Here is a 57,671-nt window from a genome sequence, read left to right on the forward strand (position 1 = left end):
GAAAATTAGGACATATGTCATATTAATATTAATTATTTATATGATAAGCTTTCATTATACGTGTTAGTGGCTAAGTCTGATTAGTGGCAACTAGTATTTGGTTACTAAAAAGGGGTGGGGTAAAGTGTACAAGGTAAATGCTGTTTTTATAGGCTTATTAATTGCTATTATGGTAACAGTTAATGGTGTTTTATCTGGATATGTTGGGGATTATTTAGGTGTATTAATAATTCATATAGTAGGATTCATATCAATAAGTTTAATTTTAATATTTAGAAAGAAAAAATTTGACCTGAAAAAAGATATTCCTATTTATTTGTTTAGTGGAGGAGCTGTTGGAGTTTTTTTAGTATCTTTTAATAACATATGTTTTAAAAATTTAGGAGTATCTTTAACATTATCATTAGGATTATTTGGACAATCAATTGCTTCAGTAATTATAGATCACTTTGGATTGTTAGGAATGGAAGTTAATAAATTTAACAGTAAGAAAATAATAGGGTTTATTTTAATATTAGTAGGATTGATTATAATGTTGATATATTAGCTTATAAGTAAATTTTTAATTTTTACAGTTTAGAAAATCTTATAATTAAAATTTGAAATATGGAATACAAGTTCTCTTAGTATTAGGAGGAAAATATATGTTATATGTAGTACTTGCATTAATAAGTGGATGCTTAGTTATTTTATCAATGGTAATTAATTCACATTTAGCAAAAAAGATAGGTGTATTCCAAGGAACGTTTGTGAATTATTTAGTAGGACTATTATTTATTAGTATGATTTTGATTTTTAAGAATGAGTTTAGCAATTTATCATTTAATAGGTTATCTCCTATTCCGTTTTGGGCTTATTTGGGTGGTTTAATAGGAGTAAGTGTTGTAGCAATATCAAATATTATAATACCTAAAATTCCAACCATTTATTCCACTTTACTCATTTTCTTGGGACAGCTTTTTACAGGTATAGGTATAGATTATTTTAGAGGTAGTTTAATTTCAAAAGGTAAAATAATTGGAGGACTATTTATTATTGCAGGCTTGATATATAATTTTAATGTTGATAAACAGGATTCTTAACTTAATTCGTATAACTCCAATGACATGGTTTGGAGGTCTCTACCAGGAACCGATAACTCCTGATTACGAAGAAAATACTGCTATATTTAATAGAGGTATTTTTTTTGAAATTAGGAGTTTTTATATTTAATGAAATTGAATAGTTAAAAATTCTAAATATGAAATGAAAGCTTTGGTATGAACAGTAATTTTAAATTTTAAATGAAAGAGGGATATTATGAATTTTTTTAATTTACCTAAGATTGAATTGCATTGCCATTTAGATGGAAGTGTTAGACCAAATACAGTTATCGATATAGCAAAAAAAGAAGGGATAAATATACCCAGTTCAGATGTTGATACAATTAAACATTTAATGATTGCTCCAGCAGAATGTACTTCTTTAAATGAATATTTAGAAAGGTTTGTATTGCCTTTAAAAGTAATGCAGTCAAAGGAAAGTTTGAGAAGGATAGCTTATGAACTTCTTGAAGATGCGGCTAAAGAAAATGTAAAATATATTGAGGTGAGATTTGCACCATTACTTCATACTGAAAAAGGGTTAACAGTTAAAGAAATAATACAGAATGTTTTAAAAGGCATGAAAGAAGCTGAAAAAAATTTTGATATTAAAGGAAATTTAATTCTATCATTTTTAAAGCATATGTCACCGAATAGTATTTTTGATGTAATAGAACAAGGAAAAAATTTCCTTGGAAATGGAGTAGTTGGGGTAGATTTATGTGGTTCTGAAAATGAAGGATTTTCTAAAGAATTTATACATCCTATTGCTTTAGCTAGAGAATATGGTTATAGAGTAACAATACATGCTGGTGAGACGGGAGTAGGGGAAAATGTGCTTGAAGCTGTAGAACTTTTAGGAGCTGAAAGAATTGGACATGGTGTAGCTATAAGAGATTGTACTAAAGCATACAATATAGTGAGAGAGAAAGGTATTATCCTTGAAATGTGCCCAACGAGTAATGTTCAAACAAAGGCAGTTAATGTATTTAAAGAACATCCTATATATGATTTCTATAGGGATGGGATAAAAGTGACTGTTAATACAGATAACAGAACAGTATCAAATACAGTATTGACCAATGAATGTGATATTTTATTTAATGAATTTCATATAACTTATGATGACTATAAGAAAATTTACAATGATAGTGTAGATGCCTGCTTTATTGATGATGAATTAAAGGCGAATCTATATATTTAAGAAAATTGCATAATTCTATAAATATATAACTTGCATTACGTATTTCAATTTTTTAATTATGCAATTTCCTCATTTAAATAAATAAAAAAATTATTGCACAATTATATGTAATTAATTTATATAAAATAAAAGGGGGAATTGTAAGTAGAGATAGGGTTATACCGTAATTTAAAGGCTATAATCCTATTTTTTATATATAAGAAAATGATTAATTAACACAAATAAACAAAATATTAAGAAAATTATAATAGTTAAATAGAAAAAGAGCAGGTATACAAGATAAATGTGAATATTAGGCATTTATTGGTTTAATTAAGATATTTTACAAGAAACAACCTCTATGATATAATTAAGTTGTTTAAAGTTACACTTTTATGTTAGCATATAAGTTGTTGCTTTGTCAAAGGGGGAGAATTTAGTGATAGATTTAATTAATAAGATAAAAAAAGAAAGGGTATTTTATATTTCAAGTATTAGTTTAGTTAGTATACTTATTTATGCATTTTTTAACATAAAGACTTTTCAAATAGGATTAAATAAAGCACTTAATTTTTTACTTAATAAATGCTATTGGTTTTATTCTGGAGTTATGTTAAGCTTTTTTATATTTTGCGTATATCTTATAGTAAGCAAATATGGGAAAATAAAATTAGGTGGAGATAATGAAAAGCCTGAGTATAATTTTATGTCTTGGCTTGCAATGCTTTTCTGTGCAGGAATGGGAATGGGACTTGTTTTCTGGTCTATATCAGAACCGTTAATGCATTATACAAATCCTCTTAAAGGTCAGCCTTTTACTGAGGAAGCAAAAAGGTTTGCTCTAGGAAAGTCATTTTTACATTGGGGTACCGCAGCTTGGGCATGTTATGCAATTCTTGCATTAATATTAGCATATATGCAGTTTAGAAAAGGGAAGCCTGCTTTAATGAGCAGTGCTTTAATACCTCTTATAGGAGAAAAAAGAGCTAAAGGATGGCTCGGAAATTTAATAGATATATTAACTATTTTTACTACTGTAGCAGGGGTTATCACTTCACTTGGACTTGGAACTTTGCAAATCAATGCAGGGCTTAACTTCTTATTTAATATTCCAGAAAATATAAAAGTAAAATTAATACTAATAGTTATAGTAACTATTTGCTATATGACTTCAGCTATATTAGGAATTAATAAAGGAATAAAAATTTTATCTGATGTTAACCTATTTATAGCGGCTTTGGTTATTATGCTTACGATAGTTATAGGACCTACAGCAAGTATGATAGAAAATCTATTCATAGGGTTGGGGGAATATGGAAAAGAAATTTTAACTACTAATAACAATATATTTTTACATGGTGATTGGTATAATAAGTGGACTTTATTTTACTGGGCATGGTGGATAGCATGGGCTCCTCCGGTGGGAATATTTATAGCTAGGATTTCAAGAGGAAGAACTATAAGAGAATTCTTACTAGGAGTATTAATAGTACCATCTTTATTATGCTTTGTATGGTTTACTGTATTTGGAACTATGGGATTTAATGTAGGAAGTTCATTAGCATTAGAAGCAGTTAAAAATACACAAACAACATTTTTTATTATTATAAGTAAGTATCCTTTAGGATTTTTAATATGTAGTTTGGTCATGATTTTATCAATGATATTTTTTGTAACTTCAGCAGATTCTTTTACTTTCGTTTTAGGAATGCTTTCTTCAAATGGAGATTTAAATCCTAAGAGTTCAAAGAAGATTATATGGGGAATAATTCAAGGTGCTTTAACTGTAGTATTTTTATTAGCAGGAGGTCTGGAAATGGTGCAGACAGCCTCAGTAGTAGCTGCTTTTCCTTTTGCCTTTGTAATGATATTTTCTATGATTTCTTTCAAGAAAAGTTTAAAAGAAGAAAAAGAGGCAGTATTAAGAGATAAGGTTGTAAAAGAAGTTGCAATAGGCCTGAAACAGAAGACGATGGAATAAAAGTGTGACGTAATAAATAACGGCAGAAGAATAGGTTTCTCTAAATATATGTAGTTGAGGAAATTGCATAATTGAAAAATATATAACTCCATGAAAGTTTCATTGTTAACTGCTTCTAAAAATATTATGTTGGCTACAAGAAAATTTTTTCGGTTTGATTATCGGATATAGCCATCAAGCTAATTTATATGTAATTTTACAATTAGCTTGATGGTTATTTTATTTGGAAATTTAAAAATTCATAAAATCTTATAGTAATACTTTATAGAAAATAGTTTATATGAAATTTAGGAAGCCAAAATAAAGCATATTAATTTATATATAAATGTAAAAAGTTCTTGACATTTATACACAAGAGATTTACACTATAAATGTCAAAAGTTTTTTTGTTAAAATAATATTTAGATTGAACAATTTGATTTTATATTATAAACTAATAGCAAAGGAGGATACAATGATGAAAAAAATATTAATCCTTTTTACCATTATAACATTAATATTAGCTGCCAGTGGATGCAACCTCACAGAAGATGGTCCCTTACAAACTATGGAAAAACTTGAAGAAGAATCTCTCAGCTACAAGATTGAAAAAATCGTACTATCCAAGGGATTCCAATCAATAGAGCCTAGTGTAGAGGTATTAAATAAAAATAGCAATCTAAAATTACTAATATCTACTGGGCTAATTGAAAGTTCTGGAGTTACCATCAATAGGATTACTAAATCCGGAAAAGAAATAAATATATATATAGATCGCTTGTTAGAAAAAGGCAAAGTTCAGCTAGCAGTTCCTCAGATTATGATAGAAGTCGAAGAACCTGTAGTAGAAAAACTTGAAGAATTAAATTACAATATTATCAGCCAAAACTACGAACCTATAGCTTTAAAGTTTAACAAAAGTCAGATTTTAAACAAAATATACTCTCAGTATAAAATTTCACCAAATACTGTACCTACAGTAGACTTAACCAAGAGAAAGGATCAACTTTTTTGGGATATATCCTTTAACAGTATATTTGATAAGGAGAACCATGAATCCCCTCTAGTCAATTTTAATGTTAAAGTAGATGCTTATACTGGTGATGTATTGGATTTAGAAAAAGACGACATTTCTACCTATGTAGATGACGGATCCCTACTAGATTATATACCCCATAGTTGCCTACTTTATAAACGTCAACATGAAAACAAGGATAATAAAACCTACGAAAGCCTATGGAGTTACAATATAGAAACTGGGGAGAAGAAAAAATTATATACTTCGAAGGACAAAATACAATCAGCACTTTTTAGTCCAAATAATAAATATGTTTCCTTAATTGAAATGGATGATAATAAAACCGATCTATATATAATAATGGTATCAAATAATGCAACCTATAAAGTAACTTCTGTTAACTATTTGCATCCAAAACTGATGAAATGGAAGGATGAAAATAGTCTTTATTTTGTGGATACTAATGGACATAGATCTACACTGTTGACTTACGATGTGGAGGAAAATAGTTCTAAGGTACAATTTGATTTAGGAATATCTGTAGATGATTTTGATGTGTTTAATGGCAACTTTTTATTTGTGGAAAGCCAGGATGATTCCCTAAATAAAACCATATATTTAAAGGAAAAGGATATGGAACTAGAAGAAATTGATAAGGGATTTAAGGCAACATTTATTAATGAAAATAATATTGCCTATCTAAAAAACCTGGAAAAGGAAGACAAAAACACCTTCCATATATACGATATTAAAAAGCAGGAAGAAATCAACGATCTAGACTATGATATATCCAATTACTTTAAACTTGATGAAGGGAATATGATCCTTATTGAAAAGAATACCTGTAACAATGATTTTACATTAAACAAGTATAATATGGTAAATGGACATATATTGCCTATTGCAAAGATAAGCAGTGATAAAGTATTTTATGATGCAGTAAGGGAAAGAGGTTATATAGCTTTAGCACCACCTTTAGATAACAAAAAGGATAATGCTATATATTCTATAGATTTAAGCAAGCTACGTGCTATGGATGATTAATATATAGAGCCTAGTATATACTAGGCCCTATCAATTTCTAAAGCGAGCTTTCTTCTTTTTATATTTACTTATCCATCGCCTAAGAGGTGATTTAGCTTCTTCCACTAAAATTCCATATCTAGAGGAGTTTGAAACCACTACCAAACCTAAAGTTCTAATACCTTTTTGATAATCCTTATACTCCTTGGTGATTAGACCCTTTTCTATATCAAAAACATCTACCCATATATAATTTGGCCTAAAGTATAAGATCTCTTCCATTGCCTCCTTTGAGTATATTCTATGCCCATTTAAAGTTAACAATACATCTCCCGTATTTAAGTCCATGGCTTCCCCTATACTATTTGGTAGGACATCCAAGACCTTCAAACCATGGCTAGCAGCCTTAAATATATACTCTCCTCGTTCTTCTATTCTTTTTCCTAAGATTATGGTCATCTCATGGCCTAATGGTGCAAAAATAGCTGCAATATATTTAAATATATAGTAGTCTATAGATAATCTAGAAAGCAAAAGCAGCAAAATACTAAATATGGACAATAGTCCAGCTGTTACTATGGATTTTTTTTCAGGATAATTGGTTAAGGCATAATCCCCATAACCCAATATAGCTATAACAGTTACTGGATACATATAACTATTGTTAATAAATATATTAAAAGGAAGGGGCCAAAATCTATTCATAACAAACCCTCCCACTATCTCTTCTTCTCTTTCCATAAATATGGGGATTTTTCCCCTTTTGCCATCTACCAATATTAAAAAGCTCTCAACTAGATGTAACCCACCTACGACGAATAGGATACTTGACACATTTATATTGTTGTATCCAAATATTAAGCTTATCAGAGAAACTATTCCTGCTGCATATGAAAAACACATAAATCTAGGATGAATTAATGAAAGCAATAAGGTTAAAGGCAATACTAAATAGAAATCCTTGGGGTTAATGGCAGTGCCTGAAAGGATAAAGATAATACTCCCTAATACACCCCCTATTAACCCAAACACTATAGATACTATAGTGTTGTACAAAGGAGATTTCTTATTTGTCCCCAAAATATCCCTTTCCATATTAGCTATTTTTCCATACTGAAAATATATAATAGCTGTTACAACCCAAAAAATGGGGGATTTTAGGGTACCTAGTATATTATCTATAGAATAATATACTACTTGAAGAAAAATGTGCATATTAATTCTCCCCAATGATCTCTTTCATCTTCTTTATAGCTGCTTGAAGCTGAATATCTTGGTCTAAATTTTCTATTCCTATTTCTTCTACGTCCTCTGGCAAATCTACAATAATGTCAGGCTCTATGCCAATGCCATGAATATTAGTACCATTTGGAGTAAAATATTCTGAAACAGTCAACTTAAATCCAGACCCATCAGATAATTGTCTAATTCTCTGAACTACTCCTTTCCCGAAGGTTTTGTTCCCTATAAGTACTCCTCTATTTCGATCCTTAACAGCTCCAGCTAGTATTTCCGATGCACTAGCACTTCCCTCATTTACTAAAACCACTAAAGGTATATCCGTGTGTTTATTTGAAGATCTTTCATAGGTCCTTTCTCCGCTTCTAGTTTCAGTGTAGACTACAACTCCCTCATCTAAAAATTCATCAGCAATATCTACACATATATCTAATAATCCGCCAGGATTATATCTTAAATCCAAAATAATCCCAGAGACTTTTTGATTCATTAGAGAATTTAAATCCTTTTTAAAGTCTTCATAGGTCAATTCGTCAAAGGAAGTAATCTTCATATAACCAATATTATCCTCTATTACATCTGATTTTACAGTAACTAACCTAATCTCTTCTCTTACTATATCTACATCCATATAATTATTCTTGCCATCTTTATCTTTTCTTAATATGGTGATGCTTACCTTTGTATTGGGTTTGCCTTTCATCAACTTTACTGCCTTATCCATATTGTCTGCTGTAAATTCCTGACCTTCAACTTTGATAATCTTGTCACCAGTCTTTAGTCCAGCTCGTTCTCCTGGAGTATCCTCAATAGGAGCTACTACTGTTATTAGATTGTCTTCCCCAGGAGTAACTATTACACCTATTCCTCCGTAAACCCCTTTGGTATGTTCCGTAAAATCTTTGAATTCCTCCTGAGTCATATATACGGAATAAGGATCTTCTAAAGCTTGGAACATTCCTTTTAACTGTCCTTCCACCAACTTTTCTTCATCTACTTCTTTTAAAAAGTAGTCCTTAACATAGGATTCCAATCCCATAGCCTTAGAATATTTTTTGTAGGCAGATGTAAGTTGCTCATACTCTACTGCAGGGATAACGACTCTATCTTTATACTTTATAGTCACCTTATTGGTAACACCAAAAGTAACGATATTGGTCACCAATAACAGTATAACCATTATGGTTATAGCTCTTTTTTTTGACATATCCTTCACCTCTATATATTGAATTATGTATTCTATTTTATTATTTCTACCCAAACATTATACCATATCACTATCATTGGATAAAAAAAAGGGGATTATTTCCCCTTTAGCCATGGTATTGGATCTACATAAGAACCGTTCTTTCTAACTTCAAAATGCACATGAGGCCCTGTGGAAAATCCGGTACTGCCTACTTTAGCTATAGTACTACCTTTTGAAACCTGGGTCCCTTCACTAACAGATAGAGAAGAGTTATGTCCATATAAAGTTACTATGCCACCACCATGATCTATCATTATGGTCTTTCCATAACCTCCTAAAGTTCCTGAATATATAACCGTACCATCGGCCGCAGCAACTACTGTGGTTCCACTCGGTGCAGGAATATCTAATCCTGTATGTAGTTTTTTCACTTTGAATATTGGATGTATTCTATATCCAAAGTATGAAGATATCCTTGAATGACCTGGTACTGGCCAACTCATAGCACCACCAGAATAAGGTCCATCTACCCTCTGCAATTTTACTATTTCGGATTCAATATTCTTGGCTAATTTGTTTAGATCGTCATACTGTTCTTCTGCTTTCTTCAGATCCTTTTCTAATTCACCCATTAGCACTACTTTAGCCCTTGTAGCCTTATCTAAATCTGCCTTCCTAGAATCTAGTTTGGACTTAGTCGCCTCTACAGAAGCTCTTTGAGCTTGTAGTTCTGTCTTCTTCTTATCTATTATATCCCTTTGCTCCTTCATATATTTGATTAGATCTACATCATAATTGGCAACGGACTGAATCATCTGTCTCCTTGATAGAAAATCTCTAATATCTGCCGATGCTAAAAGCACCTCTAGATAACCGACGCTGCCATTTTTATACATGACTCTTAGACGAGAATTAAAAGCATCCTGTTTCCCTTCTATTTTTGTCTCTGCCTCTTCTAGTTCTTTCGTAGTTATATCGATGCTTTCGTTCAGTTTAGTTAATTCCTTTTCTACAATCTCCAATTCTTTTGCCGCAGCTTCCATTTCCTTGTCCAACTGTTCTATTTGAGCAGATACGTCTTTGGTCTGATTTTTTAAATCCTTGATTTCTTTTTTCTTCTGGTCAATCTCTTGAATGGTGCTCTTCTGTTTCTTTTTTAAATCCTGTATACTATTATCTGCAAATACTATAGCACAGTTAAACAAAAGTACTAAAGCTAATAGCAGATATATAGTCCTCCTTTTTTCATCCATGTGTTTTCCCCCTTTAAACATTTAAAAATCTCTTTAGGGATACTAAGCTTCCTAATGCTCCAATCCCTACTCCAATTGCAATAAATATAATAGATATATCCTTAATCAACGCAACTGGTGGAACCAAATATACGGTAAATAACACATATAATTTATCATTTACTGTGTTGAAAAAGTACCCATAACCATAGTTTACTATTAAAATAGATAGGACGGCTCCAATCAAACCAAATAATATGCCCTCTATAATGAAGGGCCCTCTTATATAGCCATTGGTGGCTCCTACATACTTCATTATATTTACTTCTCTTTGTCTTGCAGTAACCGTAATCTTTATGGTGTTCGATATTATAAAAATTGATACAAAGATAAGTATTGCTGTAATAATCAAGCCTCCTCCTCTAACATAGTTAGCAAATAATACTAGCTTTTCTATGATATCCTTGTAGTATTTTACCTCTTCTACTCCTGCTAAACCGCTAACCTTGTCCACTACTGAATCTGCGTACTCTATATCTTTAAGTTTTACTATAAAGGAGTTTGGCAATGGATTAGTCTCTAGACCTTCTAGAAGTGAAGCATTTTCTTCCCAATCCTCTTTCATAATTTCCATAGCTTGATCTTTTGATTGGTATATTACTGATAAAACCCCTTCATTGCCTCCAGCCTGGTTTTCTACATGGTCTAATTGTTCATCGGTAATATCGTCTTCTAAGAATATCTGTATTTCATCAAATTTATTCTTCGTTTCCAATACCACATTATTTATACTTAATATCATTATAAGGACTATTCCAAGAATAATCAATACCGCTGTAATGGATCCAACAGAGGCTAGTCCCATTCCCCGGTTACGCCACATACCTTGAAAACCTTGTTTCACAATATTTTTAAATATGCGGAATTTCATGTTCATACACACCCTTCTCTTCGTCCCTTACTATTTTACCTGCTTCAATGGCGATTACTCTTCTTTTCATAATATCTACTATATCTTTCGCATGGGTTGCCATGAGTACTGTAGTTCCACGCCTATTGATATCTCTAAGAACCTTCATTATATCCCAAGCTGTTTCTGGATCTAGATTTCCCGTAGGCTCATCGGCAATTAATATGGGTGGATTATTGACTATTGCCCTAGATATAGCTACCCTTTGATGTTCCCCACCGGATAGTTCATCGGGATAACAATGAGCCTTTCTACTTAAGTCTACCATACCTAGTACCATAGGTACATTCCTTCTTATATCCTTTGGATGGGCACCCACTATTTCCATAGCAAAGGCTACATTTTCATATACGGTTTTGTTTGGTAATAGTCTAAAATCTTGAAATACTACCCCCACTTTCCTTCTAATATAAGGCACCTTCCTATTTTTAACCTTAGTAATATCCATATCATTTAAATATATCTTCCCTTCCGTCGGGTCTTCTTCCTTAAGTATTAACTTTATCATTGTGGATTTTCCTGCTCCACTGGGACCAACCAAAAATACAAATTCTCCCTTCTTTATAGTTAAATTAACATTGGACAATGCTTTTACACCATTTTTATATTCTTTACTTACGTTGATAAACTGGATCAAATGTTTTCACCTCTATGTATAGGAATATTTCTTAGTTCTCATATATAAAATTATATCATAACTATTATATGATTCTATTTTTATTTACTAAATCCTCTTTATTTATTTTATTTCTTGATCAATTTTACATATCCATTTTGATAATATATTATAATATAAGTTGAAGAATAAATAAATAGTAAAGGGTGGTTGTATTGGATAAAAAAGTATTGAGGAAGCAAATATTGGATAAAAGGTCTCAGCTTACACCTCAAGAAATAAAAGAAAAAAGTAAAAGTATAGAAAATAGATTGTTTAGCTTAGTAGAGTATAAGCAGTCCAATTTTATATTTTCTTTTATTAGCTTCAGAGATGAGGTTCATACCCATGAGATAATTAAAACTTCCTTAGATAATGGAAAGAGAATAGGAGTACCTATTACGGTGGTAGAACCCAGAAAACTATTGGTGTCTGAAATAAAGGATTTTGATGAGGAATTAGAGATGGGTTATTATGATATATTAGCTCCTAAAGAGGAGTACCAACGAATAGTATCCCCGGATCTAGTAGATTTAGTATTAGTCCCTGGAGTTGCCTTTGATGAAAGGGGTTATAGGGTAGGATATGGTGGGGGTTACTATGATAGATTTTTCAGTGGCTTAAAAAGAGATGTAGTAAAAATCGGCCTATGTTACGAATTGCAAATTTCATCTCAAGTTCCTATAGATTCTTATGATATCCCTGTGGATTATATCCTTACTGAAAGGAGACTAATCAAGTGTAGAAACAAAAATACTTAAACATCTCTATTAATTTCACTTAAAAATGATATAATATTAGAGGACAATACAAATTTTTTTATAGGAGGAATTTTAATGGTAAGAACCGTTGGTACTACAGTAAGAGGTATAAGGGCTCCCATAGTTAAAAAAGGAGATGACCTAATCAATATTGTAGTAGATTCTGTTTTAAATGCTGCTGAACATGAACATTTTGAACTTAATGATAGAGATATAATCGGTATTACAGAATCCTTAGTAGCTAGAGCTCAAGGTAACTATGCTACTATTGAAGATATAGCAGAAGATGTCTCCCAAAAATTTGAGGGAGATATTGGAGTAGTATTCCCTATACTTAGTCGAAATAGATTTTCTATTATATTAAAGGGGATAGCCTTGACTGGTAAGAAAGTCCATATACTTCTAAACTATCCTTCTGATGAAGTAGGTAATCAACTGATGGACATAGATAAGATGGATCAATTGGGGATCAACCCCTATACCGATATCTTAACGGAAAAAGAATATCGAAATCTATTTGGTGAAAATGTAGCCCATCCCTTTACAGGAATAGATTATGTAAAGGTTTATAAGGATTTAGCTGTTAATGATAATATAGAGATATATCTGTCTAACGACCCTAGAACTATATTGGATTACGTAGATGATGTTTTAGTGGCCAATGTCCATGATAGAAAACGAACTAAAAGGCTTCTAAGGGAGGCTGGAGCTAACAAGGTATATGGTTTAGATGATCTATTGAGTCAATCCATAAATGGTAGTGGATATAATCCTGAATATGGTCTACTAGGTTCTAACTTAGCTTCGGAAAATGAGGTTAAGCTATTCCCAAGGGATTCAAAATATTATGTACATGAAATTCAAAAAAAGATGGAAGAAAAAACAGGAAAGACTATAGAGGTAATGGTCTACGGTGATGGAGCTTTTAAAGACCCTGTAGGCAGAATCTGGGAGCTTGCCGACCCAATTGTATCACCAGGATATACTTCTGGCCTTGAAGGAACTCCTAATGAAATCAAATTAAAGTACTTAGCTGATACGGAGCTAAAGGATTTGGATGGGGAAAAGGCTCAAGAGGCTATCAAACAAAAAATTATCAATAAGAACAAAAGTTTAGTAGGACATGCGGAGTCTTTAGGCACTACTCCTCGCCGTTTAACAGATCTATTGGGTAGCCTATGTGACTTGACAAGTGGTAGTGGTGATAAAGGAACACCTATAGTACTTATACAAGGATATTTTGATAATTATGCTACAGAGTAAAAATAGGGCGGAACTAAAATCCGTCCTATTTTTTATCCAAAGATATTCCTTTTTGTTTAAATTGTTTGTCTATATACTTACTTAATAGGGATTTAATAACCGCTGCTGTTGGCACTGCGAATAGCATTCCCCACACTCCAAAGAATCCCCCTCCGATAAGAATAGATAATATAATCCAAAAGGGCTTTAAGCCTACTTGAATTCCTAATATTTTCGGACCTAAATATAGTCCATCAAACTGTTGTAATAAGAATATAAAGATTAGAACCAACAAAGCCTTGAAGGGACTATAAAAGAGAGTTATTATAGCTGACGGAATCATACCAATAAAGGGCCCAAAGTAAGGGATCATATTGGTAACCCCTACCATTAAACTTATCAGTAGAGCATAGCGTATCTTCATGATTGAACAACCAATGAAACACAATATGCCTATTATCAAAGAATCCAGTAGTTTTCCCACAAAGAAATTAGAAAATGCTTTTTTAATCTCCTTAAACACTCCTAAAATTGCATCTGCTCTCTCTACGGAAAAAATAGCATAGGTCAACTTTTGAATATTTTTAGCAAAATATTCCTTATCTTTTAATATATAAACTGAAATGATAGATCCTAATATAAAGTTGATTAAATTAGAAGTCCATGATATTACCTGATTGACGGTTTTATTCAACATAGGAGTTATACTTTCCCCTAGTTTAGAAAACAAATCTTCTAATTCTGCTTTTAAATAGTCTAATATCCCATATTTATCTATTTCCCTCAAATATTCAGGAGTTTCTGATAACCACTCTTCCGTTTTATTTGCATAATATGGAATCTCCCTAGCTAAAGTTTTGATACTGTCAACTACTTTTGGAGTAATAATTGTAATAAACAATACTATGGTCCCATAAAAAATTACATATACTATTAAAATATTTACCCAGCGTTTTAACTTAAAGTTCTTCTCCAAAACGTTTAATAAGGCATTTAGAAAAAAAGCTATTACAAAGGCCCATATAAAGGGTTTGGCTATCTTTCCTATGGTATCAGAAAATTCTGCACTATCGATTGTTTTCCATATTAAAAGTGAAATAATAAGCAAAATAAAAAACTTAATATAGTTAAATTTCTTTTCTATTTTTATTCCCTCCTTTTGTCCATTAAAATATCTTCTACAATGGTATCTATTATTTTACCATCTTTTAGTTCTATGTAAAAGAAAAACCTTTCTACTATGAGAAATAGAAAGGTTTGCTTTACTATTCATATTCCTTACTGAGCCTAGAATAGTACTCTAATCTTTTCTGAACTAGATAATTGATGGAACCTTTTTCATATTCTCCCTGTTCATTCAGTTTGCCCGCTTTTATCCCTGTAAGTATCTCTATACCCTGGTCTATGGTTTTTACTGCATATATTTTAAATAAACCCATCCTTACAGCCTCTATGACTTCATCGTCCAGCATGAGGTTTTGGATATTTCTAAAGGGTATGATTACCCCTTCCTTTCCCGTTAGCCCCTTTAGCTTACAAACTTTGTAGAAGCCTTCTATCTTTTCATTGACCCCTCCTATGGGTTGAATTTCTCCTTTTTGATTTACAGAGCCTGTAACGGCAATATACTGTTTAATAGGCCTTTCAGAAAGACTAGACAGCAGAGCATATAGCTCTGTACTAGATGCACTATCTCCATCTATACCGCTATAGGATTGTTCAAAGGTAATACTAGCTGTTAGGGATAGGGGTACACCCTTCGCATATTTTTCCCCTAGATACCCACTTAATATCAAAACTCCCTTATCATAAATACTTCCTGATTGTTCTACTTCCCTTTCTATATTAATTATTCCATCTTTTCCTGCATAAGTATTTACTGTTATTTTGCTGGGCCTTCCAAATAGATATTGGCCTGCATCAATTACAGATAGACCATTGATTTCGCCTATCTTTTCCCCTTTAGTATCTATTAATATATAGTCCTTATCTATTAATTCCATAAGTTTTTCCTCGTAAGCGTCGTTACGATATTTTTTCTTTTTAATTGCCTTTTCTACGTCCTCCTTTGTTATCATATCTCTATTTCTTTTGCTAGCCCAACCATCAGCTTCATATAGAATTTCAACCAATTCATTAAACTGGGCTGTAAGTTTATCTTGATGTTCAGCGATACGGCTACTTTCTTCTATAATAGCTGCCAAAGCGGTTTTGTGGAAGGGTTTTAGTCCTTCTTCCTTACACTGATAAGCTACAAAGGAACCAATTTTATTTATATTCTCTTGATTTCTATCCATTTCAATGTCAAAGTCTGCTCTAATCTTAAATAGTTTTTTAAAATCATCGTCATAATTATATAGTAACTGGTACATCATATAATCTCCGATTATAATAATCTTTACATCTAAGGGGATAGGTTCAGGCCTTAGGGTTTCTGATATTATATTTAACCCCGTAATGTTTTCTACCTTGATCTCCTCTGTAGTTAAGGCCCTTTTTAATCCCTCCCAAGCATAGCTACTTTGTAGGATGTCCTTTGCTTGGACGATAATATACCCTCCATTGGCTTCATGGAGAGAACCAGCTCTTATTTTAGTGTGATCAGTTCTAAGACCTCCTAATTCATTTACATATTCTATCTTCCCAAATAGATTATAATAAGTTGGGTTCATCTCTCTTATAACAGGAGCTTGTTTTCTGCTGCTATTGTCTATGAATAAATTTACCTGATACCTTTTCATAAAACTTTCTTTTCTATCACCTATCATAAATATATTTTCTATAGGATTTTTCTCATCTTCTGCTATAAACATTTCATAATTCTTTGCAATATCAGCTTTCATATCCTTTAGATATTCGCATATAGATGGATTATCTTCATATTTTTCTATCAGAAGGTCCATATTCATAGCCAATACTTCATGGACATTTTTCTCCTTTAAGCCCTTTATCTCATCTATTAAATCCTTTTCTACTTCCCTTACCTTTTTTACGTAGTCAAAGGCTTCCTGACCCAATTGGTTAGATAACTCCATTAGTTCCTCTATTTCCTGTTGGGATAGTTCATTTAGCTCCTGATCAGTCATGGGTTTTCCGTCCTTTAAGGGAACACTTAGTATTCCTCTTTCCGTTTGTTTGAAAATAAAATTATATCCTTTGGCTAAATCGTTTAATTGGTTCAATATTTCCTGGGCTTTCTTTTGGTGAGTACTATATATTAAATTTCTACTGTTTTCATATTCCTTTGATGTTAAGGCTTTGGGAATCTCCAAACCAATATCTTTTATTATTTCTTCTACTTCCTTCTTAAATATCTTCCCTTGACCCTTATCCAAACTAATGGCTTGTGGAGACTTAGGCTTTTTAAAATTATAAACATAACACCAATCCATTGGGACAGACTTCTTCTTTGCAAACTCATTAGCAACTAAATAAGAATAGCTATTTCTACCAGTTCCTATTAGACCGGAGACAAAAATATTGTATCCTTTTCTAGGTATGGAAAGTCCGTATTCCAGTGCCTCCATAGCCCTCCTCTGACCTATTAGCTCTCTAGATACAGATAACTTATCCGTTGTATCATACTCAAAAATATTAGGATCACATTTCTTTTTAAGTGTATCCAATGGTAGTAGGTAATCTTCTACCATGCCAGTCACCTCCATAGATACTATATACATACCCTATTAAGCTCATTATATATTAAACCAATTTATATTATTAGATATACCCTAATATATTCTAGTATTCATGGAAATGTACTTGTTTATTGATTTTTAAGGAATAAAAAAGAGAAGATATACTTCTCTTCAAATACTAATCATCATATTCTATTTCTAATTTTATATTTTCAGGCATTTTCTTTAGATTGGTCTTTACGATTGCAAAGGGGTAGGTGAAACTCTGGGCAACTATATCATTTACATCTGGGTCTTTAAACTTTGCGTATATGGTTAGATCGAATTGTTCCCTGTTTTTTTGTTCTTTTATTATTCTATCTACTTCTACGCTATAGCCACCAGTATTCTTCTCCCCTCTAGTTACCAGTACATATATTTCATCATTGAGCCGACAACTTAATGCCCTTTCCTCTGTCAAGTATTTAGGGAGTATCTCCCTTATTTTTTCCGGAATTTCAGATGATTCAAGAGCTTTATATTTCACCTTCCTATCACCCTTATTCAAATATTTTGGAGCAAATAAGATCCCCAGTATGATAACAATAATAATCCCTATGATAATATGCTGCTTCTTCAAATCCATCCCCCCCAAATGAATAATCTTATACTATATTATTCTATAGTCAGGGGCTTTATGTACAAAAATATGGGAATAGCACCAATATATATTGGTGCTATAATTATATTCAACAACTCCCTACTTGGATAGTATTTTTTTCGATTTATCTATGATATTTTCTACGTTCAGACCATATTTTTCCAGGAGGGCACTCCCATCTCCTGACTCTCCAAAGGTATCGTTAGTCCCTATTCTTTCTACATAAGTTGGTTTGCTTTCAGAAACCACCTCTGTTACAGCACTACCAAGTCCACCGATTATATTATGTTCTTCAATAGTAACTATTCCCTTAGTTTCATTAGCTGCTTTGATTATTATATCCCTATCTATAGGCTTGATAGTGGACATATTGATAACCCTTGCAGATATGCCTTCCTCTTCTAATCTTTCTGCTGCCAATAGAGCTTTCTCTACCATCACTCCAGTGGCTATTAAGCTTATGTCTTTGCCTTCTTTTAACTCTACTCCCTTGCCTATTTCGAATCTATAATCTTCACCAAATATTACAGGTACCTTACTTCTTCCTAATCTTATATATACTGGTCCATTGTATTCCGTTGCTTTGTATATACACTGTTTTGCCTCTACTGCATCAGCAGGGTTTAATACTACCATATTTGGCAAGGATCTCATTAGACTTAAATCCTCTAAGGCTTGGTGGGTTGCACCATCTTCTCCTACAGTTAATCCTGCATGAGTTGCTGCAATCTTCACATTTAGTTTAGGATAACATACGGAGTTTCTGATTATTTCGAAGGCTCTTCCCGTTGCAAATACTGCAAAGGTACTAGCAAAGGGAATTTTCCCTGCTGTTGCCAAACCTGCAGCAGTGCCTATTAAATTCTGCTCGGCTATTCCTACATTGAAAAATCTATCTGGATAAGCCTTAGCAAAAACAGCCGTCTTAGTAGAGCCTGAAAGGTCTGCATCTAGCACTACTATGTCCTTATTTATATTGCCTAGCTCCTTTAGAGCCTCACCATATGCATCTCTTGTAGCAATCATATTAGCCATTTACCACACCTCCTAGTTCCTCTATTGCCTTCTTAGCTTCTTCTTCTGATGGAGCCTTACCATGCCAACCTACTTGATCTTCCATAAAGGATACTCCTTTACCCTTCACTGTCTTAGCTATTATCATGGTAGGTTTTCCCTTGGTATTTTTGGCTTCGTCAATAGCTTTGAATATCTCTTTAAAGGAATGACCATCTATGTGTATAACATGCCATCCAAAGGATTTAAATTTATCTCCTATAGGCTCGATGCTCATTACGTCTTTATTAGGTCCATCGATTTGAAGCCCATTGTGATCTAAGAATACGGTAATATTGTCTAATTTATGATGGGCTGCCAACATAGCTGCTTCCCATACCAATCCTTCCTGGGATTCTCCATCGCCAATAAGGGCATACACTCTATAATCCTTGTTGTCGATTTTACCTGCTAAAGCCATACCATTGGCTGCTGCTATACCTTGACCTAAGGATCCAGTAGTCATATCTACTCCTGGGGTATCTTTCATGTCTGGGTGTCCTTGTAGCATAGAGTCTATTTTTCTTAAACTATTTAGTTCTTCCTTGGGAAAATATCCTTTGGCTGCCAAAGTTGCATAGAGTACTGGTGCACCGTGACCCTTAGATAGTACAAATCTATCCCTATCAGCCCAGCGAGGGTTTTTAGGGTCTATATTCATCTCCTTAAAGTAAAGGGCTGTAAGTATTTCTACTGCTGAAAGAGAGCCTCCTGGATGGCCTGAGGCAGATTCTTTAAGCATATTTATAATATCGATCCTTATCTGTTTAGCAATCTCTTCTAAATCCTTGTACATATTATCCCTCCTATTGATTTTCTATTTCTTCAAATCCTTCACCTAAAACTTCGGACATTTCCGTCACCATAATGAAAGCATCTTTATCTACACTATTTACTATTTCCTTAGTTTTTGTAAATTGAGATCTATTTACTACGCATAGTAGCACATCTTTATCTTCTTTTGTATACATGCCTTTTCCTTTAAATAGAGTTACCCCTCTATCTAAATCCTTCATTATCCTTTCACTAATCTCCTCTGGCTTATTTGTGATGATAAGAAAACCTTTTAAATATCCTATACCTTCTAATATTAGGTCTATTACCTTAATAGTTACAAATAAAGCTATAATAGAATATAGGGAAGTTTCTACTTTTCTATCCACTATTCCAGCAAAAGCCACAACTATTATATCTATACCCATCATAAATGTAGATATACTTAGGGATGGAAACATCTTATTAAGTATGGATCCTGCCAAATCCGTTCCTCCTGTTGTACCACCGGATTTAAATACAATACCCAAACCAATACCCGATACTAGCCCACCAAATATTGATGCTAGCAATAGATCTGGTGTTACTGCCTGAGGAGGTATTATCTTAAGAAAAAAAGATAATAATGCAGTAGCATACAGAGTCTTCCAACCAAAATTCTTACCTAATATGATAACTCCTACGATGAATAGAGGTATGTTTATTGCCAAGTTTGTCAGATATACGGGTACATTGGTAATCTTTTTGAATACTATAGCAAATCCTGTTACTCCACCAGGGGCTATGGTATTAGGTTCTAAAAAAAAGATTAGCCCTATTGCCAATAATAATACTCCTACGCTTAAACCCAATATAGATACTACATTTCTGTACCAAGTTTTATCCCTCATAGAAAACCTCCTATATTATTCAATTACATCTTTAGAGAACAATACCTGTAGCATAAATTTAGGCAATACCAATTGCCTTTTAATGCGGGAGGGTTCTGTTATCAATCTATAGAACCATTCTAGCCCTAGTCTTTGAAAAAATTCTGGTGCTCTTTTAGCATTTCCCGATATTATATCCATCGTACCTCCATTACCTATTATAACCTTAGAATGGAGCCTATCCTTATTTTCATCTATCCAAAGCTCCTGTTTAGGAAATCCTAGACCTACAAATATAATGTCCGGTTTCATATTATTGATATTATGTATAATATCCAATTCCTCTTGATGATCCTTATATCCTATATGGCTACCTTTAAAATAGCCGTGGTGGTATCCTACTACTTTTATATTTGGATACCTCCTTGTAATATTTTCACCAGCTTCTTTGGCTACTCCTTCCTTACCTCCTAGAAGATATAAACTATATCCTTCTTTATTAGCTATCTCAAGAATTTTTATAGATAAATCAAAGCCAGTAACTCTTTCCTTAAGAGGCTTTTTCTTTATATTGGAGGCATGTATGAGCCCGATGCCATCGGGGATTATTAAGTCTCCAGAGTTGACAATATCCTTTAACTTCTGATCCTCCTTACAGGCCATAATTATCTCCGTGTTGGGAGTAAATATGGCTTTTAAACCCTCATCCCTTAAAAATACTTCTACTCTATTGGTTGCTTCATCTAAATCTACATTATCAACTCTAACGCCAAATATCCTTATGCTATCCAAACTATCACCTACTTTTTTAAAAGATCCAAGGCCATATGAGCATTTTCAAGGGCCTTATATCTCATGTGTTGATCCACTTCCTCAAGTCTGATTCTTAACTGCTCTCTATTATCCCATACATAATCAATATTTTCAATTAGTTCATCATAATCCATATCCTCCACTGGACACATGTGATCCATATCTATAGACCTTAAAAAACCCTCTATCTTAGGATCATATATGATGCCTACCATTGGTACACCTTGACTTGCTGCATATATTAAAGAATGGAGTCTCATGGCAATTATCATTTCTAATCTATTTATAATCCCCATAATATCTTCTACACTATATTTATTGGATAAAACATGACAGTCCTTTCCCTCTACTCTGCTCAAAATATCGTTGCTAATTGAGAGATCTTCTGGATAATGCATAGGTATTAAAACTACATCAACATGGTGTTTATTCATAATGTAGTCTATGGATTTAGCCATGTTCTCCACCAACCTATGAGCACCTTTCCACTCCCTAACAGAAACCCCTATTAAGGGCTTATTAAGGGGTATGCCTTCCTTTTCTAAAATATTCAATACTGCAACTTCCTCTGTAGGCTCTAAAGTAAATACAGGATCAGCCGTTATATGGATATTTTCATTTTCAACTCCTAATTCCTTAAGGAATATTTTAGAATCCTCGTCCCTTAAGGTAATCAAATCCACTTTGTTTAGAATCTTTCTAGTCAAAACCCTATTTATGTTTCTATTGATTGGACCTATTCCATTAGCATATACCATAACAGGCTTATTAAATAATTTGGCTAGTTTCATAAGGGTTATATAGTAAAGTAGAGAACGAGTACTGGTAACATCCTGCAATAGACTCCCTCCACCACTGATGAACAGATCGCAATCCCTAATAGCCCTAACTACACCCTTGATACCAAATCTATTTACTGCCTCTATATCGTATATCTTCTTTGTATAGGGTGGATTGTTAGATAATGCTGTTATCTTCACATTGTCCTCAATTTCTTTTATATCTTTAACTATGGCTTTTAATATGGCATCATCACCGCTATTATCAAATCCATAATAACCAGAAACTAGTATTTTATTATCTACACCCATATATATTCTCCTTTTTAACTAATCTCCTTGGATTCACCTGAAATTCGCATAAGGGCTAGTATAAGACCAACTAGTGTCCAGAAAGTAATTATGATTTTAGGAAGATATAAAACACTTTCAACGGCTCCATGGGCTAGCAAAGCGGCTAGTCCTGCAAGGACTCCTCCTGCCATAGTTCTTATATATCTATCTTCTTGTTTCATAAGTCTTTTGATGCCGTATTTGTATAGTACAAATATTAACATAATAAATACTATTAAGCCCAGGATACCCATTTCACCCATAGTTTGCAAATAGGTATTGTGGGAGTGGTAAGCGGGCATAGTCCTTATATAGGTCTCAAAGGTTGTCTTAAAAGGAATATATCCAAACCCTACTCCTACTAGCCAGTTATCTCGTATAATCTCTAAAGTAATCTTCCATAATCTAATTCTATATGCATTAGATGAATCGCCTAAATTCCCAATGGTTAAAATCCTATTAACAATACTCTGAGGTAAAAAATATACACCTGCCAAAACTATTGGGATTATAGACAATAGTAATTTTTTCTCAATCAATATTATAAATATAAATATTCCAAAAGCAAATCCAACCCATCCTCCTCTTGATAGAGTTAAAACTAAGGCTATGGTTAGTATTAGACTAGTGATTAAAAATATAGCTTTTTTGTGAATTTTCTTGGAATACCAGAATAAAGATGCAGAAATGGGAATTATCATTATCAAATATTCTGCTAAAATATTTGGATTCCCAAAAACAGAATACACCCTAGTCTTTACATCTGGATTGTTTACTGCATCTACCCATTTGTCCTCCATTTCCACCCCAACTTTATATTGGTATAGACCATATAGTGCAACCAATGTAGCAGCAATGACTAAAAATGTCACAAATATATTAAAATCTTCTTTTGTGTTGATATTGTTAACTATTACCAATACAAATCCTATAGCTGTAAAATGGATTGCTAAGTCCCTAAAACTACCAGAGGGGTCGATAGATGTAATAGTTGAGATTAAAATGAGCAATGCATAGACTATAATGGGTATATCTATAGACTCCTTAGTTAAAGGATTTATCTTTTTGAACAGAGCTTTATAAAAATAAACCCCTACTAAGAATATTAAATACAATAGGTTTAACATATCAGGCATAAAGGGTAATATGAGCACAGCCAAATATATACCTATTTTTATATTATAAAGTATTAATGCTATTCCTATAGTTCCTAATAATAAAAACATAAAGTAGTTTAAAGGCAATTTATAGTATATTAGAGAAAATATTATGCCTAAGCCTACAGGGAGAATTAATTCTTTGTTATTTATTCGCTCTACCACCACTGATTCACTCCCTCATCAATAGTAAATACACTTCTCATAAAGGCACAAAAATGACTTCCCCTTAATATTCCTTCGTAATCATCCTTAACCTTCAGCCCTACAATGGACGCAAATATTAAAGCCAAGGCTACTATATAGGATTTACCTGCAAAAAAGCCCCTTATCACATTGTTTACTATAATCCCAATACCAAAGGAAAGGAAAAAAACATAAAAAGTCCTCTGTACCTGTACTCCACCCTGAAACAGATTGTATACCGTATTGTATATAATGCTTCCGGGATTATTCTTGTTTATTCCTCTTCTTAATGCAATAAATATCTTATTTATAACATCAACAATCTTACAGTATATTTGGTACAAAAAGCTCTCCTCTATTAAGCTTCTATTGGAAGTAAATAGTTTAACTACATTAGAGCCTTTGGACAGTTTTTTAATACCGCTGCCAACAAAATGATTGAATTTCTTTAAAAGGCTGTATTGATATCCTTCAGCTAAAACACGCCATATATTGGCCAATACATTGACAACTACACTGTTGTACATATAAACCACTCCTACTCCCTATTCTACTTCCACTCCAAGGATAGTGCCTAAAACTGCAACATTTCTATTCTTTAATTTGAATTGGGTTCCAATTCTAATCTGTTCTCCTCCTGCAATTACCACATCAGGATTTTCTTTTACCTCGGCCTCTACAGTCATAAGAACTACGTACTTTTCTGGAACTTCTGCTAATATCCACTTTCCATCTCCACTTTCAACTGGCTCTTTATAGGCTTCTATTTTTTTATCTACTATTTCACCGATTTTTTCACCTTTATCATAATGGTATAGAGGATCTCCTACAACTATTCCATCTACGGTTGGAGTCCTAATATCTGAAACTTCTATAGTAATAAGGGCTTTCTTAGTTTCAGCTACGGCAGCTGGGTTCTTTTTCATTCGCTTAACACCACCACCAACTAACAATACTATAACCAACAATACTATAAGGTCAATTATATTTATTATGCCAAATAATTTTCCCTTTTCATTTATAATCTTCATTCTTACTACCTCCTACATTCCAATATTTGTTTGTAGATTTTATGGTGTTCTTCAGCCATATTTTTGGAAGAAAAGTTTTGTCTTACGCTTTCATATAGATTTTCTCCCATGGTTTTTATGTCCTCTTGGTTTTCCATAAGAAAAATTATTTTTTCAGCTAAAGCATTGCTATCACCTACATCGATTAGCCAGCCATTGTATCCATTCTTAATAAGCTGGTTTATACCTCCTACATTGGTACTGATAACAGTTTTCTTTAGCCTTGCTCCTTCTAAAATTACATAGGGAAAGCTTTCACTAATAGATGTCAATACATTTACATCTATTGTATTGAAGAAAGAATATTGGTCTTCTACATAGCCTAAAAAATAAATATAATCCCCTATTCCCATCTCCTCTACTAGTAATTTAAGTCGTCTTTCATCATTACCTGTTCCAGCAATTAAAAATATCACATCTTTCCTCTTCTGTATTACCTTATTTGCTGCCTTTATGAAGGTTTCATGATCCTTCACTGCGTCCAACCTAGCTATAATCCCAACTATAAGCTTCCCTCTTCCAGGAATATCATACCTTTCTAAAAACTCCTCTTTTGGTACATAGTCCATATGGCTTTCTAAATCGATTCCATTATAAACGGTAAATATTTTGTCACCTTTAAAGCCTCTACTCTCCATCATCTCTTTAAAGGTATTGGATATGGCTATGTAATAATCAAAACTTTTTAAAGCTATTGAGTTGATGGCAGTATAGACTATTCGCTTATAAAAATTGTCCTTAAAATCCAATTTATAGTCGCTATGTATAGTAGTTAACATAGGTTTTTTCACTTTATTCTTTAAGAACATAGCAATAAAATTAGCCCTTGCTCCATGACAATGGATTATATCGTAGCCTTCTCTATTTATTTCATCTTCTAACCTACCTATCACTGACATATCAGATCTTTTCTTCTGCTCAAATACTTCAATATTGATACCAGCTTCTAAGGCATCGTAGTAAAATGTATCCCTTATGAAGCATATAACTTTAGCGTCTATTAATTTATTTAACTCTTTCACTAACGAAATAATGTGGGTTTTGGCTCCTCCTGTATCTCCACCACTGATTAAATGAAGAACTTTCATTATAATTAGCCCTTAATTAGAGCTTCCCTCCTTCCATAAACGGATTATAACACATAGAGTATTATATCATAATAGATTTTTCTATCCTATAATTATTTGTTGTTTTGTAAATCTACTTGTAGTATGTTTTTTACCTGACGATTATAATCTTCTTTTAAGCCCCTATTGGTTCTAAAGGCAAATAGCAGATTATACCTACTGCTTAACTGCCTAAATTCCTCTGGCTTAAAACCTTGTTCCTCCAAGGCTTTTTCTATTTGAATAAGGATGTCCAAATCCACTTTTACAAATATTTCTGCTCCGTACCCTCTATTTGCAATATACCTTTTTCTTCTATCCAATAGCCTAAAGGCATTGAAATCCATGGCCCATTGAGAGTCGAAAATATGGTACATATGACCTTTTTCATCATAAAGTTTCTCATCCATGATACTAATGCTATTAACCAACTCTGGTGCTATGGGACAATTGACTTCATACATGTATATTTTATCAAAATCCCTATTCCATATTTTTAGTGCCTTCATGATGGATCTAGTAGTTTCTACATGATCCCTATGCCCATCTAGTAAAAATGGAGTATATATGATGGTAGGCTTTTCTTCAGATAATAGATTGGCAATGGTACTTATCAATTCATCTTTAGATGAATCCAAATTCCCATCTATCTGATCTAAAAAGTAAACTCTATGAAAACCGTAGATATCCTTTACCTTTTCCCCTTCTTTTCTCCTAGATTGTATCAGGTCTTCCCGTGAAAGATTAGATGTACTTCCTCCACCATCGGTTAAATATACTAAGGTCATCTGATGGTTTGCCTTTTTATGTTTCAATATAGTGGCTCCCAAACCAATAGTTTCATCATCTACGTGGGGAGAGAATACTACTATTCTTTCATCCTTTCCAATCATATCATCTATTTCATAGTTTTCATTATTAGAGCTTTTCTTATAATAGTGGTAGGTATATATATTGTTTACTAACATAATAGGATATTTTAATATGATTTTAATTATTTTTTTTAGCATAATATCCACATCCTCTGTTTATTCTTATCTAATCTCGTAATCTCCCCTAACTAAAAATATAGCATCGGTAATGGCATAGGCCCCTCTTCCATCGTCTCTAGGAACAATGAGCAGATGATTTGGTGGAACGGGTATATCCATACTTAGATCTTTGCCATCGGTTACGTCGGATAAACCTCCTAATTCACCAGCAATAATCCTTGCTTTTCCCCCTCTAAGAATTATCTCCGTACCAGATCTTCCAATTATGGATTGACCGGAATTTACTTCAACTACTTCCATTTTGATAGAGGAAGTGCTGGAATTACCTTCTAGCTTCTCATCCATATAAAGCTTTAGCTGTTCTAGTCTCTTCTCTAAATAACTTAAAGATACTAATGGATCATTTTCTGAACCTGGCTCAGAAAATACCACCGTTGCACCTAATATTAATGATACTGCCACTACTAGTATAATAACCCTTTTCAACTTATCCCTAATCATTTTTCATCCTCCTTAAATAGCCATTAAAAATGATCTCCTTTAAATATTGGAATGTCTATTTTGCTACTGTCCTGGCCTTCTCTCTCAAAGGATACAATGGTTGCTTTGTTTTTAAACAATTTATACATCATAGTCTCCTTAGTGGTATAGTTAAATAGAATAGGGGAATTTACCTTTGTAAAGTACTTGCCATATTCAGACTTAAACCTACCCAATACATAATAAATGTTATTTTTACGATTAACCAACAGATAAGATTGTCCACCTTTTTCGCAATAAAAATACTTGTTTATTGGAGATTTAGCAAATCTCCACAGCAAGTAGTCATCTTCGATATACTTTGATTCTTCTTCTAAGTTCTTATTACTCATTACCAGTTTCATATAATAATATTTATTAATTTTCCAGCCCAGTTTCAAATACCCTGGCCTTGAATTATCATTTGGATAATTGTATATAAATCCATCCTTAGTTTCATCCAATGCCATCAAAGTCATCTTAGAAAATATACCTCTTCCCCTAGCTTCTTTAACTACTCCAGTGTCACAAGGTTGATAGCACAAATGACCATCAATATCATTTCTCCAAAAGCTACGAGCACCTACAGCCTTATCCCCTTGATAAGCCAAAACCATATAGGAGTCTCCATAGATATTGTCCATGTACTTCCACCTAAACCAATCCATATCATAGTCAAGACTAAATACTTCATTAAACACATTTAGAAAGTCTTCCTTTTCCCTTTCCGTAAGCTTACTACTCAACTTACATATATAAGTAATATCTTCTTTCATAGTAAATCCACCTTTCTATTAAGCCTTGAGGAATTATTCCTTCATTAAATTATACTACAGATTGGAGATGTTTCAAATCCATTTTAACAAATAAAAAATAAGCATGTTAAAATATGCTTATTTTTATATATCTATCAATCCTAAACTTATTTTTAAACATTCGTCTACTTTGGCCATCATCTCATCATTAAATCTGCCAATTTTCTCCCGCAGTCTCTTTTTATCTATAGTTCTCACCTGTTCTAATAATACCACGGAATCCTTAGGTAGTCCATATTCAGGAGCGTTGATTTCTACATGGGTAGGTAATTTTGCCTTATTAATTTGTGATGTAATAGCTGCTATGATAATAGTAGGGCTATATTTGTTCCCTATATCATTTTGAATCACAAGAACTGGCCTTACTCCACCTTGTTCTGAGCCAATTACTGGACTCAAATCAGCATAAAAAACATCTCCTCTTTTAACGATCACATTTTTTCACACCCCGTAAGTTTTGCCTCGTAAACATTTAACTCTACCATATCTTGTTCTAGCCCCATCTCAGCAAGGGTTAGATTGATCTTACTCATCTCTACATATCCATCTTTAAGCTGTTCATAAACCTCAACTTTTCTTTTCTCTCGAATATATAGTTTCATTGCCTCTTTTACAAATTCACTCCTGTTTTTCTTTTCCATAGCAACGATAAAATCCACTTCCTCCACCAAGCTATTTGGTAGATTAACCATAATCCTCTTAGTTTCAGCCATTAAGTTTGCACCCCCAAGCAAATGTTACTATGACAAAACACAAAATAAGCCTAATATAAAACAATATACTTCAATTATATATTCTTTACATTAATTGTGTCAACATTAACTAAGATTTATTCAATTAATCCAATAGATAATCCACTATATTTATTAATTTGCCATCTTCCATATAAACTCTTGGAACCCTTCGTGCTACCATACATATTATTTCGTAGCTGTTGGTATTCAGTTTAGTGGCTATTTCTTCAACAGTAGGTTGATCTTCCTCATATCCAAATATTACCACTTCATCACCTATATTTACATCTTCTATTTCCGATACATCTAGCATACATTGATCCATGCAGATTTTGCCAACTACCGGTACTCGCTGTCCTTTAATAAATGCTTCTGCCTTTGAGGTTAAAAGTCTGGTAAATCCATCAGCATATCCGATGGGGATAGTAGCAATTGTTGATTCTTTCTTCGTAACATATATCCCACCATAGCTAATATTTGTATCCTTAGGCACTTTCTTTATATTGGATACCTTCGCCTTTAAGGTCATTGCTGGCTTTAAAGTTACCCTGCCCTTATTTACCTCTTCTGAAGGATAGTAGCCATATAACATAATACCTGCTCGAACCATATCCAAATTGTATTCAGGAATATCTATGATTGCAGCACTATTGGATATGTGTTTGATAGGTATAGTAAGCCCCCTTTCCTCTAATTTTTTTACTATATACATAAATTTTTCAAATTGTAATCTTGTATATTGTTTATCCATCTCATCTGCCCTTGAAAAGTGGCTATATATGCCTTCTATTTCTAGATTAGGTAGTTTAGCTATTTTAATAATATCCTCTACTGAATCCTCGTCAGGCAAAAATCCTAATCTGCCCATACCACTATCGATCTTTATATGGATTGTTGACCGTCTACCTAAGCTTACAGCCTCCTGAGAAAGAACTTTAGCACTTTCATAATTATATATGGTTTGAGTAATACCCCAGTTTAGAGCTAAAGGATATTGGGCCACGGGAATATACCCGAGGACAAGTATCGGTACATATATATTTGCTTTTCTTAGTTCAATAGCTTCTGATAAAGTTCCCACTGCTAATCCATCAGCTCCACCGGCTAAAAAAGCCTTAGCAGCGTTTACAGAACCATGTCCATAAGCATTTGCCTTAATTACTGCTGTGATTAAAACATCTTCCTTGGTAATTCTTTTAACTTCCCTAATATTATGAGCTAAATTATCTAAATTTATCTCCGCCCATACTGGTCTAGTCAAATCTAAAGCTTGCATATAATCCCCCCTGTCAACTACGTATAAAAAGTATATTATTATATATTTAATATTCATCTTTTGGGGGCAAAATCCTTCTTTAGGGTATGAATTTTTTGAATATTATATCAGTTATAAATATCTAGTGGCTTATTCTCCTAGTTTTTTAATGCTATAGGGAATACTGTCTAAAATATCCATTGCAATCATACCATATTCCCCTTTATCTCTAGAAGCCAAATCCCCTGCCAATCCGTGACAATATACACCTAATATGGCAGCATCATAGGGATTTATTCCTTGCCCAATGAAGCTGGCAATCATACCTGTTAATATGTCTCCACTACCAGCTGTAGCCATGCCTGGATTTCCTGTAAAATTAGTATATATATCTCCTCTTGTGCTAGCTACTAGGGTATTTGCTCCTTTTAATACCGTTATTACATTATATTTATTTGATGTAAGTTTAGAATATTCCAATCGATTCTTTTGAATATCTCCAATACTTACCCCTAGCAATCTGGATAACTCTCCTGGATGAGGTGTAATTATAGTATGGCCTTGCCTGTCAAATAAAACAGTAGGGTCTAAAGAGATTAAATTAATTCCGTCTGCATCTACAACTATAGGGTTCTCGTACTCTAATAGTATACTCCTTAAAAGTTCTGCCCTTTCATCATCAACACCTATGCCTGGTCCTATGGCTATAGCGTCCATGTTTTTTATTATATCCATAATATCCTGAACAGAATCCATAGTAAAGTACCCAGTATCCTGATCCTCTATGGGCTTTATTATCGCTTCTGTTAATTTTATAGATAGAATTTCTCCTAAACTCCTTGGAACAATAGTATAAACTAGCCCACTACCAGATCTTAATGCAGCCATGGAGGACATATAAGCTGCTCCTGTCATCCCCTTGCTACCTGCTATTATGCCAATTCTACCGAAGGTTCCTTTGTGAGAGTCTTCCTCTCTTTTAGGTAGTATTCTTTTAATATACTCTGGTACTAACACCTTCATATTTTTTCCATAGCCTACTGCAAAAGCAATGGCATAGTCTCTTTCATGGGATATGGATAGATGAAGTTCATCTATACCTAATTGGTTACAAACCTTCATCCCTTCACTATATAGTTTTACATAAGGCTTCCCTTTTTTACTATGAAGGATCTCTATATGTTTCCAATTAACATTACCTATTCCTGTGCCTAGTAGCTTGCTTATAGCTTCCTTAGCTGCAAAAATACCTGCTACAGTCTGAGGATTGTCATTTTTAGACTCTATATATTTTATCTCGTCAGGCGTAAATATCTTCATATAAAATTTGTCTTTCTTGTTTTTCATAATTTCTTCTATTCTATAGACATCTACTATATCTACCCCATTGCTTAAAACCATGTGGATTCTCCCTTATCTAATATCTTTTCATCTAATTTTTCCATCTCTTGACTTCCTAACATACCATGTAGGAAGGAGTAAGTTGCATCTATCCATTCTTCATAATCGTGTTTTTTATTTATCAATTCTTTTAATCTTTCCCTTAAAATTTCTAACTCCTCCGTAACGGAGTTTAGCTTCTTTTCCTTCACTTTAAGCTCTTTATATCCATATTCTACCGTAGCCTTTAGAAGATCAAAGTTCATCTTCCTTATGTCCTGGGGAATAATCTCTAATTGATACATTATATCATCTAGATCTGCATTTATATCTTCAATTCTTTGTTTATATTTATCTAACAAGTCTACATTTTCTATCTTGTTTTCATTGTTTACTGCATCAGATATTCCTAAAATCATCTTCATAGCATGGAGTTTATCCTTCTGAAGCTTTTTAGATAATCTATCTAATTCCCTTTCCTTTTCCATCAATTCCATTAATTTTTCCTTAATCTGTTGAATGTTCTTATTGACAATATCCCCAAATAATTCTTGCCAATTATCATCTTCTACTAATAAAGGTATTTTATTTTTACGAATTATATCCTCATCTAAATCTATGCCTCTATAGGACATAACGGTCCCCCCTTTACTAAATTATACTACAAAAATAACGAGGGGTTAATAAGGTTATGGTGCTAATTATTTTTATCTATTGACCAAATCCTTAGCAACTCTTTCTGTGTTGAACATTATCTTCTCTACATCCAATGTCTTTATCTCCCTATTTTCCATTATTATATCACCATCTACTATAACCGTATCCACATCGGAGCCTTGTACGGAATAGGCTAGTAGCGATATTATGTTGTGAAGAGGATATAGATGGGGTTTGTTTATATCTATTAATATTATATCGGCTTTTTTGCCTTCTTCTATGGATCCAATTTCTCTATCCCAAAGTAATGCCTTGGCTCCATTTATGGTAGCCATTTTTAGAGCATCTATAGCTGGTACAGATATGGCATCCATGTTGACTGCTTTGTTGACAATAGCTGCTAAATGTATCTCTTCAAACATATTTAAATTGTTGTTGCTTGATGAACCGTCAGTTCCTAATGCCACAGAGATTCCTCTTTTGAGCATCTTATCTACAGGAGAAAAACCACTGGCAAGTTTTAGATTGCTGCTAGGATTGTTTACTGGACTTACATCCATTCTATTTAATATTTCAATATCTTCATCGTCTACATGGACACAATGGGCTGCTATTGTAGGCAATTCAAATAGTCCTACATCGTATACATGTTTAATAGGGGATTTCCCTAGTTGATTGAAGCTATCCTCTACTTCCTTTTTGGTTTCCGATAGATGTATATGAATGCCCGTATTTAGTTCCTTGGCCAAATCTGCTATTCTCTCTAAATAGGTAGGACTACAAGTATAAGGTGCATGAGGTGCTACCATCACCTTAATCCTTCCTTCTCCTTTTCCATTCCAGTTGTTATATAGGTCTCTTGTATCCTGTAGTTTTTCTTCACCTTTACCAGGTTCTTCTATAAGTCCTCGGGTTAAAACTCCTCTAATACCAGCTTCTTCTAGGGCCTTCCCTACTTCATCCATGAAAAAATACATATCACAGAAGGCAGTAGTTCCCGATTGTATCATCTCTACCATGCTTAAAAGGGAGCCCCAGTATACATCCTCTGCTGTAAGCTTGGCCTCTACTGGCCATATTTTCTGAGTTAACCATTCATGTAATGGTAAATCATCAGCGTAATTTCTTAATAGGGACATACCTATATGGGTATGGGCATTTATTAGCCCTGGCATAGCTATTTTGTTTTTACCGTCTATGGTTCTAGTAACCTCTATGTCATCCCTCAATTCACCTATATGAATTATCTTATCTTTTTCAATATAGATGTTTGTATTCTTCAATACCTCTTCTTTGCCGTCCATAGGCACTAGGGTTATATTTTTTATAAGAATACTCATCCTATCACTCCTTATGTAATATGGTTTAGAACAATTATATCACAATAGGGATATAGGGGGTATGTTTTATATTGAAGGCTAGAGTTTCTTGTATTTATCCCTTAAAGATTATGATATAATGATGGTAAAGTAATATAGCGGAGGCTTAAATGTGAAGAAAATAATCCCCATATTATTAATCGTAATTGGAATGTTATTTCTATTAACTCCATTTATTACAGAACAAATAGTTAAATATTATAGTAAATCCATAGTAGATGATAGTATTTCAAAGGAAACCCTAAAGGCTAATAATGAAAATGATACCTTAGAAGTAGAATTTGATTTCTCTGCAGTGGAGGATGTGGATATAAAATCTATAATAAAAGGATCTAGGAATTTTAATAAGGAATTAGTAATTGGAACCTTATTAATTCCTGATTTGGATATTAATCTTCCAATAATGAAGGGCTTATCTGATGCTAATCTTTTAGCTGGTGCTGCTACCATGAAACCAGATCAATCCTTTGGGTTTGGGAACTATACTCTAGCAGGTCACAAGATGAAGAAAAAAGATTTGTTGTTTGGAAGTTTAATGGATATTGAAATAGGAAGTAATGTATATATATCAGATGGAGACAAAATTTATGAATACCAAATTTATGATACAGTTGTAGTTCCTGACACTGCTATGGAAATGCTCTCTGACGAAAAGGCAGATGAAAGAGGTAGTCCAATAATTTCTTTGATGACCTGCTATTTTTCTTCTAGTACAGGAAAAAGATTTTTTGCTTTAGGAGAATTAGTAGATGAGTATCCTTTAGATTAACAAAACCACAGAAACACGACTCTGTGGTTTTATTAATATATCTTTTCTATTCTATATTCCTTTGCATCCTTGATCATAGATATGGGTACCTTCTTCTGTACATAGGCAGAATCATATGTAGTATCTATATTAACCCATTTACCATTCAAATATATTTGATTCCAAGCATGATATTTTTTAATATCCGATTTGTATCCCATAATTAACTTTGTAGGTATGTCTAAACTTCTTAGCATGGCTGCTGTTAGTACAGCATAATCATAGCATATTCCAGATTGGGACTTTAAAGTGGCATCTATATAAGGTATGTAACCTGATTCCACTGCATATACCTTTTCGTCGTCATATTTTATATTATCTGTTATGTAATTATATATGGCTTTGACCTTTTCTTCATCACCTTTAGCAGTTCTAGTCAGCTCTTTTGCTTTTTTAATAGCTGCCATATCTTCATTCCAATTGACCATTTGGATAGGTTGTAAAAACAATTCTCTTTCGTCCTTCAATTCTAACTTTACTGTTTCTTTGTCTATTTGTCTATATTTATTCCCCCGAACATGTTCTAAGATTGAAATAGTGTATTCTCCATTTCCAAATTGTAGGGGATAATTCATGTTTGATTCTAGATTATAATGTGCCCTTTTATTGCCTTTCGTTATCAACACCTTCATATTATCAACATTATTTTTATAGTTTATCTTTACTATACCCTTGTCCAAATTATTTACGTCCACAATAGCGTTTTGAGCAGATGCTGTGCTAGATATCAACAAAATAAAAAAGATGGCTATTGTGGAGTTTAAGATACGTTTTCTAATCATATCTACTCCCCCTTTCGGTAACTGGCTGCCATCTTGAACTTTCAAGGAAGGCCCTTTAGTTTTGCGTCCTTGGTTTTCACCAAGTTTGCCTTTATCGGTGGAAAGCCACCAGACAAAATTATACCCAATTATCAATATTATACAATAATTTGACAAATTTGTACATAGGACTTAAGAACGGGGGACATAAAAAAGAGCAAGGTTTCCCTTGCTCTTCCAACTTATGCTGTTTTCCTTCTAAATACAAAGCCAAATGTTATTAATATTAGACCAGTGAAGTAAAATATTATTTTATCATTTTCTCCTGTTTTTGGTAATGTTTCAGTTTTTTCTACTCCAGTGCCACCCTTAGGTGTATTGTCTTCTAAGCCAATTAATGGATCATCTTCATCTTCTTTGTCTACATCTGTGCCACCTGAAGGTACCTCACCATCTATTTCTGTTGTTGGATCTTCTGGGTCTGTTGGATCTATTGGATCCTTTGTTTCTGGATCTTCTGGTTTTTCTGGGTCCTTAGGTTCCTCTGGTTTTGGATCTTCTGGCTTTGGATATTCTGGTTTCGGATCATATGGGTCTTCTGTTGGTGGTTCGTATGGTGGTATCTTTATGTTTTCTAATGTTTCATATACTATTACTCCATTTTCCTCTATATTGAAATAATGTTTTTCGTTATTTCTATAGTATCCTGATGGTGCTTTAGTTTCTTTGAAATAATACTTACCATAGGGTAAATTTTCAAATTCTGCATACCCATCATCACCAGTTATTTGTTCAGCCATAAAAGTTCCATCTTCTTTATATACTGATATCTTAGCTCCTGATAATAGAGTATCAGTATTTTTACGAATTTTTTTAAGTTTGAAATTACCTCTTATCATTGTGTTAGAAATACTATCTGGATTGGCCTTAACGGTTGCTCCATCTTCATTTATAGTTGCATATAAAATTTCTTCTGATGGTAAATATCCTTCTGGTGCTTTAGTTTCTTTGATTTTATAGCTTCCAAAGGCGATGTTTTCAAATCTTACTTTACCATCTTTATCACTTGATACTGTCTTAATTGGATATTCAAAATTATTGTCATCCTTATTATATAAGGTAAACTCTGCTCCCTCTAAAAGTTCTTGATTTTCACCATATTTGGTAAATTCAATATTTCCTTTTATTTTGGTATTCTTAAACGAATATGTTATATCTTTTTTATCATTTTCATCTTTTACTTGGAATCCATAAACTTCTTTGCTTATTGCATATCCTTCTGGTGCTTCTTTTTCTCTTATATAATAAGTTGTATCAAATTTTAATCCCTTAAATAAGGCTTCTCCATTCTCTCCTGTTGCTTCAGATGTTTTTAAAACATTTCCAAAGGTATCTAATAGCTCAAATATAGCACCTTTTAATTTCATGGAGTTATCATTCTCATCTACTTTAATTAGCTTAATACTTCCTCTGCTAGAACCAGTTGCGCCGCCTCCACCAATTTGGAATTTAACTTTTATATTTTCACTAGTTCCCGTTTCAGTTCTACTACTGCCTTTGAAATTTATGGTGTTTGTGAAAGTAGCATCTTTATGGGAATCAGCAATATCTGTTCTAAATTTCAATATATATGCTTCTTCTATGTTTTCAGTGAAATGGAATTCAAATTTTCTAGTTTCTCCATTATATTTAATATTAGAAGCGTTTAAAGTTACTTCTTCCCCTTCATTATACTTCCCATCTTTATCAACCACTAATTTAAACAACTCTACTGATGAAGTATCTAATTCTAATCCCTCTTGAAGTGTATCTTCAAGTATAACATTAGATATAGGTAATTGGTTTTGGTTTATGACTACTTCCCAATCAATGAAATTATCTCCATTTTTATAATTACCTTTTTTGCTAATGACAGTATTTTTGATTTTATTTTTAGCTGTTGCAGAAACACCACTTTCAGGAGTTTCTTTACTTTTAACTGTTGCTGTATTTTCTAATTCTTTATCACCATTAGTATGGAAAATTGATTCGTCAACTATCTTGGTCTTAAATTCTATAGTGTGTATATTATTTATTTCTCCAGTAAATTCAACAGTCAAAGTTTTAGTTTCTTTATTAAAATTAACTTCAGCCTTATCTTTACTAGATCCAGTTACTACAACAGAATTCTCTACAAATTCTTGATATTCTCCTATTACATCTGTAACTACAACATTATTCATAGGCATTTTATTTTGATTAATTACAATTTTCCAAGATGCTTCTCTAGCTAGATAATCATAACCTATGCCAGTTTTTTTGATGACTTGGCTTGATACAGATTGGGAGCCTTTATCTGGCGAAGGATTTATATTATCTCCTGTTAATTTTACTGTATTATAGAGAGTCTCAGTTTTATTATTTGCCCAAATGTTCTTATCTGTGACTTTGGTTTTGAAGGTTATTGTGTGAGTACCATTAATATCCCCAAATTTATATGTCCATGTACCCGTTTTATCTTTATCTCCTTCAGCTGCTTTTACATAGCTAAATCCAGACGTTAGTACATTTCCATCTACCTTAAATGAACCTACTACATATTCTTGACCTAATGGTATATCGTCGGTGACTACAGCATTTATTATATTAATTTCATTGGTATTAACTACTATTTTCCATGTGATTTCTTGTGTAGATGGATTATAACCTGCACCTGATTTAGAAATTAAACCTTTACTTTTACCTACATCTACACCTTTTTCAGCACTGCCCTTAACGCCGTTATCTCCAGTAAATTCTACTTTGTTTTTATAAGTCTTTACTGTGTTGCCTTTATAGTGATTAGGATCTTTAATTATTGTTTCATATGTTAATGTATAGTTTTCGTTAATATCTCCTAATTTGTAGGTTAAGGTAGTAGGGCCTTCTTTATAATTTCCAGTTAATTCGTAATTTGCCCCATCTATATTAGGCTCTAATTTTACGGTACTTTTATCTAGTTCTAGCCATTGAGGAATAGTATCTACTATCTCCGCATTTTTTATATTGAATTTATTTTTGTTTACTATTATGGTCCATTCTATTCTATCGTTTTTTCTACTTTCATCACCTTTAATATACCTTCCACTTTTTGTTACATAATCTATTTTAACGTACTCTATACTAGCTTCATTTGATACAGATTTTCCATCCTTATTAAATATAGCTTCTGCTTTATTTTTAAAATAGATTGTTTCCTTATTTTTAGCACCTTTTAATATTTCTTCTATATTAGGTTTTGTTTTAAAGGTGATATTATAACCCTCCCCATCATTAATTGGTTCATTAAACACATAGGTTAATATACCATCCTTAAATTCAAATCTACCTTCTACCTCTGGACTAATAGTAGCTGAGTCTTCTATATAGTTTTGCCCTTCTTGAATTTTATCAGATATAACTACATTTTCTATAGTTTTTCCCTTAGGTGTTGTCTCAGGCTTAACTTGAATTTTCCAAGTTATTATATTTTCTTCCTCATCATATTCTCCTGATTTAACTAAATTAATATTTGCAGTTTCTTCCTCTTTTTCAAATTCAACTGTAATAGTTTCACTACTGCCTCCACCTAAGTCGAATACAATATCAGTTTCTCCACCTTCTCCTACATTTTCAGCATCAAATTCTGAATACACCCAGAAATAGCCACTTCTATCATATAAGCCCTTTGTATTTACATTGTCATCAAATTGAATTGTTACATTATTATTAATGTCGATATTTACTGTGGCTATTAAATCACCATTTCCATTTTTTAATAGGATTTCCATATCTTCTATTATCTTAATTTCTTCAGGTATTTTAAGAGTATATTGTTGATTTATATCTACATTAAGTTCATCTTCTATTTCATAGTTATACTGGATACGGATTTTAGAATCTTTTGCAATGGGTCCTTCAAAAGGATTACCAGCTTCATCTGTTATTTCTACCCCAGTGAGAAATATAAATTCTATACCATTTCCTTCACTTACTTCTTTTTGTATTTTAGAGTCTTCAATCCCACCTTCTTCAGGTACTATTGTCTCAGCCGTATCTTTCTCTTGTTCTTCATCCTTAACCTCTTCTTCATCTTCTGGTTCATCTAAGTTTTCTGAATCTGTTGGAGTTTGTTCCAATTCCTCTTCATCTTCCTTTGGAACATCAACAGTTTCTTCTACTGCCTCAAGTTCCTCTATTCTCTCTTCAGCCCAAACTACATCCCCCACCACAGGCATCAACACCTGCAACAACATTACCATAACAACTAGCATACTTATCCTATATTTAGTTGTATTAAAAAACTTCACTTTATCTCCTCCTTTTTAATTGTCAAGTTCCATTCTCTTTTTATACTAAATTTCAAACCATTTTTGAGTTTTTTGATACATATTTTAATTTTATTAAATCCTACTAATTTACTCTACTTAATTTTTGTTTTAATAGTCACTATATTTTGCTAGATTATAGATATCTTTATAGAAATTTATTGTTTTATTAAGTAATTTAAATATTAATAGCAAAAAAGCTATAGATATCCAAAAATATCTATAGCTTGCGGCTTATTTATATACAAAATATATTGTAGAAATTTCAATTTGGTGATTGATTTTATCAATATTTCTTATATTATCTTTTCCAATACTACCATTTCCACTCCATGGGCTGGTATTTGATGTATACTATTATACTCTCCCTGCAAATTTACATATTCTACAGTCATTTCAGGCTGGGATATTCCTTTTAAATATTCTATCTTCTCTCTTGTCATATTTTCTGGGGCCCCAACCCTTACCCATTCATCAAATACTGAGCCATTTTCTCTGTTGAGTTTATACTTTGTTATTTTATAATCTCCCGTAATATCTTCTATACTAAATGCTATTTCTTTTATACCTATATTTTCATAAATTAAATATCTTTCCTTATGAGATATATGGGAGGTGTCCCCAGATAAAAATAAATCGTCAAAGTAAGCGTAATTATATACTAAAATCTGAATATCCTCTTCTTCTCTGGTGATTATATAATCTTCTCCTTGTTCTATTATTGCATTTCCTAATTTAGATAACAGATAATAGGCATAGTAAGATGGCTTTTTTAATCCATCTTTGTTTATTAATCCAAAGCCTCCATGGAAATGGGATATGCCTAATTTATGTTCTTCAAATATATCTGTAAAAGCCCAATAACCTAGGGAATCTATTTTATCTATGGATTGTATTGCATTTTTTACTATATAGGTGGATATATAACAAGTATCATGTATGAGGTTACCAAAAAGTGCTGAGGCATTCCATTCGGTAATATGGATTTCTATTTTTTGATTTAGGATGGTTTTAATTTTTTCATTGATAGTACTTGTAACATCTAATACATGGTCTTTGCCATGATATGCTCTTCTTATATTAACTTGTATTTCTTCTATATCTACACCATCCTTATATAATTCAATGGCTTTCTTCATACTTTCTTCTGGTATATATTCTGGATAAATATGTATAGATAGAAAATCCAAAGGTACCCCTTCCTTCTGGATAAACTTTATAAAATCCTCTATCCAACTACTATTCAATAAAGTATGATAGGTTATGGCTGGTCCTCCTACCCTTAGATTTTTTGAAATGGATTTTATCGCCATAGCTGTTTGGTAATAAAATTCAAAATATTCCTCTTTGCTACCTGCCCAAAAAAAGTTTTCAAATTCTGGCTCGTTCCATACTTCAAAATACCAAGTTTCTACTTCCTTTTTTCCGTATCTATTTATACAATGTTTAACAAATTCCTGAACCAAATCTACCCATAGGCCTATATCCTTTGGAGGGGATATATTTCCTTTCCACCAAAAAATAGTTTCATTAGTTCTTTTTAATTCTTCTGGCATAAAGCTTAGCTCTACAAAGGGCTTAATATTCATTTCCATAAAAAAGTCAAATAATTCATCTACATAGGTCCAATTGTATTCAACTTTGCCTTCATTAGAAATATTATATATCATCATCTCATCCATAAATATACCGTGAAACCTTATATATTTAAATCCAATATCCCTTTGTAACTCTCTAAACTGCTCTTGCCAATTGGCTCTTAAGCCTTCTGCTGCCCTGCCAAATGTAATAAGTTCTTGCCAATGATGTTTGAAATATTCACCTGTTTTCCTACCATCTACTGTAATATATTCTATACTATCCTTATTACTATAATGATGATCGATTATTCCTTCTATAGGTTCCAAATAATTAAACAGTTTTTCCAATGCTGCTGTTCTATCTACATCTAAATAGGTACTACTACTATTAAGTCTGTTATTCTTTGTAATAACCTTTTCACATTGGGACATGGTTTTATATCGTTCCCTATACTCCGTTGGAGAGCAATTATATGTATCTCTAAAAATCCTATTAAAAGAATTTACGTTAGAAAATCCACTGGTATTGGATATATCTATTATCGCTTTATTGCTATTTACTAACATATCTACTGCATTAAATAGTCTTATGCTATTTATATATTCTTGAAAAGACATGCCCATCTTGTTCTTTATAAAGTGGGATAGGTAGTAATAATTAACATGTTCTTTTTCTGCAATTTCTTTTAAGGTAATTTTTCTATCTATATTTTGATCTATATAATCAACTATACGTTGAAGTCTAAGTAGATCTTCATCCATTAGTTTTTCACCAATATCGCTTATTATAGTATAGTCGAAGTTATTCACAAGATGTAATCCAAGCAAGTGTAAATAACTTCCTATTAGAAACTGATATCCCCGGTCTTTTTTGTTTAGTTCCCATACTATCTTTGCAATATATTGTCTAATTATATCAAACCTTTCTTGTTCATCTTCCCCAAAGATAAAAGATTTACAATCAAATTGCATCCTGTTAAATTGAGGATAAATGTTATCATAAAATTCAGGATTTATTTGCACTACAAGTAGCATATTTTCATCCTTAGTTTTTTTTGTACTATGAAGTTCATTACAGTTTATTAAAATGATATCCTTTTCCTTTAAATAATATGTTTCTTCTCCTACCCTAACATTTACACTACCTTCTAGAACAAATAATATTTCCAATTCCTTGTGCCAATGAAATTGAAATTCATCAACGCTATGTATTATAGTCTTTAAAGGTAGGGTCCCCTCCCCCTCAATAATTTCATAGTAATAGTTCACAGTATCCCCCCTGTTTTTTCATTTTCCTTGTCTAATACTTACTACCCTCATATTAATAAACTCAAACCCTACCTTCAAAAAACTTCCCTATTCTTTCTATCAAAATCTCCATATCATCTACATCAGTAGCAATCTTCTCTATAGGACACATATCTGTCTTATTCCTATTTTTTATATGAGGACAAGCCTCCCCATAGGTATATACTATATTCCCTTTTTTTAGTTGATCCATAGCGCTATCAGATATTAATTGGGCATATACCTCTTTAACGCCTATATATCTACAAAGCATAGCTGCCCCTTTGCCTATTACCTTATCTGCAATAGAAGCTCCCTTTGTTATTTCCTTCATTTTAGTAGCTAGAAAATACATAGGTTTAATGCCCTTTTCTTTACTTTTATATATTAGCTCTCCATTCTTTACTGCAGCTATAGCTAAATTATATTCTTTCAAATATTTTATAGCTATCTCTATATCCTTCATCTAATCAGCTCCAAACTTGTTATTTGTATTTGCCTATACCTGATATCCTGCTATACTAAAAATTCTATGGCTCTAAGTACTTCCATATAATCTCTAGAGGTAAACTTTATCGACTTTGGGCCTACTTGTTCTGCATTAGGATAAGAAGATCTTCTATAGGCAGTAGCATGGTCCTTATATTTTATCTCTAATACAAATTCTTCCGGTAGTTCTATATTACATAGATATAAATTCCTATTTAGGCTTTCTTCTACACCGTTTTTTATTAGATCTATGGCTAGTTGTGGGTGGATGTTTATAGTTGAATTTCCTATACCCTCTTTTACTGGAATAGTCATAATGTATTCGTTTATCCTTTTTACCTCATCACAAATTCCTAAATCCCCAGATACGAATACTACCGGAACTTGTAGATAACTAGCTATATATGAATGGATCAAAAATTCACTTAAAATATCCCCATTTAGTTTTATATAATCTACTTCTGTATTCATAGTATGGGCTAGGGGACTAGTATTAGTTCCTCCAGCTGAGTGATATCCAATAAAAAGTACCGCATCAAAGCTCTCATCCAGTTCCTGTACCATTGAAAAGATATGGCCACTCCACCCTCTGATTAGTTTAGTGTTTTTAGGCAGTAGATTATGGTCTATGTTTCTCCCGCTATCATGAGCATCTTTTATCCATATTTCATCTACCCCTGCATTTATAGCTCCTTCACAGGCAGCTTTAACTTCTAAAGTCATCTGATGAGCAAATTCTTTATGGTCCGTTTCTGATTTTTCCGTTTCATACCAATGGGTAACCCCTGTAATCCCTTCTATATCAGCGCTAATATATATTTTCATGTTATCCCTCCTGCTTATATTATTTCCTATCTTAATTATAACAGTGTTTAGGGTGTTTTTGAGAAAAATATGTTTATTAAAGCAAATATCAAATGTTACTTTGTGAAATATTTGCTTAACTTGTGCTTTTTAATCTTTTTACCTTATCCTGATTGATATAAAATAAAAAGTATAATAATATATATGTATGCAATTTGAAAATACTAATTTACCTACTAATTCGGCAATTAAAGGGGTTGATACATATGAATAATACAGAACAGAATGAACTATTAACAGGAGATTTGAAACGGAATCTATTAAAAATCTCTCTTCCTACTATGTTTGGATTTGTACTACAAGCTGTATACGATATGGTAGATATGATATGGATAGGTCGAATTTCCGCTTCTGCTGTAGCAGGGGTCACCATTTTTTCTACAGTATTTTGGTTGGTTAGCGTCCTTAACGAAATAATAGGTTCAAGCTCCATCTCATTGATTACTCAATCCTATGGGAAAAATGATGTGGAAAGGACTAAAAAGGTTGTAGAGCAGACTTTGACTTTCAAAGCACTGGTAGCTATCATAGCTGCTTTAATCTTTTCTATTATCTTAGAGCCCTTACTATCTTTTTTTACTACGGATAAGGAAGTACTTAAAGCTGCACTGGACTATGGATATATTAGAATGTTTTTCTTGCCTATTATGTTTTCTTCTTATTCGGTAAATACTGCGTTAAGATGTTTGGGTGATGCTAAAACTCCTATGAAGATAATGATAGTATCTTCTATAGCCAATATTATTTTAGACCCTATATTCATGTTTGAAAAAATTCCTGGGACCTCTATTCCTGGGCTCAATTTGGGAGTATTTGGAGCAGCATTAGCTACCGTTATTTCCACGGTAATAGCTTTTATCATGGGTTTTTACATATTGCTTAAAGGCAATGAAAAATTGAAGATTGATTTTAGAGGATTATTTCAACTAAATTGGGAAATTGATAAAAAACTATTGACCATAGGATTGCCTACGGGCCTAGAAGTGCTTATGAGAAACCTATCAGGAGTAATTATATTGAAATTTGTATCTAACTATGGAACTGATACGGTAGCTGCTGTAGGCATTGGTACTAGATTGTTTAGTTTCGCCTTTATGCCAATTGTAGGAATAGTCATGGGTGCTAGTACTATAGTAGGTCAAGCCCTAGGGGCTGAAAATATTGAAAGGGCAAGGGATACAGCTAGATTTGCTTCTGTAATCAATATGGTTATGATGGGGGTACTAGCCTTCGTTTCTATACTATTCCCTGCTCAAATTATGGGTATTTTTATAAAGGATTCTAATGTTATAGAAATAGGTATACCTATGATAAGGCTACTAATGCCTTCACTTATTTTAGCAGGTTTAGCTATGGGACTTGGTTCAGTATTTACTGGTTCAGGTCACAACACCCCTTTTTTATTATCAAGTTTCATTTCCCGATGGGCTGTTCAAGTGCCTATGCTTGTCATAACCACCAAATTACTGAAACTTCCAGTTATATGGGTATGGCTTAGTTTTTTTGCTGCAGAGATAGCAGAGGTGATTATTGTTTTAATCCACTATAACAAAGGTAAATGGCAAACAAAAAGGGTATAATATATCACGAAGGAGGAGAACTTTATGGATATCTTAGTAGATGCTTTCATAGAAATACCTAAAGGGAGTAGCAACAAATACGAATACGATGAAGAAAGAAAGGTGTTTGTTCTAGATAGAGCATTGTTTTCCCCCATGTTCTATCCTGCTGATTATGGATTTATCCCCAATACTTTAGCGGAAGATGGGGATCCTATAGACATAATGGTGCTAATGGCCAATCCTACTTTTCCAGGATGTATGATAAGGTGTAGGGTTATAGGCATGTTCTTAATGGAGGATGAAAAGGGGAAAGATGAAAAGATAATAGCCGTTCCTTTAGGGGATCCCAGGTATGAAGAGATAAAAACCATTGAAGATATGGGTTCCCATATGAAAAAAGAATTTGAACATTTCTTTTCCGAATATAAACAGCTAGAGGGAAAAGAAGTACATGTTAGAGGATGGGCAGATGTAGAGGAAGCTCATAGAGCTATAGAAAAAGCAAAGGAAAATTATTAAGAATAACTATCTTTTTTGGTGCCAGGCACCAAAAAAGATAGTTATTTGTAACATGATTGTAATCATTCTAATTTCTCAAATTGTCTTCTAATCAAATTCTTTAAAGTAATGTATAATCCATAGGAAGAGACTGTAAATACAAGTCCTATGATACCATATATAATTAATATATTCGTTTCTACTATTAATAATCTATATACTAAAAATCCCACTCCCCCCAGGTAAAGAGCGCCTATTCCCATGGCAATCAATACATTTAGATTTTGTTTCATAGCCTTTTGAGGATTATCCCAATCTAATAATGGTCTAAATATGTCTATAACCATCCCTAATTCCGTCATAGCTACACTGCCAAGTAAGCCTAAAGTGGTAATCCAAAATATATTTTCAAAATCAATATTGATTATAAATGCTAGACTGGCTAGTAAAGATATAATTCCTATGATTTGAACAAATAAGGAGGATAGTATCCTTCCAAAAATCTGATCCCTTGCCTTTATGGGCATTACCCTTTGAATCCAAAAGCTTTTCCCTTCCCTAGAGAAAGTAGTACATCCTACACAGTTCATCACTCCAAACATGGTGATGATTCCAATTCCTACTAGACTAACTATATGTGAATTGCCTTCTGTTAACATACTTAATGCACCTAAAACCTCCTTGCCATTCATAGTAGTGGATATGACCATTACCAAAGGAAGTATTAATACCCCTAGTACGGAATTTAGTAAATATACAGGAGTTCTTAGAAGAATTTTTATTTCCTTTAATCCTATGGATAAAAATGGTGGAGAGCTTTTGCTCAAATCCTCGGTTTTAACTTCTTTATGTTTGCCAGCGGTAGCTACTTCTAATCCGCCAATCAATCCTTCAAAGAATAATTTTTCGCTTAATTGAATCATAATCCAAAATACTATTACAGAAGTTCCTACAAATAGTAATAAATTAAATACTCCCCCGATACTAGAATAATTACCCAAGGATAGAGCTGCCCACATGCTAGGAGGAAATACTAATCCTAGTTTTCTCACTAATATATTGGAATTCTGGGCCATTTCTAAAAAGAAGTCTTCTCCTTTAAGTACGGATTGTTGAGCAATTGATTGAATTTTGAACTGAAAGCCTAGCAGAGCTATTAACAGGATAATATATCCTACCACTCTTAATAAATCCTTTCTTCCCTTTATATTGGTGTATTTCATAAATAGCATTACTATTATAGAAGCCAATGCTAAAGGTATTATCGGAAGAAATATTATCAGTATAAATGAATATATCCAGTAGAGTAGGCCTTCTTTTCCCCTTGTTCCATATATTATTATAAAAGGCAATATGATGGGTAAAGATGTCAAATATTCGTTTACCATCAATGTAACAAACTTAGCTCCAACAATATCCTTTGGCCTTAAAGGTAGAGGAACCAATACATTTAAATCATTGGAAAAATAATATTTCGACATGACATATAAAAATCCAAATAATAATACTATCAATTGAGCATATATGAAGCCATTTAAAAGAAACATGGTTTTTTGACCTATACCTATATAAGCTTCATATATCTTAACAAGTCCAGATACTATCATAATATAAGTAGGTATAAGGGATAGTAGAGCAATAGCTATCAGGATGGTCTGTAATCTATCCCTTTTATTATTAAACTTGTATTGTAAAGCCGAAAGTCCATAGGTAATATTTAAATCTGTTTTAATCAAAGAAATTATTTTTTTCATCATTCTGTCAGCTCCAAGAATATTTTTTCTAAAGATTCCCTTTCTTCTGCATGACTACGTAATTCATCCATAGTGCCTAAAGCTATTATTCTTCCTTTATTTATGATGGCTATTCTATCGCATAATTTTTCCGCTACTTCTAATACATGGGTAGAGAAGAATACAGTCTTCCCTTCATCACATCTTTCTCTCATAATTTCCTTTAGCTGAAAGGAGGATTTAGGATCTAATCCTACCATAGGTTCATCTAGTATAAATAGATTAGGCTCATGAAGCAATGCAGAGATAAGAACTAATTTTTGCTTCATACCGTGAGAATAACTCCCTATTATATCCCCTACTGCATTTTTAAGATTAAAGATTTCTAAGTATTTTTCCATTCTTTCTTGCCTTATATCCTTAGGTATTTCATACATATCTGCTATAAAATTGAGATATTCTATTCCCTTTAGCTTATCATATATCTCTGGACTATCTGGAACATAGGATATCTGACTTTTAGCTTCAATAGGGTTTTCCCAAACATCTATTTCATTGATAAACACCTTCCCACTATCAGGTTTTAATAATCCAACTATCATCTTTATTGTAGTTGTCTTTCCTGCTCCATTTGGTCCCAAGAATCCAAATATCTCACCAGGTTCAATATCTAAGTTTACATTATCAACTGCTTTAACTGTTCCTTTGCTATAGGTTTTAGATAAATTTTGCAATTTTAGCAATCCCTTTCCCTCCTTATATATCTAGTAGCTTTTATATTATACATACCCATCATAATTATATTGGTAATGGGTATTAATATAATCACAAAAATAAAATAATCTCCCATAAAATTAGAAACTATTCCTATTAAGGAGTTCAAAACTCCCCATAGGATAAATATCTTCCCACAAATATTATTATAAGCTTCTTTGTCTATTATATCTGCTTCTGTCAATCTCCTAGTATTTGCATATAGATTAGCAATCCTTGGGGTTTTGGCAGTTAAATAGTATATTCCCATTGTGATAAAATATCCACCTACTAACAACATGAGTATACAAAACAAAAACATGCTACCCCTCCTTCTTTTTACTACCTAATAAATATAAAGGTCAAAATTATCATGATAATGGGAAGTATTAAGAGAAACAGTCCCAATGGCCTTCCAGCATTGACTGTCCAGCCTATTCCAAAGCGCTTTTCTACAAATACAGATGAATCCTCTGGATTATAATATATGGTATTGCCAAGCTTCCACATTTCATCGTCATCTTTTCTATAGATTATTTCTTCCTTATCTTCTTCTTTTAGTTTTAATTTTTCTCCTCCTTGGCCTAATTTAATACTCAATACAAATCCACCTGCAATTGAAAATATTAGTATAATCCAGTTTAAAACATCTACCGCTCTAGTGGTTTCAAATATTATTCCATAGGTAAGTAAACTCAATACGCTAAATTCTATTGTAATCAACATTAGAAGAATTAAAAGATATATAGACCAAGCTTTTTTAAATATAATACTTTTCTTTAAAGATTCTTCTGGATTATTTGGGTCTATCTGTTGTTTTGTCTTCTTTATCATCCAGTAGATAAGATAGAACATACCTACCATTCCCAGTTGAACTATTGGTAGCAAAAGTACTACACCATAGGATTTATTACTATAGGTGGTAATTTCCCCTTGAAAATTCCAATGAGTAGGGAGCTTGCTTGGTAAAGAAGGATATACAATAAAAGCTAATATGAAATTGAATAGGGTAATGATTAAGGGGATTAAAAACCAAAGAGGGGATATATTCCCTATCTTAGATTTATCCCTGCTGTATTTCATATCTACCACTACTATTTTCCTACCGAGTTTATCCCAGCCCTTTGCTTTCTTTAAATTTTTAGCCTTAGAATTATATTTTAAGTAGATGATAAACAATACTCCTATATACGAAAACATTAATATCACTTGTAGTTTAGAATTTATGAAAATATAGAGCAAATAGGAAACTATTATTAGCATTGGTACTCCTATGATTAAATTATCTCTTTTAAAATTTTGCTTCATAAGCTCTACACCATCATCATCTAGTTTACTCTCTGGTATAGTAACTCCAAATAATATGTTTTTTCGGATTAATCTAGGCGTTAATATTTGAAGAATAAGCAATACTAGAAGTGTAGAAGTATATATTATCATTAGATACATTTTTTCTGCCATATTTCCCCTCCTCTATTTATTGTCCAATCCATCATAGATAGCTTTACAAAGCTTTAAAAACTCCTCCTTTGTTATCCCCCTACAGTATGAATTCGCAATAATATATTCCATTTCAGAATGGAGATAACCGGTGTACTCTTCTTCTGCTAAAGGCATTGTATCCTTTACCATTGCCCCCTTTCTTCTATCTATTACTAAAAATCCTTCTTCTTTCAATATATTATATGTCTTATTTACCGTATGAAGATTTATCCCTATATCTTCTGCTAATTGTCTTACCGAAGGCAATTGTTCCCCCTTTGCTAAATCACCTCTAGCAATTCCTTTTATTATTTGTCGTCTCAACTGCTCATATATTGGCATTTCCGATTCAAAATCTATCTTAATAAACATAGTATTCTTCCTTTCTATCTGTTATATATATTATATAACAGATAATTATAGATTTCAATAACATATTTTTGCAAAATAAAGAGACAGCTTTATTTTGCTGTCTCTTTATCCTATCTATTGAGCCTCTTCTCTATGCTGGAACAAGTATTCATTAATATCATAAAAATCTTCCCATCCGATATAGTCTATATCCTTTTCAGCACAATATTCTTCTAAATAATCCTTAGCAAATAATATGTCCGCCTCCTTTGCTACATACTTATCCGTAAAACCATCACCAAGGAATATTATCTTTTTATATTTTTTCCTATATTTATTTAATATTTCTACCTTACAGTCTATATAATCCTCCCTATGGATAAGATGGTTTAAATATTTTTCGTCATAAAATTCCACTTCAATATCTCCACCATCAAAAATCAATCTATTACCATATATAGGGATATCCTTGAATCCATGTTTTGCCATAAAAGGTTCTATTCCATTTATAAATCCTCCACTTACTATTACAAAAGGAATATGGTGTTTTTTTAAATTATTGTAAAATATCTTAAATCCTTCCTGTAGTTGAATATCTGTAAGTATATACTCTACATAGGCTTCTTCAGTCATATCTATGCTTCTAAATTCCAATGTGGATAGAGTTTTTAAGTCGATTTCTCCCTTAAAATATCGTTCTCTAAGCTTATTTATATATTTCTCTTCTCCATATTTATCAAATAACCTAACATTTGTATCAAAAGTAGTTATTGTTCCATCGAAGTCAGATAGAACAATAGCATTACTCAAATCTTCTATGATTCTCATATTTACCTCCTAAAATAGTTTATCTATAATTAAGCTAAATATTTATTGACTATGTATCAGATTATAATATTTTCTGTTATTTGTCAATTAAGAGGTATTTTACATAAAATATTAGATCTACTTAATAATTTCATTATAAATAGCTCATACTAAATAGGAAACAATCTAATAAATAGGAGAGGATGAGCTCTATGGAAAATCCAAGAACCATTGGTGAAATTTTAGCCCAGACTAAAAGGATTGATGAAAACAACTGGAACAGTACCCAATACTTAAATAGCATAAATATGCTTCTTACCTCCAGTGATTTAGGAAAAGCAAAAGATGAGAAGCTATCGGAAAAATTTACCCAACTCCATCATAAAATGGAGGACATCAATAAATTAACTGAAGACCTACTCTCCCATTTAAGCAGCAGACATAATTAAAGTGATGGATATCCATCACTTTAATTTATTATATAGAAAAATATGCAAAATAAAATTATATATTTTATATGGTTTATAAAGGATTTTATGAATCTATGTAGAATATAATATATTAGGTGATGGATATGAAAGCAAAACAATTGGAATTCAATAACCAAGAACAGCTTTCCAATGAACAGCTCCTTATTCTTTATAAAAAAAATAAGGATATAGCTACTAGAAACGAAATCATCCTAAATAACATAGGTCTAGTATATGTTGCAGCAAGAAAAAGGTTAAATACCTCTACTTGCTTTACCTTTGACGATCTAGTACAAGAAGGAGTCATAGGCATGATTAAAGGAATAGAAAAGTTTGATATCACCAGAGACACCAGCTTTTCTACCTATGTTTATTATTGGATTATTCAACAAATGGATAGAGCTATTATGAATAATGGCTACATAATAAGGCTTCCTGCCTATATGTACGAGAAGATAAGTACCGTATCCGTGGCAGAAAACGACTATATTGCTAATAATCATGAAGTAGATATAAAAGCTCTTTGTGATGAAATGAATATTGATGAGGAAGAATACTATCAAATCAATTACTACAAAAAAAATTATTATAATTTGACTTCTCTTAATTCTATTATCAACCCTGATTCTGATGAAAGCTATGTTGAACTTCAAGACTATATTCCATGCCAAGACCTTCCTATAGAAAATGCCATTATCTCTAAAAACCTAAAAAAACAATTAAGTAAAATGCTAGATACCCTGTCCCCCAAGGAAAGAGATGTATTGGAACTTAGATTTGGACTGAATGGAAAAGCCCCCCTTACCTTGGAGGCTATAGGTAATAAGTATAATCTTACTCGGGAAAGGATAAGACAAATTGAAAGCAAAGCTTTAAAAAGAATCCAGAGACAAAATCCTAAAACTAGCCTTAAAGATTATCTAATAGAGTATTAATCCATATAATTAGAAAAAAATTCTACTCTTTCTTCTGCCGTTGGATGGCTATGATACCATATTTTAAATATATTACTTGAACGAGGGATACTCAAACTTTCCTCATATAATTTAAATATGGTAGAAATAGCTGTTTCTTTGTTTTTTGTTAGCTCTATTTCTATATTATCAGCTTCTTTCTCCATATATCGGGAACTAACATTAACTATTGGATTAGCAAAAAACATATAGAAGTTTAAGACCAGTAATATTAAAGGTATAGATGCTATATCATATAATCTATTAAATCCAAAACTTCCATTGGAATTTATAAGAATCCAATTAGATGTTTTATATACAAGATACATGATAAATATAGATCCAATCCCTCCTAAAACTATTCCCTTCCAAATATGCCCTTTTACATAATGACCTATTTCATGGGCCGTAACACTTAATATTTCCTCTTTACTCAATTTGGATATAGTCGTGTCCCACAGGACTATTCTCTTGGATTTAAATACTCCTGTCATATAGGCGTTCATCTCCCTTGTATCTTTGCTTTTATCTACCTCATAGATTTCTGCATCTTCTATTCCCGCTTTTTTTAGAAGTTGTTTTATTTCTTGCCCCAGTTCACCATCTTCTATAGAAGTATATTGATTAAATATTGGGTCTATATACATGGGAGATATAAAAGTAATAAAAACAATAACTGGTATGGATAACAATCCTAAATATAGCCACCATCTATTAGGACTTCTATACATTAAGTAGTATGGGAACCATATAATCAAAGAGAATGCTATAGTGTTTAACAGAAAGCTTTTTAACACTACTTCTAGCCATCTATATATACTTTGATTTGATAGACCATATCTATGTTTTAAAACAAAACTACTATAAAAGCTAGTAGGTAATGAAACGAGTAAGTCGATTATTGAAAAGATCACTACATATATTACTCCTGATATAAACAAACCCCTTCCCTTTCCACCAGCAAAAGTTCCAATTTTATTTGATAATCCAGTAATTAGGAATAATAGGGGCACCAAAAACTTAAGTAATAGATTTATAGCCCATACCTTTAAATTGGACTTTCTATAGTCATAAGCCTCCTTTGGTATATCTGGGTACTCTATTTCTAATCTATCCATATTCTTATACTCACTTACCAATATGAATACAATAAAGGCCAACAGGAATATGAAGAATAGAATAATCCATGAAAATAGTTTTTTATCCACTTTAGTCCTTCCTTTCAAATTTCTATATATAATATTATATCAAAATCTATAATAATATTATTATTTGCCACCCTAAGCATAAACAAAGGGTTTCAATTCAGAATGGAATACTATAAAATATAGAATCTCCTTTTTAGGAGATTCTATATTTTATAGATCTATTTTATTTTCTATTATATGTCCAGTTCCCAAGAAGAGTAGTACCGCTATTGCTATACTGTAAATAAATCCTGGAATGTTTAATATAGTATTCCCCAGATCTCCACTTGCCATTAGGCCTGCATTATTAATTTCAATGTTCAAATCATAACTTAGCATATCCTGAGATATAATCCTAAAGGTATTTAAATCTAAATAATATGGCAATGCTTGAATGACTTTCACCTGACCAAGGGCTATCAATGCACTTAATACCAAGAATATTACAAACCAAAAGCCACCAATTTTTTTATTCCTAAAAGTAACCCTGCTGAGGGCCATGGAGAAGTATATTAATATCAATGTACTAACACCGCTTATAAGCATAATTAGTATAAATGTAATGATATTTCTAGTAGGTATACTCCTTATGAATGCTACTATATCTGATATATCTGGTTTTATAGGGCTAAAACTATAAGCCATCAAAATATTGTATAAGCCTATTACAGCTCCTAATACTGCAAACCATATTATTGCTACTATTAGTTTAGATCCTAGTATTTGATTTCCTGTCAAAGGTAAAGTAAAAGTCAAATACCCTCTATCTTCATACAATTCCTTTCTAAAGGAACCTACTATATATAAGAATGTAGTAAGCAATGTACCAAATATAACTAAGGTGGACAGTCCCATAAATGTTGCTCCTAAGGCTGATCCCTCTTTAGTATTGGCTATATAGCCATATATTCCAGTTGTAAGTATTAATACTAAAGCCAATACTCCTAATATAAACTTATAAGAACCTTTCATTTCATATTTTATATATCTACTCATCTTTTTCCCCCCTATTCTCCAAATATTTCTTTGTAGATATCATCTATTTGTTTACCTTTCTCTTCCCGTAGGACCTCAGCACTACCTTCAAGTACTATTTCTCCATCTTTAAGAAACACTACATCATCAAATAGATTTTCCATATCCCTTACTAAATGGGTGGTTATTAACATTGAACTTTTATCATTATAGTTATTTATAATCGCATCTAAAATCTGATCCCTAGCAACTGGATCTACACCAGCTATAGGTTCATCCAGTATGAATAGCTTTGCATCCCTAGATAGTACCAAGGATAGATTTAATTTCTCATGCATTCCTTTGGAAAGGGATGTAATTTTCATAGACTTTTCTAGTTTCATAAAATCTAATAACTGTTCAAATCTGTTGTCATCAAAATCTGAATAAAAATCCTTATAGAATTCACAAGCATCCTGTATACTCATCCAACTATACAAAAAGTTCCTATCAGGTAAATATGATACTATTGATTTAGTATATACTCCTACCTGTCGCCCATCTATAAGAACTTCCCCCTTGGATTGTCTTAACAATCCCGTTAATATTTTGATCAAGGTAGTCTTTCCACTGCCATTTGGCCCAAGTATTCCTACTACTTTACCTGATTCTATATTTAGATTTAAATCATCTAAAGCTCTTTTATTAAAATAATTCTTAGTGAGATTTCTTATTTCAACGATAGGTTTCATTCTATCTCCTCCTTATCTATCCATTCGGAAATAACATCCATTATTTCACTAGCATTAAAGCCTAGCTTTTTCATCTCTATCAAAAAGTTGTTTACTACATCTGTAGCCATCCTTTTCTTTAGATTCTTAATCATCTGTTTATCATCTGTTACAAAGGTACCCATTCCTCTTTGAGTGAAAACTATATTTTCTCTTTCTAATTCCTGATAAGTCCTTTGGACGGTATTGGGATTTACCTTTAATTCTTTAGATAATTCTCTTACCGATGGCAATTTATCACCTCCATTGATTTCCCCTGAAACTATGTTACCCTTTATTAAATCCATTATTTGAATGTATATAGGAAAATTGTCGTTAAACTCCATATCTTCACCTCCATCGACCTAATGTTTTGGTGTATTAATTATATAGTACACTCATATTGCTTATATGTCAATATAAAATTTAATAAAACCTTGTAACTTTTTTTAGTTACAAGGTTTTAATTTAAACTACAGCTTTTCTATTTCTTATAATCGTATCTATCAAAGCCACTAGTCCAGTAATTATCAATCTAAAATAATAGCTTATGGATCTCCATAGTAGGAGAGCATAGCCAATAAAATTCTTTGTAAATAGAGGCTTAAACAATATATAATAGCCCCCTTCTGAAGCTCCAGCTGTTCCTGGAGTAGGAATATAGGAAGCAGCCATATAGACTAAAGATTGAACTGCTATAATATCTAAAAAGCTAGCCCCTTCCAATCCTAATGCCATATATACAAAATAAGTTATGCTAAAATAACAAGTTAATTGGATTAATGTTAGCAAAAATAATTTAATACTTGTTGCTCTATTTTCCTTTATCTTTGACAGGCTCTGTTCATATTCCTCCATAGTTGTGTCCAATTTATCTATATGTTTATTTAAATCTTTTATAATCTTGATTTTATATAATCCTTTATAACAATATACTATAATTGGTCTGATCCATTGGGGTTTATAAAATAAAAGAATTATTCCTACTAGAATTACTAAATTGACTAGAAAACCAATAGCTATAAAAGGTATTGCTGCCTTGGCATCGTTTAAAATAAATCCAATTTTAGATACCAACATAGTTAAAGAGTAAAATGTTACAGCCATCTGGTAGATAATAAATTTATTAAACAATATGGTAGAACCTTTAGTAACGGAAATATTATCCTTACTCATCAAATATACCTGTACCGGCTGCCCTCCTGTTGAAAAAGGGGTTATAGCATTATAATATTGGCCAATAATGGTAATCCTTAAAGACCTAAAATAACTAATATTGCCATGGACAGTTTCAGTTATGATATTTAAAATAAAGCCATCAAATAGCCAATCTATCACCATCATCATCATTGCCATTTCTAAATACCTAATATTTGTTTGTCCCATTAGTTTACTAAAATCTCCATAACCCTTAAGGATAATGGTAAAGGTAATAAGGGTTACCGATAATAAAAATATACGATTTGCCTTCTTTATATTCATATAGTCCCACGACCTTCTAAGAGAATATCCTATTTTTCCTTCCATTCCAGATTTTTAGCATTGATATAATTCCTCATCCTATTTACATAGGTATTATTTATTTTCTTAATGATTTTGTTGTTAACTGAACCAAGTTCTATATGGTCTACACTGGTTATAGGAAGCACATTTACCGAAGTTCCTGACATAAATGCCCCATCTAACTTCTCTAAATCATCCACGTGAATGTTTTCTTCAATAATTTTTATGCCCAATTTTTCACATATATCTACTATATGTTTCCTAGTAATCCCTAATAATACATCTCCTTTCGGAGCTGTATATACTTTTTCTCCTTTAACAAAGAAGATATTAGATCTGCTTCCTTCTGGTATATAACCTTCCCTATTCACTAGTAATGCCTCAAAAGCCTCTTTTTCCTCTAATGTCCTAGCCACTTCCTCCTTAAAAGAATTTATCAATACTTTGGCGTTAGGATTTTTTCTTTCGTAATGGAGTAATATAGTATGAATTCCACTTTTGTAATATTTTTCCGGTGGATAAAAACTGTCAATAAAATAGACTAAAAACACCTGCCCCATTCCTTCTACATCAGTACATAGTAGCTTTATATTTAAGTTGTGAATCCTATTTTTAATGATCAAGCTTTTCATATCTGCCTCTATGTCTTCAGGTTTTCTTTCGATCTCATAGTTTACAATATGAGCAGATTCAGCCATTCGACTTAAATGATCCTCTAAAAATAAAGGAACTCCCCCTATTACCCTAATTACCTCATATATAGGCGGCTTTTCTATCTTTTCAAATATCTCCACATCTGTAGTTGATCTCATTTCACCATTTATCATATAA

Annotated in this window: 55 protein-coding genes and 2 riboswitches (1 of these 57 running past the window's edge); of the genes, 12 read left to right on the plus strand and 43 right to left on the minus strand. The window is 32.4% G+C overall.

Annotated features, from left to right (window positions below):
* The first annotated feature begins 124 nt into the window (after positions 1–124).
* The 5 genes from C3E88_RS05175 (at position 125) to C3E88_RS05195 (ending at position 6,287) form a co-directional block, all read left to right on the plus strand.
* Positions 125–547 (plus strand): DMT family transporter, encoded by a 423-nt coding sequence (locus C3E88_RS05175; RefSeq protein ID WP_236909103.1) that lies wholly within the window; start codon positions 125–127, stop codon positions 545–547.
* Between the two features lie 97 nt (positions 548–644).
* Positions 645–1,082: a DMT family transporter gene (locus C3E88_RS05180; RefSeq protein ID WP_236909104.1), complete on the plus strand. Its 438-nt coding sequence runs from the start codon at positions 645–647 to the stop codon at positions 1,080–1,082.
* Positions 1,069–1,168, plus strand: a riboswitch (purine riboswitch). It overlaps the preceding gene by 14 nt.
* A gap of 131 nt (positions 1,169–1,299) precedes the next feature.
* Positions 1,300–2,286, plus strand: coding sequence for an adenosine deaminase (gene add / locus C3E88_RS05185; RefSeq protein WP_236909105.1), 987 nt, complete (start codon positions 1,300–1,302; stop codon positions 2,284–2,286).
* Between the two features lie 418 nt (positions 2,287–2,704).
* Entirely contained in the window at positions 2,705–4,246 is a 1,542-nt protein-coding gene (locus tag C3E88_RS05190) for a BCCT family transporter (RefSeq protein ID WP_236909106.1), read from the plus strand.
* A gap of 457 nt (positions 4,247–4,703) precedes the next feature.
* Positions 4,704–6,287: a hypothetical protein gene (locus C3E88_RS05195; protein ID WP_236909107.1), complete on the plus strand. Its 1,584-nt coding sequence runs from the start codon at positions 4,704–4,706 to the stop codon at positions 6,285–6,287.
* A 30-nt stretch (positions 6,288–6,317) separates the two neighbouring features.
* Here the strand turns inward: C3E88_RS05195 and C3E88_RS05200 are convergent, their stop codons facing one another.
* The 5 genes from C3E88_RS05200 to ftsE form a co-directional block, all read right to left on the minus strand.
* Positions 6,318–7,481, minus strand: a complete 1,164-nt coding sequence (locus C3E88_RS05200) for a hypothetical protein (RefSeq protein WP_236909108.1) — start codon at positions 7,479–7,481, stop codon at positions 6,318–6,320.
* A 1-nt stretch (position 7,482) separates the two neighbouring features.
* On the minus strand, positions 7,483–8,712 hold the full coding sequence (locus tag C3E88_RS05205) for a S41 family peptidase (protein WP_236909109.1): 1,230 nt from the start codon (positions 8,710–8,712) through the stop codon (positions 7,483–7,485).
* 95 nt (positions 8,713–8,807) lie between these two features.
* Positions 8,808–9,947: a murein hydrolase activator EnvC family protein gene (locus C3E88_RS05210; protein ID WP_236909110.1), complete on the minus strand. Its 1,140-nt coding sequence runs from the start codon at positions 9,945–9,947 to the stop codon at positions 8,808–8,810.
* 13 nt (positions 9,948–9,960) lie between these two features.
* Positions 9,961–10,863 (minus strand): permease-like cell division protein FtsX, encoded by a 903-nt coding sequence (gene ftsX, locus C3E88_RS05215; protein WP_236909111.1) that lies wholly within the window; start codon positions 10,861–10,863, stop codon positions 9,961–9,963.
* Positions 10,838–11,533, minus strand: coding sequence for a cell division ATP-binding protein FtsE (gene ftsE / locus C3E88_RS05220; RefSeq protein ID WP_236909112.1), 696 nt, complete (start codon positions 11,531–11,533; stop codon positions 10,838–10,840). The genes ftsX and ftsE overlap by 26 nt, the downstream gene beginning before the upstream one ends.
* A gap of 194 nt (positions 11,534–11,727) precedes the next feature.
* Here ftsE and C3E88_RS05225 point away from each other — a divergent pair, with 194 nt between their 5' ends.
* Entirely contained in the window at positions 11,728–12,312 is a 585-nt protein-coding gene (locus tag C3E88_RS05225) for a 5-formyltetrahydrofolate cyclo-ligase (protein ID WP_236909113.1), read from the plus strand.
* A 75-nt stretch (positions 12,313–12,387) separates the two neighbouring features.
* Positions 12,388–13,575: a coenzyme F420-0:L-glutamate ligase gene (locus tag C3E88_RS05230; RefSeq protein WP_236909114.1), complete on the plus strand. Its 1,188-nt coding sequence runs from the start codon at positions 12,388–12,390 to the stop codon at positions 13,573–13,575.
* Between the two features lie 25 nt (positions 13,576–13,600).
* Here the strand turns inward: C3E88_RS05230 and C3E88_RS05235 are convergent, their stop codons facing one another.
* The 21 genes from C3E88_RS05235 to C3E88_RS05335 all read right to left on the minus strand — a co-directional run bounded on the left by C3E88_RS05235 (position 13,601) and on the right by C3E88_RS05335 (position 33,664).
* The gene (locus tag C3E88_RS05235) at positions 13,601–14,662 is read right to left on the minus strand and encodes an AI-2E family transporter (RefSeq protein ID WP_236909115.1); all 1,062 of its coding nucleotides are present in this window, start codon (positions 14,660–14,662) and stop codon (positions 13,601–13,603) included.
* Positions 14,663–14,819: 157 nt separating this feature from the next.
* Entirely contained in the window at positions 14,820–17,204 is a 2,385-nt protein-coding gene (locus C3E88_RS05240; protein ID WP_236909116.1) for an ATP-binding protein, read from the minus strand.
* A gap of 166 nt (positions 17,205–17,370) precedes the next feature.
* Positions 17,371–17,811: a protease complex subunit PrcB family protein gene (locus C3E88_RS05245; protein ID WP_236909117.1), complete on the minus strand. Its 441-nt coding sequence runs from the start codon at positions 17,809–17,811 to the stop codon at positions 17,371–17,373.
* A 120-nt stretch (positions 17,812–17,931) separates the two neighbouring features.
* Positions 17,932–18,867, minus strand: coding sequence for a transketolase family protein (locus tag C3E88_RS05250; RefSeq protein ID WP_236909118.1), 936 nt, complete (start codon positions 18,865–18,867; stop codon positions 17,932–17,934).
* Entirely contained in the window at positions 18,860–19,681 is an 822-nt protein-coding gene (locus C3E88_RS05255) for a transketolase (RefSeq protein ID WP_236909119.1), read from the minus strand. Before C3E88_RS05255 ends, C3E88_RS05250 begins: the two co-directional genes overlap by 8 nt.
* 10 nt (positions 19,682–19,691) lie before the next feature.
* Positions 19,692–20,549, minus strand: coding sequence for a YitT family protein (locus C3E88_RS05260; RefSeq protein WP_236909120.1), 858 nt, complete (start codon positions 20,547–20,549; stop codon positions 19,692–19,694).
* Positions 20,550–20,564: 15 nt separating this feature from the next.
* Complete coding sequence (locus tag C3E88_RS05265) at positions 20,565–21,320, minus strand: WecB/TagA/CpsF family glycosyltransferase (protein ID WP_236909121.1); 756 nt, start codon at positions 21,318–21,320, stop codon at positions 20,565–20,567.
* A gap of 8 nt (positions 21,321–21,328) precedes the next feature.
* Positions 21,329–22,432 (minus strand): polysaccharide pyruvyl transferase CsaB, encoded by a 1,104-nt coding sequence (gene csaB / locus C3E88_RS05270; RefSeq protein WP_236909122.1) that lies wholly within the window; start codon positions 22,430–22,432, stop codon positions 21,329–21,331.
* A gap of 14 nt (positions 22,433–22,446) precedes the next feature.
* Positions 22,447–23,775, minus strand: coding sequence for an O-antigen ligase family protein (locus tag C3E88_RS12435; protein WP_236909123.1), 1,329 nt, complete (start codon positions 23,773–23,775; stop codon positions 22,447–22,449).
* Positions 23,769–24,323, minus strand: coding sequence for a hypothetical protein (locus C3E88_RS05280; protein WP_236909124.1), 555 nt, complete (start codon positions 24,321–24,323; stop codon positions 23,769–23,771). Before C3E88_RS05280 ends, C3E88_RS12435 begins: the two co-directional genes overlap by 7 nt.
* A gap of 18 nt (positions 24,324–24,341) precedes the next feature.
* Positions 24,342–24,827 carry a DUF4330 domain-containing protein gene (locus tag C3E88_RS05285; RefSeq protein WP_236909125.1) on the minus strand — a complete coding sequence of 162 codons (486 nt, stop codon included), beginning with the start codon at positions 24,825–24,827 and terminating at the stop codon, positions 24,342–24,344.
* Positions 24,828–24,832: 5 nt separating this feature from the next.
* Positions 24,833–25,954, minus strand: coding sequence for a glycosyltransferase family 4 protein (locus tag C3E88_RS05290; RefSeq protein WP_236909126.1), 1,122 nt, complete (start codon positions 25,952–25,954; stop codon positions 24,833–24,835).
* Between the two features lie 92 nt (positions 25,955–26,046).
* Entirely contained in the window at positions 26,047–26,982 is a 936-nt protein-coding gene (locus C3E88_RS05295) for a PIG-L deacetylase family protein (RefSeq protein ID WP_236909127.1), read from the minus strand.
* Positions 26,983–27,006: 24 nt separating this feature from the next.
* A complete protein-coding gene (locus tag C3E88_RS05300; RefSeq protein WP_236909128.1) occupies positions 27,007–27,465 on the minus strand; it encodes a hypothetical protein in 459 nt (152 codons plus the stop codon).
* 23 nt (positions 27,466–27,488) lie between these two features.
* Positions 27,489–28,259, minus strand: coding sequence for a GNAT family N-acetyltransferase (locus C3E88_RS05305; protein WP_236909129.1), 771 nt, complete (start codon positions 28,257–28,259; stop codon positions 27,489–27,491).
* Between the two features lie 123 nt (positions 28,260–28,382).
* Positions 28,383–28,733 (minus strand): type II toxin-antitoxin system PemK/MazF family toxin, encoded by a 351-nt coding sequence (locus C3E88_RS05310; protein ID WP_236909130.1) that lies wholly within the window; start codon positions 28,731–28,733, stop codon positions 28,383–28,385.
* Positions 28,730–29,011 carry a CopG family ribbon-helix-helix protein gene (locus tag C3E88_RS05315; protein WP_236909131.1) on the minus strand — a complete coding sequence of 94 codons (282 nt, stop codon included), beginning with the start codon at positions 29,009–29,011 and terminating at the stop codon, positions 28,730–28,732. Before C3E88_RS05315 ends, C3E88_RS05310 begins: the two co-directional genes overlap by 4 nt.
* Before the next feature lie 124 nt (positions 29,012–29,135).
* Positions 29,136–30,308 (minus strand): alanine racemase, encoded by a 1,173-nt coding sequence (gene alr / locus C3E88_RS05320; RefSeq protein WP_236909132.1) that lies wholly within the window; start codon positions 30,306–30,308, stop codon positions 29,136–29,138.
* Positions 30,309–30,437: 129 nt separating this feature from the next.
* Entirely contained in the window at positions 30,438–31,688 is a 1,251-nt protein-coding gene (locus C3E88_RS05325) for an NAD(P)H-hydrate dehydratase (protein WP_236909133.1), read from the minus strand.
* Positions 31,679–32,302: a hypothetical protein gene (locus C3E88_RS05330; protein ID WP_236909134.1), complete on the minus strand. Its 624-nt coding sequence runs from the start codon at positions 32,300–32,302 to the stop codon at positions 31,679–31,681. The genes C3E88_RS05325 and C3E88_RS05330 overlap by 10 nt, the downstream gene beginning before the upstream one ends.
* A 72-nt stretch (positions 32,303–32,374) precedes the next feature.
* Positions 32,375–33,664 (minus strand): amidohydrolase, encoded by a 1,290-nt coding sequence (locus C3E88_RS05335; RefSeq protein WP_236909135.1) that lies wholly within the window; start codon positions 33,662–33,664, stop codon positions 32,375–32,377.
* A 151-nt stretch (positions 33,665–33,815) separates the two neighbouring features.
* On the opposite strand from C3E88_RS05335, the gene C3E88_RS05340 reads away from it, so the two are divergent.
* The gene (locus tag C3E88_RS05340) at positions 33,816–34,472 is read left to right on the plus strand and encodes a class A sortase (protein WP_236909136.1); all 657 of its coding nucleotides are present in this window, start codon (positions 33,816–33,818) and stop codon (positions 34,470–34,472) included.
* Positions 34,473–34,504: 32 nt separating this feature from the next.
* Here the strand turns inward: C3E88_RS05340 and C3E88_RS05345 are convergent, their stop codons facing one another.
* The 5 genes from C3E88_RS05345 to C3E88_RS05365 all read right to left on the minus strand — a co-directional run bounded on the left by C3E88_RS05345 (position 34,505) and on the right by C3E88_RS05365 (position 43,778).
* Positions 34,505–35,293, minus strand: a complete 789-nt coding sequence (locus tag C3E88_RS05345; RefSeq protein WP_236909137.1) for a transglutaminase-like domain-containing protein — start codon at positions 35,291–35,293, stop codon at positions 34,505–34,507.
* Between the two features lie 13 nt (positions 35,294–35,306).
* Positions 35,307–35,393, minus strand: a riboswitch (cyclic di-GMP riboswitch).
* Between the two features lie 121 nt (positions 35,394–35,514).
* On the minus strand, positions 35,515–39,579 hold the full coding sequence (locus C3E88_RS05350) for a SpaA isopeptide-forming pilin-related protein (protein WP_236909138.1): 4,065 nt from the start codon (positions 39,577–39,579) through the stop codon (positions 35,515–35,517).
* Positions 39,580–39,893: 314 nt separating this feature from the next.
* Positions 39,894–42,446, minus strand: coding sequence for a GH39 family glycosyl hydrolase (locus tag C3E88_RS05355; protein ID WP_236909139.1), 2,553 nt, complete (start codon positions 42,444–42,446; stop codon positions 39,894–39,896).
* Between the two features lie 61 nt (positions 42,447–42,507).
* A complete protein-coding gene (locus C3E88_RS05360; protein ID WP_236909140.1) occupies positions 42,508–42,930 on the minus strand; it encodes a DUF1893 domain-containing protein in 423 nt (140 codons plus the stop codon).
* A 50-nt stretch (positions 42,931–42,980) separates the two neighbouring features.
* Positions 42,981–43,778, minus strand: coding sequence for a M55 family metallopeptidase (locus C3E88_RS05365; protein ID WP_236909141.1), 798 nt, complete (start codon positions 43,776–43,778; stop codon positions 42,981–42,983).
* A gap of 245 nt (positions 43,779–44,023) precedes the next feature.
* Between C3E88_RS05365 and C3E88_RS05370 the strand changes: the two genes are divergently transcribed.
* Positions 44,024–45,397 (plus strand): MATE family efflux transporter, encoded by a 1,374-nt coding sequence (locus C3E88_RS05370; RefSeq protein ID WP_236909142.1) that lies wholly within the window; start codon positions 44,024–44,026, stop codon positions 45,395–45,397.
* 24 nt (positions 45,398–45,421) lie between these two features.
* Entirely contained in the window at positions 45,422–45,898 is a 477-nt protein-coding gene (locus C3E88_RS05375; protein ID WP_236909143.1) for an inorganic diphosphatase, read from the plus strand.
* Positions 45,899–45,960: 62 nt separating this feature from the next.
* Here C3E88_RS05375 and C3E88_RS05380 read toward each other — a convergent pair whose 3' ends face one another.
* The 6 genes from C3E88_RS05380 to C3E88_RS05405 all read right to left on the minus strand — a co-directional run bounded on the left by C3E88_RS05380 (position 45,961) and on the right by C3E88_RS05405 (position 51,024).
* Entirely contained in the window at positions 45,961–47,634 is a 1,674-nt protein-coding gene (locus tag C3E88_RS05380; RefSeq protein WP_236909144.1) for a putative ABC transporter permease subunit, read from the minus strand.
* The gene (locus tag C3E88_RS05385; RefSeq protein WP_132025470.1) at positions 47,631–48,353 is read right to left on the minus strand and encodes an ABC transporter ATP-binding protein; all 723 of its coding nucleotides are present in this window, start codon (positions 48,351–48,353) and stop codon (positions 47,631–47,633) included. Before C3E88_RS05385 ends, C3E88_RS05380 begins: the two co-directional genes overlap by 4 nt.
* Complete coding sequence (locus C3E88_RS05390) at positions 48,347–48,685, minus strand: hypothetical protein (RefSeq protein WP_236909145.1); 339 nt, start codon at positions 48,683–48,685, stop codon at positions 48,347–48,349. Before C3E88_RS05390 ends, C3E88_RS05385 begins: the two co-directional genes overlap by 7 nt.
* Before the next feature lie 20 nt (positions 48,686–48,705).
* On the minus strand, positions 48,706–49,824 hold the full coding sequence (locus tag C3E88_RS05395; protein WP_236909146.1) for a DUF1648 domain-containing protein: 1,119 nt from the start codon (positions 49,822–49,824) through the stop codon (positions 48,706–48,708).
* Between the two features lie 12 nt (positions 49,825–49,836).
* Positions 49,837–50,217, minus strand: a complete 381-nt coding sequence (locus C3E88_RS05400) for a GntR family transcriptional regulator (protein ID WP_236909147.1) — start codon at positions 50,215–50,217, stop codon at positions 49,837–49,839.
* A 114-nt stretch (positions 50,218–50,331) separates the two neighbouring features.
* Positions 50,332–51,024: an MtnX-like HAD-IB family phosphatase gene (locus C3E88_RS05405; protein ID WP_236909148.1), complete on the minus strand. Its 693-nt coding sequence runs from the start codon at positions 51,022–51,024 to the stop codon at positions 50,332–50,334.
* 191 nt (positions 51,025–51,215) lie between these two features.
* Between C3E88_RS05405 and C3E88_RS05410 the strand changes: the two genes are divergently transcribed.
* Complete coding sequence (locus C3E88_RS05410) at positions 51,216–51,452, plus strand: hypothetical protein (RefSeq protein ID WP_236909149.1); 237 nt, start codon at positions 51,216–51,218, stop codon at positions 51,450–51,452.
* Positions 51,453–51,577: 125 nt separating this feature from the next.
* On the plus strand, positions 51,578–52,408 hold the full coding sequence (locus tag C3E88_RS05415; protein WP_236909150.1) for a sigma-70 family RNA polymerase sigma factor: 831 nt from the start codon (positions 51,578–51,580) through the stop codon (positions 52,406–52,408).
* On the opposite strand, the gene C3E88_RS05420 is transcribed toward C3E88_RS05415, so the two are convergent.
* From C3E88_RS05420 to C3E88_RS05445, 6 genes are all read right to left on the minus strand, one after another.
* A complete protein-coding gene (locus C3E88_RS05420) occupies positions 52,405–53,634 on the minus strand; it encodes a M48 family metallopeptidase (RefSeq protein ID WP_236909151.1) in 1,230 nt (409 codons plus the stop codon). The two genes, C3E88_RS05415 and C3E88_RS05420, sit on opposite strands and share 4 nt — an antisense overlap.
* Positions 53,635–53,784: 150 nt before the next feature.
* Positions 53,785–54,609 carry a hypothetical protein gene (locus tag C3E88_RS05425; RefSeq protein ID WP_236909152.1) on the minus strand — a complete coding sequence of 275 codons (825 nt, stop codon included), beginning with the start codon at positions 54,607–54,609 and terminating at the stop codon, positions 53,785–53,787.
* 11 nt (positions 54,610–54,620) lie between these two features.
* Positions 54,621–55,319 carry an ABC transporter ATP-binding protein gene (locus C3E88_RS05430; RefSeq protein ID WP_236909153.1) on the minus strand — a complete coding sequence of 233 codons (699 nt, stop codon included), beginning with the start codon at positions 55,317–55,319 and terminating at the stop codon, positions 54,621–54,623.
* Positions 55,316–55,684: a GntR family transcriptional regulator gene (locus C3E88_RS05435; protein ID WP_236909154.1), complete on the minus strand. Its 369-nt coding sequence runs from the start codon at positions 55,682–55,684 to the stop codon at positions 55,316–55,318. The genes C3E88_RS05430 and C3E88_RS05435 overlap by 4 nt, the downstream gene beginning before the upstream one ends.
* Positions 55,685–55,805: 121 nt before the next feature.
* Positions 55,806–56,819, minus strand: a complete 1,014-nt coding sequence (locus tag C3E88_RS05440; protein ID WP_236909155.1) for a lysylphosphatidylglycerol synthase transmembrane domain-containing protein — start codon at positions 56,817–56,819, stop codon at positions 55,806–55,808.
* Between the two features lie 29 nt (positions 56,820–56,848).
* Positions 56,849–57,671, minus strand: the 3' portion of a protein-coding gene (locus C3E88_RS05445) for an aminotransferase class IV (RefSeq protein ID WP_236909156.1). 26 nt of this gene lie beyond the right edge of the window; 823 of the gene's 849 nt are visible here — the last part of the coding sequence; its start codon lies off the right edge, out of view; the stop codon is at positions 56,849–56,851.

The organism is Clostridium sp. Cult3 (assembly GCF_021655115.1).
Taxonomy (GTDB): Bacteria; Bacillota; Clostridia; order Tissierellales; family Tepidimicrobiaceae; genus PPXY01.

What these genes read in the sequence shown, in the direction of transcription:
- C3E88_RS05180 (WP_236909104.1), top strand. Translation starts at nt 645, where the DNA reads ATGTTATATGTAGTACTTGCATTAATAAGTGGATGCTTAGTTATTTTA.
- add (WP_236909105.1), top strand. Translation starts at nt 1,300, where the DNA reads ATGAATTTTTTTAATTTACCTAAGATTGAATTGCATTGCCATTTAGAT.
- C3E88_RS05195 (WP_236909107.1), top strand. Translation starts at nt 4,704, where the DNA reads ATGAAAAAAATATTAATCCTTTTTACCATTATAACATTAATATTAGCT.
- C3E88_RS05200 (WP_236909108.1), bottom strand. Translation starts at nt 7,481, where the DNA reads ATGCACATTTTTCTTCAAGTAGTATATTATTCTATAGATAATATACTA.
- C3E88_RS05205 (WP_236909109.1), bottom strand. Translation starts at nt 8,712, where the DNA reads ATGTCAAAAAAAAGAGCTATAACCATAATGGTTATACTGTTATTGGTG.
- C3E88_RS05210 (WP_236909110.1), bottom strand. Translation starts at nt 9,947, where the DNA reads ATGGATGAAAAAAGGAGGACTATATATCTGCTATTAGCTTTAGTACTT.
- ftsX (WP_236909111.1), bottom strand. Translation starts at nt 10,863, where the DNA reads ATGAACATGAAATTCCGCATATTTAAAAATATTGTGAAACAAGGTTTT.
- C3E88_RS05230 (WP_236909114.1), top strand. Translation starts at nt 12,388, where the DNA reads ATGGTAAGAACCGTTGGTACTACAGTAAGAGGTATAAGGGCTCCCATA.
- C3E88_RS05240 (WP_236909116.1), bottom strand. Translation starts at nt 17,204, where the DNA reads ATGGTAGAAGATTACCTACTACCATTGGATACACTTAAAAAGAAATGT.
- C3E88_RS05250 (WP_236909118.1), bottom strand. Translation starts at nt 18,867, where the DNA reads ATGGCTAATATGATTGCTACAAGAGATGCATATGGTGAGGCTCTAAAG.
- C3E88_RS05255 (WP_236909119.1), bottom strand. Translation starts at nt 19,681, where the DNA reads ATGTACAAGGATTTAGAAGAGATTGCTAAACAGATAAGGATCGATATT.
- C3E88_RS05260 (WP_236909120.1), bottom strand. Translation starts at nt 20,549, where the DNA reads ATGAGGGATAAAACTTGGTACAGAAATGTAGTATCTATATTGGGTTTA.
- csaB (WP_236909122.1), bottom strand. Translation starts at nt 22,432, where the DNA reads ATGGGTGTAGATAATAAAATACTAGTTTCTGGTTATTATGGATTTGAT.
- C3E88_RS05280 (WP_236909124.1), bottom strand. Translation starts at nt 24,323, where the DNA reads ATGTACAACAGTGTAGTTGTCAATGTATTGGCCAATATATGGCGTGTT.
- C3E88_RS05285 (WP_236909125.1), bottom strand. Translation starts at nt 24,827, where the DNA reads ATGAAGATTATAAATGAAAAGGGAAAATTATTTGGCATAATAAATATA.
- C3E88_RS05290 (WP_236909126.1), bottom strand. Translation starts at nt 25,954, where the DNA reads ATGAAAGTTCTTCATTTAATCAGTGGTGGAGATACAGGAGGAGCCAAA.
- C3E88_RS05295 (WP_236909127.1), bottom strand. Translation starts at nt 26,982, where the DNA reads ATGCTAAAAAAAATAATTAAAATCATATTAAAATATCCTATTATGTTA.
- C3E88_RS05300 (WP_236909128.1), bottom strand. Translation starts at nt 27,465, where the DNA reads ATGATTAGGGATAAGTTGAAAAGGGTTATTATACTAGTAGTGGCAGTA.
- C3E88_RS05305 (WP_236909129.1), bottom strand. Translation starts at nt 28,259, where the DNA reads ATGAAAGAAGATATTACTTATATATGTAAGTTGAGTAGTAAGCTTACG.
- C3E88_RS05315 (WP_236909131.1), bottom strand. Translation starts at nt 29,011, where the DNA reads ATGGCTGAAACTAAGAGGATTATGGTTAATCTACCAAATAGCTTGGTG.
- alr (WP_236909132.1), bottom strand. Translation starts at nt 30,308, where the DNA reads ATGCAAGCTTTAGATTTGACTAGACCAGTATGGGCGGAGATAAATTTA.
- C3E88_RS05325 (WP_236909133.1), bottom strand. Translation starts at nt 31,688, where the DNA reads ATGGTTTTAAGCAATGGGGTAGATATAGTAGATGTCTATAGAATAGAA.
- C3E88_RS05330 (WP_236909134.1), bottom strand. Translation starts at nt 32,302, where the DNA reads ATGTCCTATAGAGGCATAGATTTAGATGAGGATATAATTCGTAAAAAT.
- C3E88_RS05335 (WP_236909135.1), bottom strand. Translation starts at nt 33,664, where the DNA reads ATGAGTATTCTTATAAAAAATATAACCCTAGTGCCTATGGACGGCAAA.
- C3E88_RS05345 (WP_236909137.1), bottom strand. Translation starts at nt 35,293, where the DNA reads ATGATTAGAAAACGTATCTTAAACTCCACAATAGCCATCTTTTTTATT.
- C3E88_RS05360 (WP_236909140.1), bottom strand. Translation starts at nt 42,930, where the DNA reads ATGAAGGATATAGAGATAGCTATAAAATATTTGAAAGAATATAATTTA.
- C3E88_RS05365 (WP_236909141.1), bottom strand. Translation starts at nt 43,778, where the DNA reads ATGAAAATATATATTAGCGCTGATATAGAAGGGATTACAGGGGTTACC.
- C3E88_RS05370 (WP_236909142.1), top strand. Translation starts at nt 44,024, where the DNA reads ATGAATAATACAGAACAGAATGAACTATTAACAGGAGATTTGAAACGG.
- C3E88_RS05375 (WP_236909143.1), top strand. Translation starts at nt 45,422, where the DNA reads ATGGATATCTTAGTAGATGCTTTCATAGAAATACCTAAAGGGAGTAGC.
- C3E88_RS05380 (WP_236909144.1), bottom strand. Translation starts at nt 47,634, where the DNA reads ATGATGAAAAAAATAATTTCTTTGATTAAAACAGATTTAAATATTACC.
- C3E88_RS05390 (WP_236909145.1), bottom strand. Translation starts at nt 48,685, where the DNA reads ATGTTTTTGTTTTGTATACTCATGTTGTTAGTAGGTGGATATTTTATC.
- C3E88_RS05395 (WP_236909146.1), bottom strand. Translation starts at nt 49,824, where the DNA reads ATGGCAGAAAAAATGTATCTAATGATAATATATACTTCTACACTTCTA.
- C3E88_RS05400 (WP_236909147.1), bottom strand. Translation starts at nt 50,217, where the DNA reads ATGTTTATTAAGATAGATTTTGAATCGGAAATGCCAATATATGAGCAG.
- C3E88_RS05405 (WP_236909148.1), bottom strand. Translation starts at nt 51,024, where the DNA reads ATGAGAATCATAGAAGATTTGAGTAATGCTATTGTTCTATCTGACTTC.
- C3E88_RS05410 (WP_236909149.1), top strand. Translation starts at nt 51,216, where the DNA reads ATGGAAAATCCAAGAACCATTGGTGAAATTTTAGCCCAGACTAAAAGG.
- C3E88_RS05415 (WP_236909150.1), top strand. Translation starts at nt 51,578, where the DNA reads ATGAAAGCAAAACAATTGGAATTCAATAACCAAGAACAGCTTTCCAAT.
- C3E88_RS05425 (WP_236909152.1), bottom strand. Translation starts at nt 54,609, where the DNA reads ATGAGTAGATATATAAAATATGAAATGAAAGGTTCTTATAAGTTTATA.
- C3E88_RS05430 (WP_236909153.1), bottom strand. Translation starts at nt 55,319, where the DNA reads ATGAAACCTATCGTTGAAATAAGAAATCTCACTAAGAATTATTTTAAT.
- C3E88_RS05435 (WP_236909154.1), bottom strand. Translation starts at nt 55,684, where the DNA reads ATGGAGTTTAACGACAATTTTCCTATATACATTCAAATAATGGATTTA.
- C3E88_RS05440 (WP_236909155.1), bottom strand. Translation starts at nt 56,819, where the DNA reads ATGAATATAAAGAAGGCAAATCGTATATTTTTATTATCGGTAACCCTT.